General features: G+C 38.5%; 48 protein-coding genes, 14 tRNA genes, 1 rRNA gene, 1 pseudogene and 2 riboswitches (1 of these 66 running past the window's edge). Of the genes and pseudogenes, 14 read left to right on the top strand and 50 right to left on the bottom strand.

Going from position 1 to position 57,671, the window contains the following annotated elements; translation table 11 throughout:
• From sigI to J2S77_RS09355, 3 genes are all read right to left on the bottom strand, one after another.
• A protein-coding gene (gene sigI / locus J2S77_RS09365) for an RNA polymerase sigma-I factor (protein ID WP_306976723.1) crosses the window boundary here: on the bottom strand, positions 1 to 291 show its 5' portion. It extends 447 nt beyond the left edge of the window; the window shows 291 of its 738 coding nt (coding positions 1–291); its start codon is at positions 289 to 291; its stop codon lies off the left edge, out of view.
• A 57-nt stretch (positions 292 to 348) separates the two neighbouring features.
• Entirely contained in the window at positions 349 to 1,161 is an 813-nt protein-coding gene (locus tag J2S77_RS09360; RefSeq protein WP_306976721.1) for a S1 family peptidase, read from the bottom strand.
• Between the two features lie 129 nt (positions 1,162 to 1,290).
• Positions 1,291 to 2,301, bottom strand: a complete 1,011-nt coding sequence (locus J2S77_RS09355; protein ID WP_306976719.1) for a TIGR00341 family protein — start codon at positions 2,299 to 2,301, stop codon at positions 1,291 to 1,293.
• Between the two features lie 100 nt (positions 2,302 to 2,401).
• On the opposite strand from J2S77_RS09355, the gene J2S77_RS09350 reads away from it, so the two are divergent.
• Genes J2S77_RS09350 through J2S77_RS09340 form a run of 3 tightly spaced genes read left to right on the top strand, consistent with a single transcriptional unit; the run spans position 2,402 to position 6,170 of the window.
• Complete coding sequence (locus J2S77_RS09350) at positions 2,402 to 3,874, top strand: spore germination protein (protein WP_306976718.1); 1,473 nt, start codon at positions 2,402 to 2,404, stop codon at positions 3,872 to 3,874.
• Between the two features lie 45 nt (positions 3,875 to 3,919).
• Positions 3,920 to 5,035 (top strand): GerAB/ArcD/ProY family transporter, encoded by a 1,116-nt coding sequence (locus J2S77_RS09345; protein WP_306976716.1) that lies wholly within the window; start codon positions 3,920 to 3,922, stop codon positions 5,033 to 5,035.
• Positions 5,019 to 6,170 carry a Ger(x)C family spore germination protein gene (locus tag J2S77_RS09340; RefSeq protein ID WP_306976714.1) on the top strand — a complete coding sequence of 384 codons (1,152 nt, stop codon included), beginning with the start codon at positions 5,019 to 5,021 and terminating at the stop codon, positions 6,168 to 6,170. Before J2S77_RS09345 ends, J2S77_RS09340 begins: the two co-directional genes overlap by 17 nt.
• A 37-nt stretch (positions 6,171 to 6,207) precedes the next feature.
• On the opposite strand, the gene murG is transcribed toward J2S77_RS09340, so the two are convergent.
• Positions 6,208 to 7,281: an undecaprenyldiphospho-muramoylpentapeptide beta-N-acetylglucosaminyltransferase gene (gene murG, locus J2S77_RS09335; protein WP_306976712.1), complete on the bottom strand. Its 1,074-nt coding sequence runs from the start codon at positions 7,279 to 7,281 to the stop codon at positions 6,208 to 6,210.
• Between the two features lie 94 nt (positions 7,282 to 7,375).
• On the opposite strand from murG, the gene J2S77_RS09330 reads away from it, so the two are divergent.
• Positions 7,376 to 8,734, top strand: coding sequence for an MATE family efflux transporter (locus tag J2S77_RS09330; protein WP_306976710.1), 1,359 nt, complete (start codon positions 7,376 to 7,378; stop codon positions 8,732 to 8,734).
• 220 nt (positions 8,735 to 8,954) lie between these two features.
• Here J2S77_RS09330 and J2S77_RS09325 read toward each other — a convergent pair whose 3' ends face one another.
• The 10 genes and pseudogenes from J2S77_RS09325 to J2S77_RS09280 all read right to left on the bottom strand — a co-directional run bounded on the left by J2S77_RS09325 (position 8,955) and on the right by J2S77_RS09280 (position 21,938).
• Positions 8,955 to 10,151, bottom strand: a complete 1,197-nt coding sequence (locus tag J2S77_RS09325) for a NupC/NupG family nucleoside CNT transporter (RefSeq protein ID WP_306976708.1) — start codon at positions 10,149 to 10,151, stop codon at positions 8,955 to 8,957.
• A gap of 178 nt (positions 10,152 to 10,329) precedes the next feature.
• Positions 10,330 to 10,941, bottom strand: coding sequence for a hypothetical protein (locus tag J2S77_RS09320; RefSeq protein WP_306976707.1), 612 nt, complete (start codon positions 10,939 to 10,941; stop codon positions 10,330 to 10,332).
• A gap of 68 nt (positions 10,942 to 11,009) precedes the next feature.
• Positions 11,010 to 12,311, bottom strand: a complete 1,302-nt coding sequence (odhB, locus tag J2S77_RS09315) for a 2-oxoglutarate dehydrogenase complex dihydrolipoyllysine-residue succinyltransferase (protein WP_306976704.1) — start codon at positions 12,309 to 12,311, stop codon at positions 11,010 to 11,012.
• Positions 12,253 to 15,094: pseudogene (locus J2S77_RS09310) on the bottom strand (2-oxoglutarate dehydrogenase E1 component). The gene odhB and the pseudogene J2S77_RS09310 overlap by 59 nt, the downstream one beginning before the upstream one ends.
• A 289-nt stretch (positions 15,095 to 15,383) precedes the next feature.
• Positions 15,384 to 17,036: a P-loop NTPase family protein gene (locus J2S77_RS09305; RefSeq protein WP_306976702.1), complete on the bottom strand. Its 1,653-nt coding sequence runs from the start codon at positions 17,034 to 17,036 to the stop codon at positions 15,384 to 15,386.
• Between the two features lie 312 nt (positions 17,037 to 17,348).
• Entirely contained in the window at positions 17,349 to 17,822 is a 474-nt protein-coding gene (trmL, locus tag J2S77_RS09300; protein ID WP_306976700.1) for a tRNA (uridine(34)/cytosine(34)/5-carboxymethylaminomethyluridine(34)-2'-O)-methyltransferase TrmL, read from the bottom strand.
• 41 nt (positions 17,823 to 17,863) lie between these two features.
• Positions 17,864 to 18,397, bottom strand: a complete 534-nt coding sequence (locus J2S77_RS09295) for a methylated-DNA--[protein]-cysteine S-methyltransferase (RefSeq protein ID WP_306976699.1) — start codon at positions 18,395 to 18,397, stop codon at positions 17,864 to 17,866.
• The gene (gene queG / locus J2S77_RS09290) at positions 18,398 to 19,543 is read right to left on the bottom strand and encodes a tRNA epoxyqueuosine(34) reductase QueG (protein WP_306976698.1); all 1,146 of its coding nucleotides are present in this window, start codon (positions 19,541 to 19,543) and stop codon (positions 18,398 to 18,400) included. It lies immediately after the preceding gene.
• A 20-nt stretch (positions 19,544 to 19,563) separates the two neighbouring features.
• Positions 19,564 to 21,261 carry an ABC-ATPase domain-containing protein gene (locus J2S77_RS09285; RefSeq protein WP_306976696.1) on the bottom strand — a complete coding sequence of 566 codons (1,698 nt, stop codon included), beginning with the start codon at positions 21,259 to 21,261 and terminating at the stop codon, positions 19,564 to 19,566.
• 20 nt (positions 21,262 to 21,281) lie between these two features.
• A complete protein-coding gene (locus tag J2S77_RS09280; protein WP_370871813.1) occupies positions 21,282 to 21,938 on the bottom strand; it encodes a TVP38/TMEM64 family protein in 657 nt (218 codons plus the stop codon).
• Positions 21,939 to 22,072: 134 nt separating this feature from the next.
• Here J2S77_RS09280 and J2S77_RS09275 point away from each other — a divergent pair, with 134 nt between their 5' ends.
• Entirely contained in the window at positions 22,073 to 22,978 is a 906-nt protein-coding gene (locus J2S77_RS09275; RefSeq protein WP_306976692.1) for a DUF4349 domain-containing protein, read from the top strand.
• On the opposite strand, the gene J2S77_RS09270 is transcribed toward J2S77_RS09275, so the two are convergent.
• The 6 genes from J2S77_RS09270 to J2S77_RS09245 form a co-directional block, all read right to left on the bottom strand.
• Entirely contained in the window at positions 22,979 to 23,464 is a 486-nt protein-coding gene (locus J2S77_RS09270) for a hypothetical protein (RefSeq protein ID WP_167263751.1), read from the bottom strand.
• A 7-nt stretch (positions 23,465 to 23,471) separates the two neighbouring features.
• The gene (locus J2S77_RS09265; protein ID WP_306976689.1) at positions 23,472 to 24,476 is read right to left on the bottom strand and encodes a DUF3231 family protein; all 1,005 of its coding nucleotides are present in this window, start codon (positions 24,474 to 24,476) and stop codon (positions 23,472 to 23,474) included.
• An 80-nt stretch (positions 24,477 to 24,556) separates the two neighbouring features.
• A complete protein-coding gene (locus tag J2S77_RS09260) occupies positions 24,557 to 25,786 on the bottom strand; it encodes an MFS transporter (RefSeq protein ID WP_306976688.1) in 1,230 nt (409 codons plus the stop codon).
• Positions 25,787 to 26,019: 233 nt separating this feature from the next.
• Entirely contained in the window at positions 26,020 to 26,439 is a 420-nt protein-coding gene (locus J2S77_RS09255) for a magnetosome magnetite crystal formation protein family (protein ID WP_306976686.1), read from the bottom strand.
• Positions 26,440 to 26,455: 16 nt separating this feature from the next.
• A complete protein-coding gene (locus J2S77_RS09250; protein WP_306976684.1) occupies positions 26,456 to 27,223 on the bottom strand; it encodes an alpha/beta fold hydrolase in 768 nt (255 codons plus the stop codon).
• A gap of 62 nt (positions 27,224 to 27,285) precedes the next feature.
• Positions 27,286 to 27,726: a MarR family winged helix-turn-helix transcriptional regulator gene (locus J2S77_RS09245; protein WP_306976682.1), complete on the bottom strand. Its 441-nt coding sequence runs from the start codon at positions 27,724 to 27,726 to the stop codon at positions 27,286 to 27,288.
• Positions 27,727 to 27,835: 109 nt separating this feature from the next.
• Between J2S77_RS09245 and J2S77_RS09240 the strand changes: the two genes are divergently transcribed.
• Positions 27,836 to 28,768, top strand: a complete 933-nt coding sequence (locus tag J2S77_RS09240; protein WP_306976680.1) for an ATP-binding cassette domain-containing protein — start codon at positions 27,836 to 27,838, stop codon at positions 28,766 to 28,768.
• A gap of 12 nt (positions 28,769 to 28,780) precedes the next feature.
• Positions 28,781 to 29,605: an ABC transporter permease gene (locus tag J2S77_RS09235; protein WP_306976678.1), complete on the top strand. Its 825-nt coding sequence runs from the start codon at positions 28,781 to 28,783 to the stop codon at positions 29,603 to 29,605.
• A gap of 84 nt (positions 29,606 to 29,689) precedes the next feature.
• Here the strand turns inward: J2S77_RS09235 and J2S77_RS09230 are convergent, their stop codons facing one another.
• Complete coding sequence (locus tag J2S77_RS09230) at positions 29,690 to 30,526, bottom strand: alpha/beta fold hydrolase (protein WP_306976676.1); 837 nt, start codon at positions 30,524 to 30,526, stop codon at positions 29,690 to 29,692.
• A gap of 93 nt (positions 30,527 to 30,619) precedes the next feature.
• On the opposite strand from J2S77_RS09230, the gene J2S77_RS09225 reads away from it, so the two are divergent.
• Both J2S77_RS09225 and J2S77_RS09220 read left to right on the top strand, forming a co-directional pair.
• Positions 30,620 to 31,180, top strand: coding sequence for a Maf family protein (locus J2S77_RS09225; RefSeq protein ID WP_306976673.1), 561 nt, complete (start codon positions 30,620 to 30,622; stop codon positions 31,178 to 31,180).
• A 135-nt stretch (positions 31,181 to 31,315) separates the two neighbouring features.
• The gene (locus J2S77_RS09220; RefSeq protein ID WP_306976672.1) at positions 31,316 to 33,325 is read left to right on the top strand and encodes a heavy metal translocating P-type ATPase; all 2,010 of its coding nucleotides are present in this window, start codon (positions 31,316 to 31,318) and stop codon (positions 33,323 to 33,325) included.
• An 84-nt stretch (positions 33,326 to 33,409) separates the two neighbouring features.
• On the opposite strand, the gene J2S77_RS09215 is transcribed toward J2S77_RS09220, so the two are convergent.
• Positions 33,410 to 34,597 carry a DUF4317 domain-containing protein gene (locus J2S77_RS09215; RefSeq protein ID WP_306976671.1) on the bottom strand — a complete coding sequence of 396 codons (1,188 nt, stop codon included), beginning with the start codon at positions 34,595 to 34,597 and terminating at the stop codon, positions 33,410 to 33,412.
• A 378-nt stretch (positions 34,598 to 34,975) separates the two neighbouring features.
• Between J2S77_RS09215 and J2S77_RS09210 the strand changes: the two genes are divergently transcribed.
• Positions 34,976 to 35,917, top strand: a complete 942-nt coding sequence (locus tag J2S77_RS09210) for an alpha/beta hydrolase (protein ID WP_306976669.1) — start codon at positions 34,976 to 34,978, stop codon at positions 35,915 to 35,917.
• Positions 35,918 to 35,985: 68 nt separating this feature from the next.
• Here J2S77_RS09210 and J2S77_RS09205 read toward each other — a convergent pair whose 3' ends face one another.
• The 4 genes from J2S77_RS09205 to J2S77_RS09190 form a co-directional block, all read right to left on the bottom strand.
• Positions 35,986 to 36,984, bottom strand: a complete 999-nt coding sequence (locus J2S77_RS09205) for an LLM class flavin-dependent oxidoreductase (RefSeq protein WP_306976668.1) — start codon at positions 36,982 to 36,984, stop codon at positions 35,986 to 35,988.
• A gap of 118 nt (positions 36,985 to 37,102) precedes the next feature.
• Positions 37,103 to 37,864, bottom strand: a complete 762-nt coding sequence (locus J2S77_RS09200; protein ID WP_306976666.1) for an SDR family NAD(P)-dependent oxidoreductase — start codon at positions 37,862 to 37,864, stop codon at positions 37,103 to 37,105.
• A gap of 258 nt (positions 37,865 to 38,122) precedes the next feature.
• Entirely contained in the window at positions 38,123 to 38,767 is a 645-nt protein-coding gene (locus J2S77_RS09195) for a GntR family transcriptional regulator (protein WP_306976664.1), read from the bottom strand.
• 174 nt (positions 38,768 to 38,941) lie between these two features.
• Positions 38,942 to 39,859, bottom strand: coding sequence for an alpha/beta hydrolase (locus tag J2S77_RS09190; protein ID WP_306976662.1), 918 nt, complete (start codon positions 39,857 to 39,859; stop codon positions 38,942 to 38,944).
• Between the two features lie 174 nt (positions 39,860 to 40,033).
• Between J2S77_RS09190 and J2S77_RS09185 the strand changes: the two genes are divergently transcribed.
• Both J2S77_RS09185 and J2S77_RS09180 read left to right on the top strand, forming a co-directional pair.
• Positions 40,034 to 41,425, top strand: coding sequence for a tetratricopeptide repeat protein (locus tag J2S77_RS09185; protein ID WP_306976661.1), 1,392 nt, complete (start codon positions 40,034 to 40,036; stop codon positions 41,423 to 41,425).
• Positions 41,426 to 41,504: 79 nt separating this feature from the next.
• Positions 41,505 to 42,422, top strand: coding sequence for a DMT family transporter (locus tag J2S77_RS09180; RefSeq protein WP_306976658.1), 918 nt, complete (start codon positions 41,505 to 41,507; stop codon positions 42,420 to 42,422).
• A 156-nt stretch (positions 42,423 to 42,578) separates the two neighbouring features.
• Here the strand turns inward: J2S77_RS09180 and J2S77_RS09175 are convergent, their stop codons facing one another.
• The 6 genes from J2S77_RS09175 to J2S77_RS09150 form a co-directional block, all read right to left on the bottom strand.
• Entirely contained in the window at positions 42,579 to 43,592 is a 1,014-nt protein-coding gene (locus J2S77_RS09175; protein ID WP_306976657.1) for a DUF3231 family protein, read from the bottom strand.
• A 224-nt stretch (positions 43,593 to 43,816) separates the two neighbouring features.
• Positions 43,817 to 44,809, bottom strand: a complete 993-nt coding sequence (locus J2S77_RS09170) for an aromatic ring-hydroxylating dioxygenase subunit alpha (RefSeq protein ID WP_306976655.1) — start codon at positions 44,807 to 44,809, stop codon at positions 43,817 to 43,819.
• Complete coding sequence (locus tag J2S77_RS09165; protein ID WP_370871812.1) at positions 44,796 to 46,157, bottom strand: nucleobase:cation symporter-2 family protein; 1,362 nt, start codon at positions 46,155 to 46,157, stop codon at positions 44,796 to 44,798. Before J2S77_RS09165 ends, J2S77_RS09170 begins: the two co-directional genes overlap by 14 nt.
• A gap of 126 nt (positions 46,158 to 46,283) precedes the next feature.
• Positions 46,284 to 46,385: riboswitch (purine riboswitch) on the bottom strand.
• Positions 46,386 to 46,519: 134 nt separating this feature from the next.
• On the bottom strand, positions 46,520 to 47,335 hold the full coding sequence (locus J2S77_RS09160) for a ZIP family metal transporter (RefSeq protein WP_306976653.1): 816 nt from the start codon (positions 47,333 to 47,335) through the stop codon (positions 46,520 to 46,522).
• 30 nt (positions 47,336 to 47,365) lie between these two features.
• Entirely contained in the window at positions 47,366 to 48,307 is a 942-nt protein-coding gene (locus tag J2S77_RS09155) for a cation diffusion facilitator family transporter (protein WP_306976651.1), read from the bottom strand.
• Between the two features lie 33 nt (positions 48,308 to 48,340).
• Entirely contained in the window at positions 48,341 to 48,664 is a 324-nt protein-coding gene (locus tag J2S77_RS09150) for an ArsR/SmtB family transcription factor (protein WP_306976650.1), read from the bottom strand.
• 696 nt (positions 48,665 to 49,360) lie between these two features.
• Between J2S77_RS09150 and J2S77_RS09145 the strand changes: the two genes are divergently transcribed.
• Entirely contained in the window at positions 49,361 to 49,864 is a 504-nt protein-coding gene (locus J2S77_RS09145) for a DUF3231 family protein (protein WP_306976648.1), read from the top strand.
• A 115-nt stretch (positions 49,865 to 49,979) separates the two neighbouring features.
• Here J2S77_RS09145 and J2S77_RS09140 read toward each other — a convergent pair whose 3' ends face one another.
• The gene (locus J2S77_RS09140; RefSeq protein ID WP_306976645.1) at positions 49,980 to 50,993 is read right to left on the bottom strand and encodes a DUF3231 family protein; all 1,014 of its coding nucleotides are present in this window, start codon (positions 50,991 to 50,993) and stop codon (positions 49,980 to 49,982) included.
• 666 nt (positions 50,994 to 51,659) lie between these two features.
• On the opposite strand from J2S77_RS09140, the gene J2S77_RS09135 reads away from it, so the two are divergent.
• Positions 51,660 to 52,100 carry a cell wall hydrolase gene (locus tag J2S77_RS09135; RefSeq protein ID WP_306976643.1) on the top strand — a complete coding sequence of 147 codons (441 nt, stop codon included), beginning with the start codon at positions 51,660 to 51,662 and terminating at the stop codon, positions 52,098 to 52,100.
• 127 nt (positions 52,101 to 52,227) lie between these two features.
• Here J2S77_RS09135 and J2S77_RS09130 read toward each other — a convergent pair.
• From J2S77_RS09130 to rrf, 17 genes are all read right to left on the bottom strand, one after another.
• Positions 52,228 to 52,310: transfer RNA gene (locus J2S77_RS09130), tRNA-Leu, on the bottom strand.
• Positions 52,311 to 52,387: 77 nt separating this feature from the next.
• Complete coding sequence (locus J2S77_RS09125; RefSeq protein WP_306976640.1) at positions 52,388 to 53,428, bottom strand: ribonucleotide-diphosphate reductase subunit beta; 1,041 nt, start codon at positions 53,426 to 53,428, stop codon at positions 52,388 to 52,390.
• Between the two features lie 12 nt (positions 53,429 to 53,440).
• A complete protein-coding gene (locus tag J2S77_RS09120; protein WP_306976638.1) occupies positions 53,441 to 55,717 on the bottom strand; it encodes a ribonucleoside-diphosphate reductase subunit alpha in 2,277 nt (758 codons plus the stop codon).
• A 138-nt stretch (positions 55,718 to 55,855) separates the two neighbouring features.
• A riboswitch (cobalamin riboswitch) is annotated at positions 55,856 to 56,050 on the bottom strand.
• Positions 56,051 to 56,315: 265 nt separating this feature from the next.
• Positions 56,316 to 56,389 (bottom strand) — tRNA-Cys (locus J2S77_RS09115).
• 40 nt (positions 56,390 to 56,429) lie between these two features.
• Positions 56,430 to 56,504: transfer RNA gene (locus J2S77_RS09110), tRNA-Gly, on the bottom strand.
• Positions 56,505 to 56,507: 3 nt separating this feature from the next.
• Positions 56,508 to 56,582 (bottom strand) — tRNA-Gln (locus J2S77_RS09105).
• 8 nt (positions 56,583 to 56,590) lie between these two features.
• Positions 56,591 to 56,666: transfer RNA gene (locus J2S77_RS09100), tRNA-His, on the bottom strand.
• Between the two features lie 4 nt (positions 56,667 to 56,670).
• Positions 56,671 to 56,744 (bottom strand) — tRNA-Trp (locus tag J2S77_RS09095).
• Between the two features lie 5 nt (positions 56,745 to 56,749).
• A tRNA-Tyr gene (locus tag J2S77_RS09090) sits at positions 56,750 to 56,835 on the bottom strand.
• 8 nt (positions 56,836 to 56,843) lie between these two features.
• Positions 56,844 to 56,919: transfer RNA gene (locus tag J2S77_RS09085), tRNA-Phe, on the bottom strand.
• Between the two features lie 25 nt (positions 56,920 to 56,944).
• Positions 56,945 to 57,021, bottom strand: a tRNA-Asp gene (locus tag J2S77_RS09080).
• 2 nt (positions 57,022 to 57,023) lie between these two features.
• Positions 57,024 to 57,100, bottom strand: a tRNA-Met gene (locus J2S77_RS09075).
• 101 nt (positions 57,101 to 57,201) lie between these two features.
• Positions 57,202 to 57,277, bottom strand: a tRNA-Val gene (locus tag J2S77_RS09070).
• Between the two features lie 9 nt (positions 57,278 to 57,286).
• Positions 57,287 to 57,358: transfer RNA gene (locus J2S77_RS09065), tRNA-Glu, on the bottom strand.
• Between the two features lie 10 nt (positions 57,359 to 57,368).
• Positions 57,369 to 57,460: transfer RNA gene (locus tag J2S77_RS09060), tRNA-Ser, on the bottom strand.
• A gap of 7 nt (positions 57,461 to 57,467) precedes the next feature.
• Positions 57,468 to 57,542: transfer RNA gene (locus J2S77_RS09055), tRNA-Asn, on the bottom strand.
• Positions 57,543 to 57,576: 34 nt separating this feature from the next.
• A 5S ribosomal RNA gene (rrf, locus tag J2S77_RS09050) occupies positions 57,577 to 57,671 on the bottom strand; the annotation flags it as partial.

Genomic DNA, 57,671 nt, shown 5'->3' with positions numbered 1-57,671 from the left:
AATAAAATCGATCACTTTTCTGGAGATGACTAATTTCGCAAACGTTAAAAAAGAGCTTCCTTTGTCCCTAGAATAAGTATCCATCGCTTCATTAAATGCCATAAGCCCGATACTAAATTCATCATCTTGTTCTTGATTAATATAACGTTTACACACGTTGGATACACATTTGGCGATAAACGGCTGATAACTCGATAACAGATGATGACGGGTTTCTTCATCCCCATGCTGAACAGATAACACCTGTTCTTCGAGGGGAACGTCTTCTGTCTTTTTTAGACGCTGTAGCACCCCTCATCACCCCCAACTATTATATATTTTCGTAATCGTCCACCATTTTTTGGGGACTTATTGTTGATTCACTTTATGAAAGGCTTCGATCGGAATAGCGAGTCCAACTCGACCTCTTTCGTCGTCTTGTCTTGTGGCAAATATAACAGCCACAACCTCACCCGATTGATTAATGACTGGGCTGCCACTATTGCCACTATAGATTGGTGCATCTAACATGAGCACTGATGATTCAATATTTTCTGATGTCGTCTCACCAATAATTTCACCTTCGTTTGCAATGCCACTGAACCCAAGGGGACTACCGATAAAATAAAACGGCTCACCCTTGTTATAGTTTGTTTCATCTGCTAATGGCAACGTATCACTTCTCGTTTCTTCCTGTAAGTCTAAGACAGCTAAGTCTAGCTCAGGATACCGCTCCTGCACAGCCGCGCCATAGGGTCCGTCTTCTTTAAAATAAATTTGTAGACGCTGATGGCCTTCGATCACATGGTCATTTGTCAGTACTTTTTGCCCATCTGCAAATGCAAAACCCGTTCCTCGACTATCACCAGCATCAATCGTTGCAATTGATTCACGATAAGACTGCACTTCATCATTCGTTAATAGCTGTGCTGAAGTCTTTAGAAAATCAATAGCTGGAATAGAGACCATCACGGGTAAGGTAGCGAATATATTGATCACCATAAACAACGCAATGAGCCAAAAAAACCATTTAGGAAATCGGCGTTTACGATTAGTTTTAGGTTCTTGTTCTCTCTCAGTATATCGTCTTTCATTTAATAATTCTTTAATCTCATCTTCATTCAAGTCTTCATATAAATCCGATTCATCTTCTGTTTCGAGTCGTTTATCGTCATCTTGCATAAATATCCCTCGATTGCTTAACGTATTGACTTTAAGCATATCGCCTAAGCAATTGTGACGCAAGGTATACTGCCTTGGATTATATCAAATATATCAGCTCACATGTATAACAATGCGATTACAAACTGTTTACATGCTTAAAAACAACACAACTAATAGCGTAATAAAAATAACCGCAACCACAATAAATGATAGGAGCCGTGACACATTGATCGTCACTTCTTCCTTCCACTTCATCGGACGAATGCCACTCAAAAAGAAGATAATAATACCGCTTAGGAAGATACAGGTGACGTTCGTCATAATAAGTAAAAATGACCAGTACGTATCAATCCATAATGTCTGACCAATTGAAATACCAAATGTGACTGTTGGTGGCAGTAATGCGACTGCTACCATGACACCAACCATTCCACTTGAAACACGATTTAATAAAGCCAATGCACCAGCCGCCCCAGAAGCAAGCGCAATAATCACATCTGCTAAAGAGACGACTGTCCTTGATGTATACTGCGTCGTCTGAGTACCAGCTTCAAATAAAAAACCAAATCCTGCGGCAATGATGACAATGATTATAAAACCAATTACTAAAGTCAATAGTGCACGCCACAAACGAAAAACATCACCTAAAACTGCTGCAAATGATACCGAGATCGCAGGTCCGATTAAGGGCGCAATAGCCATAGCACCAATAACAACTGCTTCACTATCATTGATAAACCCTCCTGTTGCAACCATGGCAGAGAACACAATTAGTAACGTATAGTTCATCGTGAATTGACTCTTCTTCTCAATCATGTGCATCAATTCTTGCCTGCTAGCACGTAATAATTTACCTTGATCACCTTTATCTTCTTCTTGTTTTTCATCAGGATTATCACGTTTTTCTATCGTCTCTCTTGAAATATAAGTGTTAACAGGGAAAAGAATCGTTTCAAAGCCATCTGAAAGGGTTGATACCGCTTCTAAATAATCTAAGACATCCTCAACTTCATCATCATCTACAATCATTCGTAATAGCACACGATCTTCTAATTCATACGCTTTCCACACACTTTGTTGTGAAAAACCATTTAAGGCTGGTTTGACATTATCGTATTGTTCCTTTGGTATATAAACTTCAATTAATTGCATACTCATGCTTCTTCACACCTCATGCATCTATTTGCATATTAGTGTGTACATATTTCTAGCAATTCATCACATACTAACGCTAAACAGATACGTAAGGGAGTTCAATATGAAACGTCGATCTCGTCAGTCGAACTATTTTCCGTGCAAAGTGGAAACGTTACAGCAAGATTTATTCAGCGACTTCTTCAATTCTTCTCCCGATCTAGCTAGTAAAAAGGTTAGTGTCGAGGGAAAAACAGCGATTATTATTTATATGGACTATTTGGTCAAGGAAGAAGAAGTCTTTAGCCATGTAACCACTAAAATTCAGGAAGCTAAACAATTAGATTATCAAACGATTGAAAGCGATATTCCGATCACCGATATCATGGAATTGAAAACATTAGATGAAATTGGCGGTGCCCTACTAGAAGGCTATGTATGTGTCTACATAGAGAAAGAGAAGTCAAGTCTTGTCATTCCTGTCCCAAGAATTGATCAACGAAAGCCAGGTAAAGCTGAGACAGAAACGCTCATTTTTGGGCCAAGAATCTCTTTCTCCGAGTCAATTGATATGAATATGAATTTTATTCATAAACGACTTGATACAAAGACATTAACCGTCGAGAAATTCATTATTGGTGACATGATCCCGACAGAAGTGAGATTATTATACTTATCTGATATCGCTAATGATGAAGCGGTCCAAGAAATGCGTGATCGACTAAATTCTTTAAAAATCGATGATGTACTAGAATCTTCTGCTTTGACTCAATACATTGAAGACAATTCATACTCGATCTTTCCCCAATTTCTCGTAACCGAATTGCCTGATCGATTTTGTTATTCATTAAAGGAAGGTCGTGTCGGTTTATTAGTTGATAAAAGTCCGTCTGGTGTCATAGCGCCCGTCTCGTTTCTTAGCTTCTTCCAAACAACGGAAGATATTTATACACGTTGGAACATGGGATCATTCATTCGTTTAATGCGCATTGTCGCCATGTTTTTGTCAATCACACTAACACCTCTATATGTAGCAGCCTTAACTTATCATTATGAAATCATTCCTGATGCCTTACTCGTTTCACTGGGGCATTCTAGATCACGTGTCCCTTTTCCACCATTATTAGAAGCGTTGATACTAGAATTCCTAATTGAATTAATTCGTGAGGCCGGAGCCAGGTTGCCCACAAAAGTCGGTCAGACAATGGGTATTGTCGGTGGTATCGTGATTGGACAAGCGATTGTTCAAGCCGGTTTTACTAGTAACATCTTGATAATTATCGTGGCGCTAAGTGCGCTGGCATCTTTTACAACACCAAGCTACTTAATGGGGTCAGCTATACGTATTATTCGCTTCCCGCTTATTTTGTTGGCAGGGTTTTGGGGATTCATCGGGCTAATTTTCAGTTTTGCGTTTATTGCGATTCATTTAGTGAAACAACGTTCATTAAGCTTCCCATATTTTGTCCCGATCTATCCATTTCAACCGCGAGACTTTGATAACTCGTTTCTTCGCTTACCGTTTTTATGGAGTAACAAACGAGCGTATTCAAATCGTCCGAAAAAAATCCGTCGTTTTCAAAAACCTAATCGCTAATGCCACATTTCTCATGACGATAAAATGCTAGGAATAGGTGTTATTATGCCAGAAAATCTCAATATTCCTGATCATAGAAAATTAAAAGCCGTGTATTTGATTATTGTCTTACACACGATGCAAATCGGGGTCGGCATTGCTGGATATCCACGCATTGTATTTATGGAAGCTGGCCGTGGTAGCCTCATCTCACTTATTATTGCTGCCATTGCACTTCATATTATAATCGCATGTATTGTTTATGTGCTTAGAAGCTTTGAAAACCAAGATTTGCACGGCGTTTTAACTCAATTTTTCGGAAAATGGTTTGGAAAAATAATAACTTTCTTTTTTATCATATATTTCTTTATGTTGTTTTTAAGTGTTCAAGTTAATTATATTGAATTTGTTCGTGTATTTATTTTTCCAGACATGTCGTCGTGGTTAATCTCACTTTTTTTGCTTTCACTCGTTTTATATGCCGCCTTAGGTGGTGTACGGGTAGCAGTAGGAGCTAGTATTGTCTTCTTTTTTGGAGCGATTTGGATGGTTGGCTTGCAGATTGAACCGATGACCTATATTAAATTTGATAACTACCTGCCAATGTTTGAAGCATCCCCAGGCGAACTCTTAAGTGGTGCACTCAAGACATCCTATACGATTCTTGGTTTTGAATTGCTTTGGGTCTTATATCCTTATTTAAATGAAAAAAACAAGGTCCATCGCTATAGTCAGTTATCGATGAGCATTACAGTTTCAATGATCATCTTCTTAACATTCGTCTCAATCGGTTTTTTTAGTGATGAACAGCTTAAAGAATTGACATGGCCTGTTCTATCAACCATTAAAATCATTTCCTTTCCAATGTTTGAACGATTTGATATTGTAACAGTTGCTTTGTGGATGATTATCGTCTTACCGAATCTCATTTTACTTTGTTGGATGACGGGTATGAGCGTTAAACGTGTTTTCGGTGGCAAAGAGACCTATTATATTTTTATTATTTGCCTCGTCGCATTTATCTGCCAGTCTTTTCTTGACAATCGTTATCTCGTGGGTTCTTTCACAAACCTTGTCGGACAAACCGGCATTCTGTCTGGTTTTTTATTCCCTGTACTAATGGTTCCATTTGCTATGTATCATCGACGGAAGGGAGCCAAAAACCATGGTAAACAATCGTAAAATTATCTTTGTCTTTATAAGCCTATTATCCCTAATGATCATACCTGGTTGTGGCCATTCAAAAAATGTTATCGAAGAGTTAGGAGTCGCTTCAGCCTATGGATTGGATATTAATGAACAACAACAATTAGATGGAACAACCGTATTATACCAATTCAATCCCGACATCACTAACGCATCACAGATTATTCGTAGTACTGGTGAAACTTTCAGTATGGTTCGTTCAAACGCTAATAAAAAATCAGGCTACAAAATCGTTAACGGTAAGTTGGATACTATTTTGTTCGGTCCAACCATAGCTAAACAGGGGATTGTCCCTTATTTGGATACAATTGAAAGAGATGCAGCAATATCAAATATGTTGTATGTCACAATGTCCGAAGAACCTGCACGAGATATATTATCAGCATCTAATTATGAGGAGGCACCGAACATTGGTGTTTACTTACACAGTTTAGTTGATAAGTCTGTTCGCAACGAAGAAATTGTCAGTAGTACATTCCATGAGTTTATGCGCTCTTATTATCGAGCAGGACGTGAACCACTAGTTCCGATCATCTCAATTAAAGAAAATAAGGCATCAATAGATAAAGTTGGTATTATGCATGGTGATACCCATGTCGGTAACCTTTCATTAGATGAGGTTTTTTTAGTTCGATTAATAAGGGATAAATTCCAGTCAGGAAGAATTAATTTAGAAATGGATATTGAGCCATTTAAACAATATATTGAGGAGTCCCAACATAATAGTCGTAAAGATCAAATGTATGTAGTACTTGATAAACTCAAAAATAATACCCAAATTAAATTAACAAACGTCGATGACTTAACTTATAAAGTTAATGTAAACTTAAACGCACGTATTATTGAAACAAGTCAACAAATGACCCTAGAAAATCCAAAGGTTGTAAAGATATTAGAACAGCAAATTAATAAAAAGTTAGAAGAAGACCTAAAAACTGTCCTAAAGAAATCCCAACAAATCAACTCGGATGTCTTTGGTTTTGGTGTAAAATATAATAACCACACCCGTGGTGAAGAATTAACTCGTGAGCAATGGCAAGATTTATTCCCTAATATTGAAGTTGATTATAATGTTTCTACTGAAATTAAACGTTTCGGGACCGTGAATTAAAAAGGCGAACTGTTTCGCAACAATTCGCCTTTTTTATTTATTTCATCGTACGTATAATCATATTTATAACGTCTTCTTTTGTCTGTTTAGGCTGATACGATGTCATATTCTCGTGATATTGTTCTTTTTGTGAGTAAAGTTGGTTAACAGCTTCAATTAATGTTGGAGCTTTAACTGACTCATCTTCTAGCAAATCGGCATAGCCACGTTTTTTAAAGGATTCGGCATTAAGTATTTGGTCACCTCGACTGGCTTGCTTGGATAACGGAATGAGTAACATTGGCTTTCTTAACGCTAAGAATTCAAAGATTGAGTTAGCACCAGCACGAGAAACCACGAGATCTGACAAAGCTAATAAGTCTTTCAACTCATCTGTCACATACTCATATTGTACATAACCTGGCTGTTTAACTTGGTCATCATATTTACCCTTACCGCATAAATGAATGACTTGGTAGTGCTTTAACAATTGTGGCAAGGCCTCACGAACAGCCTGATTAATACTTTGGGCACCAGCACTACCACCCATCACGAGTAAAGTCGGCTGATCTTTGCTTAAACCTGTAAACTGTGCTGCCTTATCTGGATCACCTTCGAACAATTCATTTCGCACGATTGCACCAATGTTAACGGCTTTCTTTTCTGGCAAATGGTTATCCGTTTCAGGGAACGTCGTTAACACATGTTTCGCGAAATTACTCGCAATTTTATTCGCAAGCCCTGGTGTATAATCTGATTCATGAATGATCGACGGTACACCAGTTAATCGAGAAGCCATAACGACTGGTACCGAGACAAATCCACCTTTAGAGAACACGATTTTCGGTTTTAATTTCTTTAATAATTTCCGTGCTTGTAACAATCCTTTAAAGACACGAAATGGGTCTTTCATATTTTCTAATGACATGTAACGGCGTAGCTTACCTGTTGCGATTCCATGATACGTTACACCATTCATGCCCTCAATCAATTCTCTTTCAATACCTTCATAAGAACCAATATAATGAATATCATATCCTTCTTCAATAAATTCAGGCATTAACGCTAAATTAACGACAACATGGCCTGCTGTCCCGCCACCTGTAAATACGATTGTTTCAGTTTTACTCATTATGCAAACGTCCTTTCTATTCACATCACACAATATACGCTATAATGACATATTAGCAAAGATTTTCGCCAACGAGTATAGGAAGGAGCAAAAAATGTATCCGACACACTCGATTTCAGATAAATTCAAACTGTTCATTCGTATCTTGATTCCGATTTTAATCACTCAAGTCGGGATTTATTTTATGAACGTTTTCGATACAGTCATGGCTGGTCAAGCATCAGCAGAAGATTTGGCCGGAGTTGCGGTTGGCTCTTCGCTTTGGGTGCCTATCTTAACAGGCACTAATGGAATCTTAATTGCCATTTCACCGATCACAGCTCAATTATTGGGAGCTGATCAGAAAGACATGATTCCCTATAAAGTTAAACAAGGTTTATACTTAGCAGCTGGAATGTCTTTGGTCATTTTTGTGGCAGGGTTAGTATTTCTAGATCCTGCGCTCCAATTGCTCAGTTTAGAATCCGAGGTTCAGCATATTGCAAAATATTATTTAGTCGCCTTAGGATGTGGCATGATCTTTTTATTCTCATTTAATTTATTACGTTCATTTATTGATGCATTAGGCCAGACGAAAATATCTATGTTCATTATATTATTAGCTCTACCACTCAATGCATTGTTTAATTATATGTTTATTTTCGGGAAGTTCGGCGTGCCAGAGATGGGGGGAATTGGTGCTGGGATCGCATCTGCATTATCTTACATGATTTCCTCTATTGTGGCCGTGGTCATCATTCATCGTGTGCTACCATTTAGGCGTTATCAAATATTTACAGGTTGGATTAAACCGTCGCTGACTGCGTGGAAAGAACTGTTGAAGATTGGCGTGCCAATTGGTTTTACGATATTCTTTGAAACAAGTATTTTTGCTGCTGTTACGTTAATGATTAGCCGCTATGATACATATACAGTAGCAGCCCACCAAGCTGCGATGAACTACGCAACAATCTTTTACATGCTGCCACTAGCCATCGCTATGGCTCTTACAATTGCTGTCGGTTTTGAAGTAGGGGGTAGGCGCATGAATGATGCTAAACAATATAGTTTGATTGGGATAAGTTCTGGATTGACAGTTGCCTTAATCAGTGGTGCTTTTATATTCTTCTTACGAGAAGAAGTAGCTCTGCTTTATAGTGATCATCCTGAAGTCATCAGCTTAATGCAACAATTTCTGATTTTTGCTGTCTTCTTTCAAATTTCAGACGGGTTCGGCACACCTATTCAAGGTGCACTGCGCGGCTATAAAGATGTGAATGTAACCTTAGTTATTGCGTTTATCTCATTCTGGGTTATTGGTCTACCGTCTGGCGTTGCCATGTCTACGTGGACATCACTCGATGCATTCGGATACTGGGTAGGATTGATTGTTGGTTTAGCCGTTGGTGCTATGATTTTAATTGGAAGATTGTTTTATATGTTTAGACGCTACGACCTAAAACAACAAATATAGCTCCCAAACTTTAATTGTCTAACAATCCTCTGAGATTGTTAGACATTTGATCGAAATTGTTAAACATTCCTTCAAGATTGTGAAACATTCCGCTGAGAGTGTTAAATAATCCTTCAAATTTGTTAGACAATCCGAAGTGATTGTCTAACAATCTTAATTCAATCAAAAAAAGATCCATCTTCACGTATTGTGAAGATGGATCTTTTCAATAATGATAGGTTTATAGGAATAAACCAGCGATTGTTGCTGAAAGGATTGATGCTAGAGTCGCACCTGTTAGTAGCTTCATACCGAAACGTGAAACTGTCTTACCTTTTTCACTATCAATACCAGCAACAGTACCGGCAATGATACCGATTGAACCGAAGTTCGCAAAGCTTGTTAAGAATACAGATACGATACCCATTGTCTTGTCAGAGAACTGATCTTGCATACCAGTTAGTTCTCCCATTGCAACGAATTCGTTCGTCACAATCTTAAGACCCATGATACTACCTGCATCAACTAATTCGCCTGGATTAATACCCATTAGGAATGTCAATGGTAGTAATAGGTAACCTAAACCTGCTTCTAGTGATGCACCTTCAACAGGGATAACCACACCAACAATATAGTTCACTAATTCTAGCGATGCTAGGAAGGCGATTAACATTGTCGCAACGATTAAAGCAATTTTACCACCATCTAAAGCACCATTTGCCATCGCTTCAAATACACTTTTTGCTCCACTTACATCATCAATATCAACATCATCATCTTCATCTTCCACAACTGGTGGAGCGATGATTGAACCAACAATTAGAGCACTGAACATGTTAAGTGGAATTGCTACTAATACATATTCAGGTGGAAGCATTTGCATATACGCACCAATGATTGATGCTGATACAGAACCCATCGCAGAAGCTGATACGATATATAAACGATTCTCTGTAATACGATGGAACTGAGACTGGATTGCGATTAATGCTTCAGACTGACCAAAGAACATACTGTTTACCGCTGTAAATGACTCAATCTTCGGTAAACCAGTGATAAATGAAAGCGCACCACCTATGTATTTGATTAATAAAGGTAGTACTTTAAGGTAAGTTAAGACTGAGAGAATAGTCGCAAAGAATACGATAATTAATAGTACGTCAAAGAAGAAAACACTTGCACCTTCTTCAATAGCTAGTCCGCCAAGTACGAAGTCTACACCGCCTGAACCAAACTCAATTAACTTATTAAAGACTGCTGCAATTCCTTCAATAATAATGCGTCCAAGTTCTGTTGAGAACATGAACCATGTAACTAAACCTTGCAATAGAATCATGATAATGATTCCCTTGAATGGAATCTTACCACGATTGTTAGACATTAACATAGCTAGTCCAATGACAGCTAAAATGGCTAACAAACCTAAAATTATATCCATTTTCGTTCCCCCTATAAAAATAAATGATTAACAGTTATGCTATTGCATTTTATCAATTAGTTTATGAAAACGCAATCATATAGACCTAAATTTTCTCGAAAATTTTTGTTTTTTGCATCTTTTTAGTAAATTTTAGACTATTTGCTCAAATCGTTGTTGAATAATGCGACAATTCATCTTATGGCCTGATTTGTCGGTAAGATAAAATAGGTTTAACAAGAGCATCATTTAACCTCGTCTGCTCTGCTTGGCCAACATGGCCGTCTGTTACGTGATCTAAATGGACTAATAAATCACACTGTTTAGCTACGGTGGTCAACATCTGAACTGGCTTTATAAACGAAGTTCCTCCTTCTAAGTGTTTCTCTGTTAACCCTTCATGTGGATACGGATAAAGATTTTCCCGATGAAGAAAGATGTGATGGTACTTTGTGAAATCACGATGATCCACCCACTCTAATAAATTTCCTTGTTTCATAGAACGAGAACTATCAATCATTAACACGTATCTAACATCTGTTTGTTTAATCTTAATTGGTTGTCGTATTTTGCAATCTGGAATAGGTTTTGATGTACGGAAATGCTTGAGCCAAATTTGACGTTTATTGGTTCGATAAGTATATTCTGATTTTCGTTTATAAGAACCCATAAATTGGATTAAATCTTGTTCAGATAAAGGGCTATCGCCATTTAAAAGTTGCGCACTTTGATTACCTCTTTCATGACTTTGTTCAGTTAGCTTCCAATCCACATGACCATGAATGTAATAACGGCTATGATAATGAATCATTTATCACCTCTTTCACATAAAAAAACACCCTCGCAATAAATTATGCGAGGGTGCGAATCAATTATTCATTAACCTTCTAGTAATAAGTCATATGGATCTTCAACCATTTGTTTCACGCGGTCTAAGAACTGTACAGCTTCACGACCGTCAACAATGCGGTGATCATATGACAGAGCAATGTACATCATTGGGCGTACTTGGATACTGTCATCTGGCATGACTTTTGGACGTTTTTCAATCTTGTGCATACCTAAGATACCAACTTGTGGTGTGTTTAAGATTGGTGTTGATAGTAATGAACCGAAAATACCACCGTTAGTAATCGTGAATGAACCACCTTGTAGGTCGCCCATGGATAGTTGACCGTCACGTGCCTTCTTAGCCACATCCATAATTTGACCTTCAATGCCTGCGAAGCTTAGACGATCAGCATCGCGGACAACTGGTACAACTAGACCCTCTTCAGTCGATACAGCCATACCGATGTCGTAGAATTTCTTCATAACGACTTCGTCACCTTGAATTTCCGCATTTAATAATGGGAATTCTTTAAGGGCACCGATAACAGCTTTCGTGAAGAATGACATAAAACCAAGCTTAATGCCGTGTTTCTTCTCGAATTCGTCTTTACGATCTTTACGTACATTCATGATATTTGTCATATCGACTTCATTGAATGTCGTTAACATAGCTGATTGTTCTTGCGCCTCAACAAGACGTTTCGCAATCGTTTGACGACGACGTGACATTTTCACGCGTTCAACTGGCTTATCAAATTCTGTCTTCTCAGCTGACTTATCGTCTTTCTTGCTTTCTTTCTTACTATCTTGTTTCTTGCTACCTTCAGTTTTCTCTTTCGCTGCCGCTTCAACGTCTTCTTTTGAAATTCGGCCAACTGGATCTTTCGGCTTGATCTCGTTCAAGTCGATTCCAAGTTCGCGTGCACGTTTGCGTGTCGCTGGTGAAGCAACAGGTTGCTCAGCATCTTGTTGTGATGTTTCTTCTTGTTCTTGTTCGCTTACTTCATTTGCTTCTTGTTTCGTTTCTTCTTTTGATTCTGATTTCGCTTCTTCTGCCTTGTCATCTTCTTTAGATTCAGCTTCTGAACCATCGTCTGAGCTAGCTGAAGCTTCCCCGTTTTCATCTACTTTCGCAATCGCGTCACCAACTTCAACGTCATCGCCTTCTTCAACAAGTAATTCAGCGATCACACCTGCTGTATCTGCGTTTACTTCAACGTTTACTTTATCTGTTTCTAATTCAAGAACAGCGTCACCTTTTTCAACTTGATCACCTTTTTGGACTAACCACTCAGCTACCGTACCTTCTGTAATTGATTCGGCAAGCTCTGGGACAATAATTTCCTTCACGACCTTCTCCTCCTTTAATCTAACTTCAATGCTTCATTAAGAATGCGACTTTGTTCTGCTTTCGATACATTTGGATCACCCACAGCTGGAGAGGAACGATGTGGACGACCTACGTAATGGAGTTTCTGCTTAACTTTCTTTATATCTTGAATTCGTTCTTTAACGAAATCCCAGCTACCCATATTCTTCGGCTCTTCTTGTAGCCAAATAATCTCTTCAACGTTCTTATACTTCTTAAGTAGTTCTTGAAGTTCTTTTTCAGGGAATGGATAAATCTGTTCGATTCGTGCAAGGTGAATCGCATCAGATGGATCACGCTTCTCCATTGCTTCTTCTAACTCTACCATTACCTTGCCGCTACCAAGAACTAATCGTTTAACAGCTTCAGGATCTTCACCTGTATTATGTTGTTCTAAAATATGCTTGAATTTACCTTCTGAAAGCTCTTCGTGATCAACAGCAACTCGTTGGTTACGTAGTAAACTCTTCGGTGACATGACAACGAGTGGACGAGCAGCTTCCGTACCAACAATCGCTGCTTGACGACGTAGTAAGTGGAAAAACTGTCCGGCTGAGGTCACATTAGCAACTGTCCAGTTATTTTCAGCTGATAATTGTAAGAAACGCTCTAAACGCGCACTTGAGTGCTCTGGACCTTGGCCTTCATAGCCATGAGGCAGAAGCATCACTAAACTCGCAATTTGGCCCCATTTTGCTCGACCAGATGCAATAAATTGATCAAAAATCACTTGCGCGGCGTTAGCGAAGTCACCGAACTGCGCTTCCCAAAGGACAAGTGTTTCATCTGATTGAACACTATAACCATATTCGAAGCCTAATACGCCTGTCTCATTTAATGGACTGTTATAAATGCTGAATGCTTTATCAACACCTTCTAGACCATGGAATGGACTGTAGGTTTCTTGTTTTTCTGTGTCGTGCAGGACAGCATGACGATGGGCGAAAGTACCTCGTTGTGTATCTTGACCTGTCATACGAATTGGTGTGCCATCATTTAAGATCGACGCATAAGCTAAAGCTTCACCTAAGGCCCAGTCAACTTTCTCGCCTTCTTCAAATGCTTTTTCACGACGTTGTAGGATTTTCTCTAATTTCTTAAAGCCATTAAACCCTTCTGGTCGCTTAAGCATATCTTCATTTAATTTCTTAAGCGTTGACTCATCAACAGCTGTCTCAATCTTGTCTAGACCATTAACAACTTCTTCCGGAATATCCGGAATCGTGTGTTCAACGTCTTCATTTTCTTTCATACTGTTGTATGTTTCACGCAGACTATCTAACACTTGATCCTTATACGCTTTGGCATCTTCTTCGCTAATAATTTGGTCATTTGTTAAAGTCTCCGCATACAACTCATAAGCTGTTTTATGATTGTCAATTTCACGGTAAAGATTTGGTTGCGTTCCGCGTGGCTCATCCATTTCATTGTGACCATAACGGCGATAACCAACTAAATCGATGATGACATCTTTTTGGAATTTCTTACGGTATTGATAAGCTAGTTCAATCGCTGACATACATGCTTCTGGATCATCAGCATTGACGTGAATGATCGGCATTTCAAAACCTTTTGCAAGGTCACTCGCATATTTCGGTGAACGGCCATCTTTATGGTTTGTCGTAAAACCTAATAGGTTGTTCGCGATAATATGGATTGAACCGCCTGTTTCATAACCGTCTAATTGCGACATATTAAGTGTTTCCGCAACTACCCCTTCACCAATGAAAGCTGCATCACCATGAATTTGGATGGTGAATGCCTTATCGAAATTAGGCTCAGCATAACCCGCTTCATGGCGATTATCTTGTACAGCTCGCGTATAACCTTCAACAACAGGATTAACAAACTCTAAGTGAGAAGGATTATGTGCTAATGTTACTTTGGTCGCGTTCTCATCCCCATACTCACGATCAGCACCGAAGTGATATTTTACGTCACCTGTCCATCCATAATTGATTCCTGTAGATCCTTCAGAAGGAACTAATTCTTTATCAGGTGAATGCGCAAATTCTGAAAAGATCTTCTCATAAGGCTTTCCGAGAATATGAGCTAAAACATTTAAACGGCCACGGTGAGCCATACCCATCAAAATATGTTCAACCGAATCTTGATTTCCGTTCTTCACTAATCGCTCAATCATCGGGACCATGACGTCTAATCCTTCAATGGAAAAGCGTTTTTGACCGACGAATGTTTTACCTAAGAATTGTTCGAAACCTTCTACTTCGGCTAGTTGTTTTAATAAATCTTGCTTATAATCATTGCTTAACGAAACGTCAATCGCGCCATTTTCTACATGATTATATAACCACTCCCGTTCATCATCATCTGGGATATGGTTGAATTCAAATGAAGCTGTACCTGAATAGCGGGATCTCAAATGTTGAATTAAATCCCAAGCAGTGTTTACATGACTTGGTACATTGGCGATTAACACTTTTGCATCCATTTGCTTTAAGTCAGCTTCTGTTAAGTCATATGTTTTCGGATCAACTAATGGTGTCGCACGATCATCTTGTTTTCCAACTGGAAATATGTCTGCTTCTAAGTGTCCATGACGTCGAATCGCATCAACTAACTTCATCGCTGATGTTAACTTCTTCAAGTCACTGATGCTAGCTTGACCACCACTTGAAGTCTCTACGTTACTTGATTCCATCCAATCAGGAGCACCATATTGTTCGAACATTTGACGCAATGATTCATCAACTGCATCAGGGTCATCTAGAAATAACTCGTACTGTTCTTCCACATAACCCATGTTAGGCCCATGAAAAGCATGCCAAACATTGTCGTTAGACCCTTGGATTGCCACTATTTACTACCCCCATCACTTTCTAGAAAATTGATTTCAAGTTTATTGTCGTTTTATAAAGACATCTACCATTTATAATACCCTATTCAAAGGCAAAACAAACTGTTCAGTAGTGTCCCATGTCAAAACATCATATACCTTCAATTAGTATATATGAAAATTGTTGAATAGAAAAGGTTAGCGCATGAAAAATTACAATGAAGCGATTAGTTTCGACATGTTTTGATGGATTAATCTACCTATGAATAATATAACGCTCATTCACCAACTTTATCAATTCTGAAAAATATGGTGTATAACGTCCATCCTCAATTGTCTCTAAATATTTTGCTAATGCTTTTCTTAACTTACTTTCACCATTTAGCTTTTGCAACACATTTTGCATTAGTTTTTGCTGAAATAGTTTTTGATATTCTGAATCTAAATGAACGAAAAGATTTTGTTCATGAATTAGGTTGCGTTGACTTTGAAAACTGGCAATCACATCATTAGATAATCCGAACCATTGCTTGAGTAATTCAGGTGACTGACTAGCTTTTTCGACTATTTCATTTAATTCCTCTTGATAATCATTAATGATTTCAGTTTCAATTCGATAAATTAATTCAGTTTCGAAATGTTTAAGAACACATGTGATCAAATGATGATACCAGGCTTTAGAGGCTTTAGTTATGGTAAGATCATCTTCTACTTGAAGACGCAATTCTTCCAATAGCTCTTGTACAGTAATTTTACTATTCATGGAGATACATCGATCTAGAATACGGTAAATGAGACGCGTATCAAGACCATCCAATCCGTCACCTTTTTGAAATGGGAGATCTTTTCCTGACTTCATTGTAACTATCTCTTGATAAATGCGGCGATTCTCACTATATTGAAATCGAGATAAAATAGCAGTTAATGCGATACATTCTATGGCTTTCGGGGCAAACTTATCCTGATCTTCTTGGTGTACATAGTGCTTATAGTGAGCCACTTCTTGTTGTAGGTTTAAGTTATATGGAACAAATAATACACTCATCCGTTTTAAAAGGCTGTGATTTCTCTCATCTTCAGAAAAAGATTGCCAATCAGATAAAGTGGAATGACCAATCATGACTAGGTCACTAAATATCATTGCTTGTCGGGAAACTTTATAAATCGATTGCTCGGCTAATGTTAGGAAAGGATAAAGCAAATCATGACGACATTTCAATACTTCATGCAGTTCTAATAAACCTTGATTTGCTGCTTGAACTTCTCCATCATAACGATAAGCACGGGGATCAGATGATGTACCATATTGCGTGACCTTCGCATAGTCGATATCACCCAATAAATCTGATAAGTCTTGCGTATACCAATCGCCCGGCATAAAGGTTCCAATCCCTAATCGTTCTTGCTCTGAAAGTTCAAACCGTTCTACAAGCAATTGACGCCAATCATTTTGATAATCTTGTTCCAGTCGTTGTTGATTATAGGGTGAAAGCGTTCCATTTATAGTTAACCCGATTTCTTCTTTTATGATCGTTCGTTCATTCTCAGGCAATGCCCACAAAGGATTTTCTTGCATGGGGCAACCTTTTAAACGATAGACTGATCCTTCATCCGTTTTCGAAAATTCAATAAGAACATGTTTTAATGTCTGGACAAAGGTCGATTTCCCACTACCTGGGGGACCAACGAATAGCCATAGTCGTTTCTGCGTATCATAATCTTTAGCAGCTGGAAATAAAAATCGTTGTTCAAATTCTTTAAGAATATGTTCCATCCCAATTAAATGGGCAAACATTCCTTTTTCCTGTCCCCAAATGAACGCACGATATAGACGTTCGTGTGCAGATAAAGGCTTTAACGTTCTATTTTTAATCAAAGCGAAATATTGATCTAATGTTAATTCTGACACAAAATCCCCTCCACCCTTTTTGCTATAATTTATTCGAGTGGTTAAGAATATTATACGATTAACGGATCAAGAACTTTTTTTGAACAAATGATTTATTCATTCACAACAGTTTAGTTTTAGGTTATAATATGTGTACAAACGTGATTTTCAAAAAGGAGGATTCTCCATGGATACAGCTATTATTATGAGTATTTGTGTGACATTCTTAGTCTCTATGTTTGCTTCTGGGTATGATGCAACACCAGGTGAACCTCGCAAGTAAAACGCAAAACTAACATCAAAAGCACGCATTGGAATTCCAATGCGTGCTTTTTAATGTACATGCGGAAAGCCTTGTTGACGTAATGCTTCATAGACGATAATTGCAGCTGTATTTGATAAATTAAGTGATCGTACATGCTCTGTCATATGGACACGCAAGCATCGATCTTCTTTACCTTCAAGTAACTCATGTGGAATCCCGTCTGTCTCACGACCAAAGACAAAAAAGATATCTTCGTTTTGATTACTGTAATCAAAATCTGTGTAATATTTCTCTCCAAAATTCTCGATGTAATAATAGGAACCTTCTGGATATGCTTGATACAGTTCTTCCAAAGAATCATGATATCGAATATCGACATCGTGCCAATAATCCAAGCCCGCTCGCCTTAACATTTTATCGTCTGTCGAAAAACCTAAAGGTCGAATTAAATGAAGCGTTCCTTTGGTTGCTAGCACAGTTCGAGCAATATTACCTGTATTAGCAGGAATTTCTGGTTGATATAAAACGACATGTATACCCACTGTTTCCACCTCAGCTATTAAAATGATTCAAACATGGCATATTATAGCATATTATCAAGCGATGGTGAGGCTGAATCCTTTTCAATTGATAATAATGTTTTCTTCTTATCTAATCCGCCACCATAACCAACGAGTGAACCGTCTTTGCCGATGACGCGATGACAAGGGACAACGACCGTAAACGGATTACGATTGACTGCACCACCTACTGCACGAACAGCTTTAGGACGACCGATAGCTTGAGCGATATCAAGATAAGACCATGTTTCACCATAAGGAATCGTTAATAAAGCCTGCCACACTTCTTTTTGAAAGGTTGTGCCATAAAAACTGAAGTTAAATTCAAAATCCGTTAAATTTCCTTGGAAATATTGATCCAATTTTTCCGTGACATCGCTAAATATATCGGGATTTGACACAAACGTTTCATCCCCGAAGTATTGTTGTAACCAGCGATCAAATCGTTCTCTTAGATCAGATTCTGTGCCAAATTTCACCCAGTACAGCTTATCTTCTGTCCCACCTATAAAAAGAGGACCAACTGGTGATTGATACTCTGTCACATAAATTGTCATCTATTCCCCCACCTTTTCATTCAATAGATCTAAACCTTTGTGCATTTCATGGCGTGCTCCCTCATCTGTTTCACGTTCTAAGGCGTTCAATATAAGGGATTGACTATCATCACGACCAATTTTGCCGATCGCCCAACCTGCTGTTCCGCGAATCATTGGTCGAGGATCTTGTTGCATAACACGGTTCAGTGTATCAACAGCAGATGTTTCTTTATAATTAGCAAGTGCGATAATCGCATTACGTTGGATCGGTTTTTTGCCACGCCACGATCCAGCCATTTCTCCGAATGTGTCCTTAAATTCACGATTGGACATAGTGAGTAGTGGTTCTAATTTTGGTTTGACTCGTTCAGGATCTGGTTCGAACTCAGGATGAACATGAAAGTCTACACCCTTATTTTTCGGACAAACGACTTGACAAGTGTCACAGCCATAAAGACGATTACCTATTTTCGAGCGGAATTCATCACCTAAGTAATCTTTCGTTAAGGTTTGATAAGCAATACATTGACTGGCATTTAACTGTCCACCTTGTACTAATGCACCTGTAGGACAAGTGTCGACACATATATTGCAATCACCACAGCCCTCTTCTAGGGGTTCATCCGGTTCGAATGGAATATTTGTAATCATTTCACCTAAATAAACATAAGACCCATACTCTTCGGTAATTAGAGTCGAGTTTTTACCGGTAAAACCAATACCAGCCCGTTCCGCAACAGCTCGGTCATGTAACTCACCAGTATCAACCATTGATGTATACGTTACATCACCTGCTCGTGCTTCTAAAAACTCGCCTATTTGGTTTAATTTCTCGCGTAAGACATCATGATAATCGCGCCCCCATGAGGCTCGTGCAAACTGGCCGCGACGTGCTCCTTTTTGATTCTTAGGTGCATCATGCAGCTTAGACGGGTAGGCAAGCGCAATTGCAATAATAGACTTAGCTTTTGGTTGTAACAATGTTGGGGTTGTGCGTTCTTCAACCGAGCCCTTCTCGAAACCTGAATGATATTGCAGAGCTTGTTGTGTAATCAATCGTTGTTTTAACGTGTCAAAAGTATCCGCTGATGCAAAACCGATCTTCTGAACATTAATCTCTTCACAATAGTCCTTTAATTCTTCTTTTAGTTGTTGAATATCCAACACAACCCCTCCTTTCTATCTTAACGTGTTCGTAAATCACGAATACGGTTAAGTGCAGCTGCGATTTCAAAGCGACGTGGACGAGCTAGATCTCCAGGATGTTCATGTTGGCGTTTGCCTTGGGTGAAGCTTAGCCCTTCTTCATCCATCGCTTGTTCGAGTGCATCTAACCATGTTGCTACTGTTTTCGGTGTGTCATTTTCGTATTTAACCGCCATATATTTTAACATATTTGCGATCATTCTTGTTTGGGAATCATCGACTAATTGTTCTACAAGAGCTAAATCAACAGCTTGTTTCCCTAACATAATGGTCGTTTTTCCTTTAGCTTGGACTTTACCTTTAGGACCAATTGGCTTGGCTAGTGACTGAGTTTGTACGGTACGATGTGACCATTCACCGAACACCTCTGCTTGTCCATACGCTTTAGGATCCACCCCGGCAATTTGGCGCGCGCGTTCAGTGACATTAATCGGTTGGTAATGATCCATCATAATCACATCATCAGCGACGTCAAAATAATCGCCAGAACCTCCCATGACGAGAACTGTCGATACATTACGCTCATCTCTTAATTGTTTCACTTTATGAACAAATGGCGTGATTGGTTCTTGTTCAGGTGCAACAAGTTGTTGCATCCGTTCATCGCGAATCATAAAGTTCGTCGCGCTTGTGTCTTCATCAATTAATAATGTTGAAGCGCCTGCTTCTAATGCTTCCATCACATTAGTCGCTTGCGAAGTACTGCCACTTGCATTTTCGGTTGAGAATGCTTGGGTGTCTGTTCCGTTCGGTAAATTATTAATAAATGGAGCAATCGAAACATTAGAAACACTGCGACCGTCTTCAGCTCGGATTTTTACAGCATCACGGTTAGTTAACACATATTCTCGACCGTCGCCTGCAATATGATCATAGACACCAAGTTCAAGCGCTTCAAGCAATGTACTCTTACCATGATAGCCACCACCCACTATTAATGTGATGCCTTGTTTAATCGCCATGCCTCGAATCGGCTCATGACGGTGTGGGATCGAGAATGATACTTCGTTTTCTTTCGGGCTTTCAAATGGAACGGCTTGTTTTAATGGTTTAGAACTAATCCCACTTGCTCTTGGCAAAACAGAGCCATTTGCGACGAAAGCAATCCAACCTTCTTCATTCATCTTGTCCCGAATCGCTTCATGTTGGTCTGCTAACTCTAGTGTTTGGTCGAGGCGATTATGATCGAGCGATAATACGGAGTTAGAAATAATTTTAGGCAACGCTTGGAAGAAGAGCTTTTCTGCTTCTTTACCATTAATTTTACGGCCATTAGCAGGTAAGCCAACTGATAAACAGACCGTAATGCCTTGTTCGGTTACAGACACAGTTGTTCGTTCTAATATCTCTTGGTCTGGGTCATCAATTGCAATCATGCCACTTTTACCGCTTCCTCTAATAGTTATTTTACTATTTAAGACAGCTTGGTGAACGACGCGTGCCAAATAATCTTCCACATATACACGACGACGTTTGGAATCAAGCCATTTTTGAGAAACAGATTGTCTTTGATCACTTATAAACAAACGTATCTTAGATGGTGTTGCAAAGGGGTCACCTTGGGCATAATCCAAAAACAAAGTATAATCATCAAATTGATAGCTTCCTTGAACATCTTTATAGGCTTTGTAACTTTTTTGATCAATTTTTTGAAGTAATGATTTTAGTTGATTCATCTCTATATCCTCCTAGTCCTTTAATTCATTTTCATTCGTTCGATCATTTGTAAGAGTTGTTGGTTCCATATAACTGGAATAAGGAGCATGACCACTAATAAAAGTCCTGCAATGATCAGTTTTGTTGAGTTCCCTTCTGCTATGCTTGCACCGACGAAACTGTGAACGATCGTACCAGGAATAATGCCAATCACAGTTGCTCTAATAAAGTCTTTAAGTGACACCCGAGCCAACCCTGCCGTATAACTGATAAAATCAAAGTTTATCACTGGTACTAAGCGTAACATTAAAATGTATAGAAATCCTTTGCTTTCAAACTTCTGACGATACTGTTCGATTTTATCTTTTTCCTTAAATTGGACAGCTTTATGGCCAAATTTCCTCGTCACAAAAAAGGCCATTACTGCACTTAGTGTAGCGCCAGTTAAAGCTAATAACCCACCGAATAACACGCCAAACGCTAAACCACCGACCATTGAAAAGATCGAAGCTGGAAATAAAACTAGTGGACGAATGCTATAAATAACAAGATAAGCAACAGGTGCTAACCATCCAGCTTGATAAATCAAATGTCGAATTTCAGTTGGTGTGATGTCAATAGCAACATAGTTTAACCACAATAAGGCGATAATAATGGTTAATATAATGGTTACTTTAAAGATCGATACACGTTCCACCAGCATTCACCCTTACATATCGTTATGAATCATTTATTCCCGATAATTCTTTTCTTCAATCATACATATACTTTTGTAACATCTTCGGAATTAAGACGTCTAATGTAACACTTATAGAAACAGGGGGTCTGTTCATGCGTCAATATATCGTTATATTTATGATGGTATGCGCTATTATATTAAGTGCATGTTCAAATGATGATGCAAATTCCACTCAACAAACGAGCAACAATGATGCAGCTGATGTAGAACAAGAAGCTGGTTCAAAAGAGCAAGTACAAATGAGTGAAGAAAGTGACACTCAATCATCTAAGTCAGAACCATCAACTGATGAAGCACAGGACACAAATTCCGATCGTATGGTTATTTACACAGGACGACTTTCGATTGAGGTACCCAATTATGACGATGCTCATAACCAACTGACGAACAAAATTGAGAGTTTAAATGGTTATGTCGTCGAATCGTCAACCCGTAACCAAGATGAAGATCATCGTTCCGGCCATATACGGGCAAGAATTCCACAAGAATCGTTCCAAGATTTTATGAATCAAATAGATAGTGAAAACATTCATATCGTAGAAAAATCGACACAAGGCGAAGATGTTACGGAGCAATATGTTGATTTAGAATCTCGGTTGAATTCAAAAGAAGCAGTCGAACAACGTTTATTGAACTTTTTAGAAGAATCCGATGACACTGAAAGTTTATTAGAGATCTCAAACGACTTAGCAAGCGTACAAGAAGAAATTGAACAATTAAAAGGCCAAATGGAATACTTAGAAAATCACAGCGCTCATGCTACCGTTACGATTGAAATTGAAGAAAAACGAGTTAACATTCCTAATATTGAAAGCGAAGAATCATTAAACACCTTTGAACGCACTCAACAAGTTTTTATGAGTACCATCAATACGCTGATTCAGTTAGGTTCTTATCTTGTTGTATTTATTGCAGGTACATCACCCATTTTAATTCCATTATTAATTATTGGTGGCGTTATCTGGTACAAACGACGTAAAAAGAAACAGTCGGGTTAATTATAACTCGACTGTTTCTTCGTCTAGTGGTAACTTTTGTCTTAACTGTTTCATAAGCCAAACTCCTACTATGAACCCTATGATATGAAAGATAATGCCGCACCAGATCGGTCCGAACGAAATACTCGCAATTTGGAAAATTGGTGATATAATCACCCCTACTGTACCAACAAATGCTGCCAGGGCGAAAGGAACATAAGCATAGGGTTTATCGCCTCCACCAGCTGATTTATAAGCATCCCACATTGCGAACATGTATAAACAAGGATAAAACATAATCCACTGATAATTCGTCATTTCAATTGCTGTATCAATCTCACCTTGAAAACTGGGAATAATAATATAGTTAAAATTGGCTTGGACGTTTATGAAAATTTCTAACAGGACAAACAAAATACCTTTAATATAGGAATGGTTGAGTAATTGAGCAAATCCAGGTAGAGCAATACTCCATACAATAGCTTCAATGCGTTTATTCTTATCCATCATTCCCTTACTCGTTCATCAATTGCCTACGGTTTGCCGCTTGAGGAGGTTGCTCTAACCAGCCATGATCAATCATCAATTCTGTTCCATCCTCAGTAAATTGTGCAATCTCAGCCATTAACCGTGTGTAATGAACGCCTAAATCATGCCGTGGACTATTGGACATACTCAACCCATAAAAACCAAGTCCTAAACTATTTAATGCCAACGTCTGATATAACATCAATTTATCCGAAAAGACAAAAGAAGTCTGGTCTGTCACTTCCGTATCCCAAGTCATTGGGACGGGCACATCATTTTCACGTAAAATGGATGAGAAGATTTCAATATGTTTGTTTGCAATATCTTTCCCACGTTGAAAGTAACGTTGTAATGTTTTCGATGCTGTCGTTTGAGCAAATCCCATCATCGTTGCAGCCCCTATGGCATTACGTTGTATGTTCGCAAATAAAAATGTAATTTCACTTCCAGTCACAGGTCTTCGTTCACCAAACCAACCTGTTAAGAAACTTTTCTTTTTGACAAAGTCAGGCTTAGATGGAATTGGAAGTGATGGCGCTATAATGACATATCCTTTATCTATCCCTAAACTTGTCGCCTCTTCATTTAACTGCTGTGAATCTTGCAGACGGTCTGCATAAAATTGACGTATATCAGGACGTGTGGAAAAAGCTGCTGCTGTGCCATAAGCATTCATGCTAATCTGACTTAACTGCCTTAAAAACTCTAGCATATAATGATCCGTAAATAAGCGGTCAGAATTAATATCAACATCTTCGTTTTCATTGAACCCAACTGGAATTGGATAACCAATTGCATTAAACAGGTCAACAATGAAACCATAATGTTCTCTTGTTTTTTCAATTCTTGTTTGAATGATTTGTGCAATTTCCTGATCTTCAACATGCTGTTCAAAATACCTTAATTGACAAAGAATCAAGGTATCACTTAAACAGTCTGACCATAATTGTGATATTTCAGGGGCTGTTAATTGGGCATGTGTATTTGCCATTGGTAAACCTCCATCCTTAATATTTCCTCAAGGATAGCTTTTCCGATTCTGTCAATCCCATACACAAGAACCCTTATCGTTTATTGTTTTTGTAATGTCTCATCCATCGTTAATTGTGCTAGCACACCAGCAATAAATGGCATGAGTGCGACTAATCCAATTGCCCATGACACATCAAGCATATCAGCAAACAATCCTGCTAATAGTGCACCGAAAGCATACCCTGTGTCACGCCAAAATCTGTAAACACCCATGGATGATGCTCGCCAACTTGGGGCTGCGACATCGCTAATCGCAGCTTGTAACGTCGGATAAACCATCGCCGTTCCTAATCCAAGTAAAGCAGCTGCGATAAACCACAAAGCAAATCCATCAACTAAGAGAATCATCCATAAAGACAAGGCTTGTAAGTACATACCCGAAGCAATTAAACGTTTACGTCCCCATTTATCACTTAGTGTACCTGTTAATAACTGAAACATCCCCCACGCTGCTGGATAAACCGCTACAATCATACCGATCTCGCTGACACTAAGACCTACCGTTGCAAAATATAAAGGAAATAATCCCCATGCCATGCCATCTTTAAGGTTTGTCGTTAAACCAGAGAAGCTAAAATTGGATAAATTTTTATCACGCCAAGTTGAAAGAGCAAAAATTTCGCCTGCTGATTTACGCTTTTCTTGACCATTTTTAGAAGTTGCCTTCATTTGCTCCTTGATAAACGGCTCGGTATCTTTGACAAATATAGATAAAATGAGTCCAACTAACACAATCACGATTCCCAAGAAGAACGGTTCCGGACGTAGTGACACATTTTGTGCAATATAACCTGAAAATGCTGCGAAAACAGCAACACCTGAGTAACCGGCAAATTCATTAAGCCCCACAGCTGTCCCACGTTGAGTCGGCTTAGCCACGTCAATTTTCATATTGACTAACATCGACCAGGCAAGCCCTTGATTAATTCCTAATAAAATATTGGCAACGACTATCACCCACCACGCGTGAGCGAAAATAATTAAAATGGGAACAAACAAGCCAACTACCCAACCTGCAATTAACGCACGTTTTCGCCCGAAGCGATCGGCAATCCCACCAGCAAAATAATTAATAATCGCTTTCGAAAATCCGAAGCTTACAATGAAGGATAATGCTGCACTCGTTGAAGCCAACCCAAATTGTTCTTCACCAATAATCGGCAAGACTGTTCGTTCGACACCGACCATGGCACCAACAAAGAAATTCATCACCACAAAAATGGTGAAAAGTAATATATTCTCTTTAATCCCAATCTTGATATTCCCCACACTATTCCTCCTTCAGGTTTCAACAGTAAAATAACCGATTGGCATGATACCAAATCGGCTAGTTTAGATCATTCATTATAATCGTAAAAACCACAAATATGATTCCTCACAGGAATGCTAGTTTTGTGATGGTCATAACGACAATCATAGCGTCTTAATTCTTCTAAACCTCTCCTCTACCTAAGTTAGTGTATCAAATGTTTGATTAATTGTTTTGTGAAATGCTTATAGACTTACTTAATAAAACGAATGGTCACAGGAAAACGAAAGTATTTCTTAGCAATAGTGGCGATCACCGCAATAATAAAGACCACCCACCATGCTATTATAATGATAAAAATAATCCCTATAAGCCCCATAGCAAATAACGGGATAGATAAATGGGCTAAATCAGGAAGCCAATTTAAGTTCATGGAACCGAACCACCCAAGTAATAAAAACAACCCAAAACTGAGGAGCAAATATAGTTGGTAAGAAATTTGTGCATTAATATTTTCACGCATATGATGATCAAAAAAAGGTGATTGATACGGTGCTACATACCAATACACAACTGTTACGACAATATTGAATAAGGTTAGTGGAAAAACAATAGGTAAAGCATAACCAATTAGCACCATCCACCTATCCTTAGCTGTAACTACTTCCCTCACAGCTTATTCCCCATTTCTAGTGTGACTTAATAAACTTATCAATGATTTGGTTTATATCATCGATTTGATTACCTGGCAATTGGTGCCTGCCATGTTGAACCATGCGAATCGAACAATTAGGTATTCTCGATGCAATCGATGCCCCGTGACGACTGAGCAGCTTATCATGTTCACCATAAATTAACACAGTTGGTCGGTCTAATTGAAACAATCGTTTATAGCATTGGTATGTCAAATAAGCCCTGTAATAATAATAAGCGTCTCGTGAATTTGTTTTAAATGCAGATGATAACAACGGAACAGCGATCAATGGATTTTTCGTATTGCTGAATGTACCAAAAAAAGCAATTAAATTAGACCATCCACGTTTAGCGAGTGCCATACCTCCTTTAACAAGTGTTGATAAGATCAAAGTATTAACACGATCGACAGCACCAATTTGAATTAATCCTTTAACTAAATCAGGTCTTTTTAGCGCTAGTTCAAACGCAATGCTACACCCTGCTGAATAAGCAACCAGCCAAACCCGCTTCTGCACCTTAGTTTCAATTAATTTAATAAAATCATAACAAATACTCCCAAAATCCCATGGTTCATCGTTTGACTGACTTCTACCATGCCCACGTAGATCCATTTCAACGACTTGATAATGATTCGACAAGCAATCTGTTTGTCCCTTAAAAACAGGACTCGGAAACACAGGACAATGAATAAAGACGAGGGCTTCACCACTCCCTTGGATCCGATAATACAATTTTTGATTTCGATAAGTGATATATGGCATTAAACCACTCCTCTAATGACTATATCCATTATTGTCACTCTAGAAGAATGGTTCCATACACATTAATCGAGTGTTGATAAAATCTTACTAATCGATTGAAATGCTTCTTTTAATTGTCGTTGGTCATCTTTAGATAGTGTAGATAAACGCTCTTCAACAGCTACTTCTAATCGACGTTTTTGTTCCGATAAAAACGTTTCGCCTTTTTCTGTTAAGTATACATAAGTGACACGACGATCTAGCTCAGATTTTTCCTTTCGAATCAAATCATGACTTATTAACTTTTGGATTAGAGGCGTTAAGTTTGATTTATTAATGGATAAACTTCGGGCAATGTCAGACATTTGAATGTGTCCAACCTGTTCAACCGTATGCAAGATATGAAAGTGGGACGGGTGTAAATCACCTGTCTCTATAAGATGATAAGGGCCGAATATTTTTTTCGGTATATAGGGCAATGCCGTTAATACTTGATCGACTAGGTCGTTTGTTGACCCACTCATGTAGCTAACCTCCTTAAACTTTTCATAACAATTTGACATTCTCATCATTTAAGCTGATAATAATTGATAGTTATTATAACATAACTATTTGTGACAAAGGGGGATGACGATGAATTCTGTTATTCAAGTAACTGATCTCGTTAAAACATATAAAAATGTTAACGCCGTAAAAGGCATTAATTTCGACGTTAAAGAGGGCGAAATTTTTGGCTTTCTAGGTCCCAATGGTGCTGGTAAAAGTACAACGATTAATATGATTTGCACTATGCTACCACCAACATCAGGCTCCGTCGTCATTAACGGCTACGATGTTCATAAACAAAAAGACGAAGTTCGCGGTAGTATCGGGATTATCTTTCAAGAAAATACGCTCGATGAAAAATTAACCGCCAACGAAAATTTAAGACTTCATTGTCGATTTTACAATGTTCCTAAAGAAAAACGCCACTCACGAATTCAAGAAGTCTTACAAATTGTTGATTTAATCGACGTGCAAAATAAACGTGTTGAAGAATTTTCTGGTGGTATGAAACGTCGCTTGGAAATCGCACGTGGTCTACTCCACTATCCGAAAGTCTTGTTTTTAGACGAACCAACTGTTGGGCTTGACCCAAATACACGAGCTCATTTATGGAAATACATTCTGAAATTAAAAGAACAAGAAGGCATCACGATGTTCTTAACAACACACTATTTAGATGAGGCTGAGGTCAGTGATCGTATTGCCATTATGGACCAAGGTGAGATTATCGCAATCGATTCACCAACGGTATTAAAAGATGAATTAGGTGGCGACTTAATTGAGCTTTCGACTGAAGATAATGATCAAGCGATCGAAGAAATCCAAGAAAAAGTGACTGGTGCAGACGTGACTGTTAGCGGTGACACCATCCACCTCAAAGTCGAAAGTAGTGATGCGTTTATTTCAAACTTTATTAAAACACTCGATATTCCAATTACCAAACTAAATATTCGCAAACCAACATTAAATGACGTCTTTTTAGCTTTTACAGGACGCAATATTCAAACAAGCGAAGAATAGGAGTGACACAATATGGAAGGTATTATTGCCATATGGCAACGTGATTTAATCAAATTTTTCCGTGATAGAGCTCGATTATTCGGGTCGTTTACAATGCCGATCTTATTTTTACTCATATTCGGTGGCGGCTTGAGTGGCACAATGGAAACAATGATGACACAAAATATCGATGTCGGTGAAGATTTTAATTATGTCCAATTTGTTTTTCCAGGAATTGTATCAATGACATTACTCATGACCTCTGTTTTTTCCGCGATGTCTGTTATTGAAGATAAAGATTTCGGTTATATGAAAGAAATCTTAGTTTCACCGATTTCGCGTGTTAGTATTGCTGTCGGCAAGATGGCTGGTGCTGCGACCGTTTCGACTATCCAAGGCATTATGTTATTTGCACTCATCCCGCTTCTTGGCCTGAGCTATGATTTTATGTCGTTAATTCAAGTCATTCCATTTATGTTCTTACTAGGTGCCGCTTTATCAGGTATCGGCCTGTTATTTGCCAGTGTGATTAATTCAACTCAAGGCTTCCAACTCATCGTTAATATTATTGTCTTGCCAATGGTCTTCTTATCAGGCGCTTTATTTCCGATTAGCGGAATGCCAGGCTGGCTCGATGTTGTCGTCAAACTTAACCCGGTTACATATGGTGTCGACGTCATGAAGAAGATTATGATTGATATCGATCAACTATCGATGACTGTGCGCGAAACAATGGGATTAAACCTCACCGTGTTTGGTCGACAGGTCACTGTATTTGAAGAAATCTTATTTATTTTAGTTTTTACTGTGATTGTCGTCGCTATCGCCACATTTAGCTTTAAGCGAGCGAATGCTTAATAAGTGTTCATTTAATTGCTCGATTCGCTCATTTAATTACAACCATCATCAATGAAAACCCTCATAAATCAAGCCGGAGACATGTCATTCAAAAGACGTCGCTCCGGCTTGTTGATTTTCAATAAATTGATTAATCATTCTTATAACATCATTCGGTCGTTCATCAGCTACTAAATGACCCGCTTCATCAAACACTTCTAGTTGGGCATTAGGTAAATCTTCGGCTAACCGCTCGCCAATTTTTAGTGGCACAATCTCATCTTCACGTCCCCAAATCAACAACGCTGGCACTGAAATATGCTGTAATTCTTCTCTCGACAGATCACCTTCTCGATGCCTTAGTAAACGCGTTAATGACTTATGAAAATTAATATCGAGAAGCGGTTTTTTATAATGATCCATCATTTCATCTGTAATTAATTCATGCCGATACAATACTTTTTCCATAACGTTTCGCACATCCTTTCGTTTAAAATAGCGATAAACGAATTGGTAGAAGAATGGCATATATGAACTATAGCGTACCCATGATTTTGCCCGTTTTAGATAGCCTGAACTACACAGCAACATTAACGTGTTAACCCTTTCTGGTGAAGCCTTAGCGACACTTAGTGCCACTTGACCTCCCATTGAATGGCCCACTATATGGGCGCGTTCAATATCAAAATAATCCATCACTGCGACAATCAATTGACGATACTGCTTAAAAGAATACTCAAATGTTTTGGACTTTTCACTTTGGCCAAAGCCTGGTAAATCAAGCGCCAAAATGGAATAATGTTTTGATAACTCAGGCGTTATTGCGCTAAATGAATAAGTTGAAGCTAAAAAGCCATGAATCAATATCATCACAGGCTTATCATGCCATTCATATTCACAATACACATCAACATCTAATACTCTAATCGTTTCTTGTTTCATCCGATCGCTTCCTCTGTGTCATGTTTCTATATCTATGATATGTTATAGTTTCACCATACTGCAAATTCTACATTCTAAAAAGGAGCACAAATCATGACCGATTTAATCTTAGGTTCATCATCACCGCGCCGACAAGCGATTTTACAACAAGTTAAACAGCCATTTACAATCCGAAAACCCGATGTCGATGAGTCTGTGATCACAACACCTAATCCAGTTGAAAAAGTTGAACAACTAGCCACAATCAAAGGCCGCCATATTCCAATCAAAAATAATCAGGAAATCATTCTATCAGCAGATACGGTTGTTGGCTTTGACAATCAAATCTTTGAAAAGCCACGAACACAAGAAGATGCTTATCAAATGATGAAACAATTAAGTGGACAGTCACATGCTGTTTTCACAGGTGTGATTCTACGTTCTAACGGGCATGAAGACTTATTTGTTGAACGAACAGATGTGGAATTTTGGCCATTAACAGAACAGGAAATTTATTGGTATATCCAAACAGATGAACCTTATGATAAAGCTGGAGCTTACGGCATTCAAAGTATTGGTGCCCGTTTTGTGAAGCAAATCCACGGTGATTATTATAACGTCATGGGATTACCAATTTCCCAGGTTATTCGCCGTTTACAGGCTTTCAATACTTAAAGCAACATGATCAATCATCAAACACATAAAATATTGCCTATCCCCTATGATCGCCTACATCATAAGGGGGTTATGTTTAAGCAAATGACTATTAGTGAATATAAATATTAGCTTATTGCATTAGGAGGGAATTGTATGGAACACGATCATAGTAACCAACACGAAGAACACAAACACAATGAGCATGAAGGTCATCACCATCATCACGAACAGATGGTACAAGATTTTAAACAACGCCTTTGGATTTCTATTATAATCACGATTCCTATTTTAATTCTTTCCCCCATGATCCAGTCATTTATTGGGGTGAATTGGGAAATCCCTTTTAGTTCATATATCATTTTTGTACTCGCCACGGCAATCTTCTTCTACGGGGGGTGGCCATTTTTAACCGGCTCCGTTGACGAGATTAAACAGAAAAATCCAGGCATGATGACACTAATCGGACTAGCAATTACGGTTGCCTATGTTTACAGTTCTTTAACCGTATTCGGCCTTGAAGGTGGCCAGTTTTTCTGGGAGTTAGCAACGCTCATTGACATTATGTTATTAGGCCACTGGATCGAAATGCGTTCGGTGATGGGCGCTTCTAATGCTTTAGAAGAACTCGTTAAATTAATGCCTAATAAAGCAACCAAAGTTCAGGACAACGGTGAAACTGAAGAGGTTGAAATCGATTCTCTTCAAGCTGGCGATCATGTTCTAGTCAGACCTGGAGAAAAAATCCCGGTAGACGGCACGATTTTTAAAGGGCAATCGAGTATCGATGAATCCATGCTTACGGGTGAATCTGTTCCGATTGAGAAGCATGAGGACGATGAAGTAATCGGAGGTTCCATTGCTCAAGAAGGCTCCTTAACCATTTCAGTTGAGAAAACTGGACAGGACTCTTATTTATCACAAGTCATCAACCTCGTCCAAGAAGCTCAACAATCTCGGTCAAAAGCACAGGATTTCACAGATCGCGCAGCCAAATGGTTATTCTATATCGCTGTTCTATCAGGTGTGATCACTTTGGTCATTTGGTTAAGTTTTGGCTCCCCTTTCGATCATTCGTTAGAACGAATGGTGACGGTTATGGTCATCACATGCCCGCACGCGCTCGGTCTAGCTTCACCACTAGTCGTCGCTGTATCAACATCATTATCAGCTAAACAAGGACTGCTGATTCGCAATCGCATAAATTTCGAAAACGCACGTGGTGTTGATACCGTAGTTTTTGATAAAACAGGCACTCTTACGAAAGGTGAATTTGGGGTAACGGATATTTTACCGCATGAAAATTATAACGAAAATCAATTGATTCAATTAGCAGCAAGCCTTGAACAACAATCAGAGCACCCACTTGCACGAGGTATTGTTGATTATGCTCAATCAGAGAATTTATCACTCGATGATGCGCAAGACTTCAAAGCCAAAACCGGTGAAGGAATCGAAGGAACTGTTAACGGAAAACAAGTTAAGATCGTCAGTCCAAAATATTTAGAGGAACATGATATAGCTTATGATGATGACACATTACAGCAACTATCAGAACAAGGTAAAACGGTCGTTTCTGTTTTAGCAGACGATACCTTAATTGGGATGATTGCCCTTGCTGATATCATCAAAGATGAGGCAAAAGAAGCGGTTCAACAGCTACATGATAACGGCATCGAAGTCGTTATGTTAACAGGTGATCATGAACGAGTCGCTCATTGGATTGCTAACCAAATCGGCATCGATAAAGTTTATGCTGAAGTACTTCCAGACGATAAAGCAGATTATATCAAAACGATTCAACAACAATCTAAACGCGTCGCTATGACAGGTGATGGCATTAACGATGCACCAGCTTTAGCCACAGCTGACGTGGGAATCGCGATTGGCGCTGGTACAGATGTTGCGATGGAATCAGCCGATATTGTTTTAGTCCAAAGTAATCCAAATGATGTCGTGTCATTATTCGACTTATCACGGAAAACGTATAGAAAAATGGTCCAAAACTTGTGGTGGGCTGCAGGCTATAATATTGTGGCCATTCCGCTTGCAGCAGGTATTTTAGCTCCAATTGGCATTCTACTAAGCCCAGCAGTTGGCGCCGTATTAATGAGCTTAAGTACCGTTATTGTCGCAATTAACGCTAAACTATTAACCGCAGAATAAAAACTAAAACCACGTAACCATTTAGAGCATGGTTACGTGGTTTTTACAATCTTTTAAGCCAATTAATCATAGCTCACTAAAATCTTATTGCTCATCCTCAGCCTTTTGCATCAATGCCTCAGGAATCATTTCGAAGCCTTCTACAACGGTATTTTCTTCAACTTCAATCATTAAATTGAGCTTGCCACCGACAATCGTCTGGCGTACATATTTAAGATCTTCCGGCTTTAAAGCAATATCCGCCACTTTTGTTTTAATTTTAATCGATTTTGAATTCGACTTCGGTACGACACTACTTGCCTTCAGTTCATACGACTCGTCATCGATAATCGACTTAAATGCTTCTTGGACCTTTTCAGGATTCGCTTCTTTAACTCCACTATTCTCAAAGACTTGACCTATATCTTTGTAATCCAAAGTCGGTGTTTCATCTTCCTCATGCTCTTCTACGACGCGATTCACTTCTTCATAAACATTCGATAACGTTCGTGTATTGATTTGTTCACCAGCCACACGCTTAAGCACTTCTTCAAAGACAGCTTTATCTTCTTCGGCTGTCACTGCTTCTTCCGCATTTAACACGTCATCAATAAAATGTTCATTTAAAGCATTCGCTTTGCCTGTAGAATAAAGCACATGATTAACATCACTTGCATTATCTGTTATAGCTGGAAATAGGAACCCTGAAATTGGGGCTTGTAAATTAATAACCGGGTCGACCACAAAATTATATTTAAACTCTTTCTCAACGTAATCGAATAGCAATTCCTTTTTCGGATCTTGCGTTTTATTAACACTACATAAAATGAACGGATGAGCGTACATCTTATCGTGACTACTCTCTTCCGCTTCTTCACTCACTTGTTTAGACGGATCACGAAATTCAGCTTTGATAAATGTCACCACAATATCTACGTCATACGGGTCCCCACTTAACATCTTCTCAACAAGCTTCAACATATCAGCCTTCCAAGCATCTGTTTCCTGTGCTAGTAGACCTTGATGAAGAATCAACTGACTACTATTTTCAACATCACGTTTGAATTTCAACTCAAATAATTTCTCGTCGAGTTGACCTGTTAATACTTTTTTGAAGTTTTGATAGAATAACTCTTGCTGTTCGGCTTCAAGCATCTCAAAAGGCATGCTTTGGTGATGATAGATTTCATTCGTTTCTTTCATAATATACACATTAAAAATTTCATGAATCGTTAAGCGATCATTATCAGCTTTGAATTGTTTCCGTACGTTTGCGACATCTTTTTTGTTCAATGTGTTCACTCCTATGCTATGATGACTGCATGATATATTTTATCATAACGCTTTTTTTATTTTGAAAGAACATTTACCTATAATTTGAATTCCACGATCATCAGAAGTAATGATTTCTATCAACCCCAGAATATATTTTGATTGAAATGCGGTGATATTTTGACACGGTTTCGTACCCATACATTTAAAAATATTATTTTCCTTACTTTATTAACCAGCCTCTTTCTAGCATTTTTATTTCTCTTTATTATTTTAGATCAACGCTGGTTTAGCTATATAATTTTGGCTATATCTATAGCTATTATTGCTTGGTGTTATAAACGTTTTTCAACCGGTAAAAATGTCCTAATTTGGATTGCGTCCATTGTAGTCTTAATTTTGACATTAATTTATGGCAGACCTGACTTATCCGTTTCTTTTCAAGGGCATTATATTAATGAAACAACAAAATTTGACTATTTTACAGAACAGAGATTGACGAATGAAAGACGAACGTTTAATTCTGTGCCATATAGCTTTCAAAGTTGGGACCCACCTAAGACTTACGAAAATGAACAAATCCAACTGTCACAATCAAAAGGATATCTATTATCACAAAACGAAAGCTCATCAGATCACGTCATCTATCAATTGCATGGCGGCGCTTATATTAAACAATTTTCGAATCGTTACAATGAAATGGCCGTTCGTTACTCTAGTGTTTACAACGGTGCTGATGTATTCTCTCTTGATTATCGTACAGCGCCTGAGCAAGAGCATCCAGCGGCTTTAAACGATGCCATGGAAGGCTATAGGTGGTTGATCGATCAAGGTTATGAACCTGACGAAATTGTGGTAACAGGAGATTCAGCTGGTGGTGGGCTTGCCTTAGCGATGGGCTTAAAATTGCGCGATCAAGATCAACCATTACCAAGCATGTTCATATTGGCTTCACCATGGACCGATTTAGCAGCAAATGGTGATTCATATGAGACTAAAATTCAAGATGATGCGCTATTCGGATCGCCTAATCCAGATACCGCACCTGAGTACCCAGTTCCAGTCACTTATGCAGGGGATCACGATTTAACTGATCCATATTTGTCCCCTGCTTACGGAGAGTACAATCACTTTCCTCCTATCTTGATTCAAACAGGTCGTGAAGAGTTATTATTAAGTGATAGCCAGACCATCTATGAAAAAGCAAAAGCTGCCGGAACAACTGTACAATTCATCGAATACGAAGGTTTATTTCATAATTTTTATATTAGTCAGCCTGAAATTCCGGAAGGCCAAGAAGCTTGGAAACGAATCGAGTCATTTATTGAGGAACATAAATAATTATCTAAGTTTAATAATCATTTATGCGAGTTTAAACGTAACGCCATTCACCTATGTGAAAGTCAGGATTACAACCATACATTGGATAGCAGTTTCAGTGCTTGCTTACGGTTGTTATCGCCATAAAATTGAGGGATCACAAGCAATTCATCAGCATTAACTTTTTGAGCTAGCGTGTTTAATCCTTCTTTAACTTGATCAGGCGTTCCAATTACAACACGATCCCGGTTCTCTTGAATGCGCTCTATCTCTTTTGAAGTGAACCCACGCTCTATAGCTGTTTCGACGGAGGGCATATAGGGAGGTTGATCTTCAGATTCGACAGCCAACACCCATAAATCAAAGGTTTGAGCTAATGTCTCAGCCTCTTCCTCAGTATTGGCAATGACAACGAATACGCTCGCCATGACGTAAGGGCGTTTTTGTACCGAGGATGCTTTAAAACGTTGTCGGTAATCATCGGTTATATCACGGCCGTTTGCTTTTGAAGACGGTGCAAAATGAGCAAAGGCATAGTTCGCCCCAAGATCTGCCGCGACACGAGAACTACGGCCGCCACGACCGAGTAACCATATTTCGGGCATGGTATCGACTTGTGGTGTTGCTATTAATTCCGAAAATCGGTGATCTTCTTGGCTGTCATCGGTTAAATATTTATAAAGATCTTTCACTTGCTGATCAAATGATAAACGACTGCCACGTTCTTCATTTAATGCGCGATTAACCATCGGAAATCCTGGCGAACGGCCAATCCCTAAATCAATTCGATTCGGATGAAATGCTTCAAGCATACGGAAATTTTCCGCAACTTTATACGGGCTATAATGAGGTAACATAACGCCACCTGAGCCAAGTCGAATTCGATCAGTTTTCGCTGCTAACTGCATCATTAACATCTCTGGCGTACTTCCCGCGACCGAAAAAACATGATGGTGTTCCGCTACCCAATAGCGTTTAAAGCCTAGTGTATTAGCTAACTGGGCGAGCTCTTCTGTATGTAATAAAGCTTCACGAGCACTTGAGCCTTCAAAAATCGGTGAATAATCTAATATACTAATAGGAATCATGCTGTCACTCCTCTAATGATTAGCGTACCTCTATCATAAACTAGCATAAATCATTTTGACCAAAAAAAGCTTCTCATAGGATTTGTTTCCCATGAGAAGCTTTTTAGAAATGATCTAATTAGTCAGCTTGCATACCACCATCAACATTATAAAGTGAACCTGTCACAAAGGCTGCCTCATCAGATGCTAAGAATTTAACAACAGCTGAGACATCTTTCGGCGTACCAAAACGTCCGACTGGAATACCTTGTTTAATAGCTTCTGCCGCAGCATTCGGATCATCTGGGCTTAAGTTCTCTTGGATACCTGTCAGCATATTTGTATCGATTGCAGCTGGGGCAACCGCATTGATGCGTATACCATGACTTGCCTCTTCTAAGGCAGCTGTCTTCGTCATACCCGCTACAGCGTGTTTCGACGCGATATAACCGACCATATTCGCAGAACCGATATAAGCCGCATTCGACGCTGCATTAATAATCGAACCATAACCCTGCTTCTCCATTTGTTGAATGACATGTTTCATACCTAGAAAAACACCTGTTGTGTTGATGCCCATAATCTGTTCGAACGTATCCTTTTCGAGCTCTTTAATCGGTGTTGCAGGTCCAGCGATAGCTGCATTATTAAAGAATACATCAATAGACCCATAAGTCTCTACTGTTTCATCAACATACTGCTTCACTTCAGCTTCATTGGTAACATCCGCTTCAATCGTCAAAATCTTATCAGGCTGATTTAGCTTGTCCTTCGCATTTTTCAGCGCATCAGCACTAATATCTACTAGTGCAACATTAGCTCCATCATCTAAAAAAGCCTTAGCCGTTTCCATACCAATGCCACCAGCTCCGCCTGTAATTAAAACTGTTTTCCCTTGCATAAGACACCTCTCCTTTTTACTTTGGATTTAAACTAGTAATCTTGTAATCGGTTTCAATTCTACTTTAACAAAAACTTTTATACATTGTCGACAATTTTGAATTTTTAAATATTATTGGACCGTCCTAGATTATTAAACAAAGCGCTCAAATTGTTAAACAATCTGAGCGCTTTGTTTAATAAAGTTATCGATTTGTCTAATAATGTTTCGAGTTTGTCTAACAATGTTATGGGATTGTGAAACAAACTCACAACATTGTTAAACTTCCCCTTCTTTCAATGCATATCTAGCAAATTGTTTGGCTTCCTCAAAATTCACTTCAGCCAAAGCTTCCACAAACTTCGCAAATTGCTTATGAAATTGAATCATTGTTTCTTGATTCCACTGGACTTGAGCGAAAACATTTAAAATTTGATTCGCCTCATCATAAAATCGCATCAAAGCCTTGTTATCCGCTAAAACCATTACGTACCTTAGCATCAATTCAGCACTATGCTGATAATGAATCAAATCTTGGAGTCCATAATACGTCAGCACATCCTCATATAACTGTTGCCATTTTTCTTTATGAGTGTCATTCCATACTTTAGAAACACCCACAATACCATACTGTATGATATGGATCATAACTTCTACATAGTCTGAAATATCATCACGTGTAAATGATTTTACAATCGTTCCCTTTCGTGGAATACGATCGACAATGCCGTTCACTTGTAATAAATATAGAGCTTCACGAACAGGAGCTCGACTCGTTTCCAACTCTGATGCTATATTTTCTTCAACAATTTTATCACCAGAAACGAGTTCCCCTTTCATGATCTTCCGCAAAATTTCCTTACTTATCGATTGTGGTAGTGATTCTCTAAAGTAATCACCATGTTCTGATTGATGGTTAAACATGTTTTCTCCCCATTTATCATTGTTTATGGTCAGTATATCAAAATGAGTCAGTATTATTATAGAACCTATCCGAGATTAATCTAAATACACGTATAGCATCAATGACTGTTTTGATGATCAACACGTGTTTTGGTCGTTTATATATTTTAATAATTTAAAACCAATCACAACTAACTATTCATTTAACCACTCACTCATCACCTCTTGAGCTTCTTGATCCCGGAGAACACTAAAATGAGATAAGGCGTCTAAGATACTCACATCAACTAAATCATTGGAAGCAAAAACATCCTCATAAGCGCCCGCATGAAACGATTCATCATCTGAACCTGCAACAACGAGCGTCTCTTTATCCAATCTGTCGATATCAGACTGATAATCTGAACGTGGATGCATTGATGTTTGTAGGCGATAGTCATATCTCAACGTTTCTGTCCCATCTCGATAAACTTCAGGCATATTAAATGAAATGACAAATTGACCGTTCAAATAGGATAATCCCACTTGATTCAACATCGAAAGACCAATCATACGTGGTAAACTAACATTTGCCCAGCCGCTCTCACTATTATAAACCTCTGAATTATGATGAATATAAGGTGCCATTAATAAATATCCCGAAAAGTCATGTTCAGGATCACCACCCGCATAACGGATAACCGTGCCACCCCCACTCGAATGTCCACCAAGTATAACTTCTTGATCAGGATATTCTGTTTTCACTCCATCAATTAAATCATCTAAGTCGTCTTCAAGTTGCCCAATATAATTAACTTGCCCACGATTTTCAGGATTCGGTCCATGCCCCCGTATATTTGGCGTATAAACCGTAGCGACACCCGTTTCAGCCAAATGATCAGCAAGTGGAGCCAAATAACGACTGTGATAACCAGATCCATGCAACAGGATAAGGATTTGATCCGCTTCAGATGGGTAATGCCGATAAGATAATTCGATATCGTCACGCGCTTCATATGTTTCTAACTCGGGCACTTGCTCCTCCGAGATCTCCATTTGATTAAAATTCAAATCCGTTGCTTGATCTTTTGGTTCTTGAATGGGTCCTAATAGCGTTAAGCCGTGCGCAATCATTAAATAAATTCCCGCAGACGACAAAGCAACAATCACGATAACTTTCATGATTTTTTTAATTAAAATCAGCCCTTAAATAATTAATTTTTAATTATTCTGATAATATCATGTAGCATACATATACTCAATAAAATAAAATTATGATATGCTAAGGATAATAAGGAGGGTTTCTTAATGACTGAACAGCCCATAACGATTTACAATCACAAACAGCAACCCGTCACACTAGATGCGTTACGATTAACGAATTATGCCCGTGCGCAGATCATCGAAGCAATAGACAGCACACAACAATTATATTATTTATTTTTCTACAAAGGAAAATTTATTACTGCTAAAACAACCTCAACTCTTAAACGATTTTCCTTTATCGCAAAAGCCTTCAGCTACGGTCACGTCCATCACGCGCCTCATCCATTCATTAAAGCTTTTCTAGACGCCAATCCTACTATGAAAATGATTAATAACCAGCAATTACTTCGAAAACTCAACGACAAATACTCGAAGCATGATCAAGCCTACATCCTCACCATGTTTGAATCATTTATTAAAAAACAACAACTTTTCGACCATCTTAAATCTATGTTTTATGAAGACCGACGCGAAGGCCACCTATTTTCTGCTTACCAAACCATTCAAATTATGAAAGATTTCACCCCTAACCACAGCTTTGTTAAATCATTAATAAACGATCGTATTTTCAAAAAATATTTCACGATGTACCAAGACCAAAATGAAAAACTGTTCCAACAGGATGTTATTGAATCGGAAAAAATTATGTTCAATGATCCTGAGCAATATTTCAATTACTACATGGATCACCTTAAAGCTGAAGACCGAATAATTGAATTATCAATGCTCCAATATCATCAATTAAAAACCGCCCCTACAGAAGCTATCTTAAAAACCTTTGAAAAGAACTTTCCTAATGCGTTATCTGATGAAGACTTATTAAAACTTTATGATGAATTGGCTAGCTACAATTCATTCAATCCCCTTCAAAACCGTTTACTTAAAAAATGTATTGAATTTGGTCACCTCAACCAAATATCCAGCATCATTTTAAAACATGACCTTGATTTCAATGCTCAAGATGCAAAACAACTAACAGAGATCATCACTCGACAAACAGATCGCAAATTAACTGCTCACCCACAGGGGTTACAACGAATATTAATCAAATTAATCGATTTTAATTCATCCAATACAGACAGATTGTTATATCCTTTCGTCAGTGAATTACTCGGTCACTATGATTTAGATGAGCTTAACAAGTGGCTCGAGCCATTCCGTGAGTTGAATTCAAACGCAAATGTCTTAGCTAAATTTGACCGTATCTATGCCTTGAATAACGACTTAGACCATATTCAAACATTAGGCGAGTTATATTTCGACTTCAAACAGTGGGATCAAGCACTTGAATGCTTTAGCATGGCATCTGAATTAAGACCAGATGACTCGAAACCGTTAAAATGGTTATCAAAAACCTATCTTGAAAAAGGATTGAAGGCTGAATCAGAGGTCTATCAGAAAATGTATGTCGATTCACAAAAACAAGCTTATTAAAGGACTTAATCGCTTTCTATCAGCAACCTGTCCAATGTTATGTTACCATAATAAGTAACTTTATTATTGGAGGCACATCATGGAGAGGCTTGAACAAACCAATCAACCAACCATCCTTCAGAACAAAGCCATCATCTGGGGGCTTATTTTGACAATCACCTTGATATGGGGTTATGCATGGGTCCTGATGAAACAATCACTTAATTACATGGGCCCGTTTACATTTTCATCTTTTCGGTTCGGAACAGGGGCTTTAACACTCTTAATCGTGGTTTGGATCATCCGATTAGGTTTACCACCTAAACGGTATATCAAGCATTTGATCTTAATCGGTTTATTACAAACGACTATTGTTTTCACACTTGTCATGTTTGCATTAATGTTTGTGGATGCAGGAAAATCTTCTGTCTTACTATATTCCATGCCATTATGGAGCAGTTTATTGGCGGTGAAATTTCTAGGGGAACATTTAACGCGTTGGAAAATAGCTGGTCTCCTATCAGGGATGATTGGTTTACTTACTATTTTAGGTTGGGACATATGGCTCGGCCAAAGCTTAGAAGTCATAGTTGGTGAAATATTAATTATCATCAGTGCAGTATCTTGGGCTGTTGCCAATATTTATTATCGATTAAATGTGTCACACTTACCCAAAATCCAGTCATCAGCCTTTCAAATGTTATTCGGTGTACTTGGCATTTTTATTGCGACGTTAATCATGGAAAGTGGTCAACCAATTGATGTAAATAGCGTCAGTCTTTACTACATATTATTTACTGGAGTACTTGCCTCAGCACTTTGTTTCACGGTGTGGTATATCATCATGAATACAGTGGATATGGTAACAGCCACGATTTCAACATTGTTAGTTCCAATGTTCGGACTTATATTAAGTAGTCTTTTACTGAACGAGCAATTAACGATCGGTGTAACTACAGGATCAGCACTTATCTTATTAGGAATTGTTCTATCACAAATCACATTTAAATCGAGTTAGTTTGAGCAGCGCTGAGAATAATTCCAATAAAAAACGTGCCCGAAACAGCTTATCGTTTCGAGCACGTTTTTATTGGTTAAATAATACAACCCAACATCTTACCTAAAGGCAATAATCCTAATTCTGATCTTAGCAATAAATCCTTGCATTTCGAATTTATTTCTTCTTAGCTAACTCATCACGATCTAGTGCTCTTGGCGGTTCTTCCAACCACCCATGCTTAATCATAAGCTCAGCTCCATCTTCTGCATATAACAAAATTTCATGAAGTAACCTATCATATTGAACAACTAGGTCTCGTCTTGGACTCATGGACATACTTGCCCCATAATAAGCAACACCTACTGCAATTAATGTTGTTGTATAATACATCATAAGCTTATCTGAAAAAACATATGTGGTAGCATCTGTTACTTCTGTTTCAAATGATGAAGGCACATTAACATCACTTTCGCTCAAAATGGAACTAAATATGTCACAATGCTTTTGAGCAATTTCTTTACCACGCACACAAAATTCCCTAACTTCCTTTTTATTAGCAACCTGACTAAATCCTATCAACATAGCCGTTCCTAATGCATTACGTTGATAATTTCCATTCAAATTTGTAATTTCAGGGCCGGTCAGAGGTCGCTTATCCCCAAAATAACCACTTAAAAAATTCTGCTTTTTAACGAAATCTACTTCATCAGGTGTCGAAAGATAAGAGCCTTTATTATATACACCCTTTTCCAATAGCACGTCTTTTGCTTGTTTTAATAACTGATCAGACTCTGCCAAACACTCACTGAAAAAAGTATGAACATCTTCTCTAGGCGAATAAGGCAAGCTCATACTGTACGTATTTAATCCTAGAATTCCTAAGTGTTCAAGATAGTATAATACAAAAACATCTGAAAATAATCGCCCAGCTGTCAGATCCACATCCTCTTCAATTTTGAAACCATAAGGAACGGGGTAATTATCTCCATTGAAAATCTCTGTTATTTTGTCGAGATGTGACTGCGATAATGCGATTGCATGTTGTATAATAGGCTTGATATCGGTATCTTCGCATTTTTCTTCAAAGTATTTAAGTTGACAAATCGCACCACTATCGTTCATATAAGCGGTCCATAAGTTCGTGATCTCTGAAGCGGTTAATCGTAAATTCTGATTGTCTACTGCCATGCCAATACGCACTCCAATCCGTTGTAAATAAGACTGAACTTAGTGTTACCCAACTTAAAGCAAATAATAATAAAAGATTTAAATCACGACTGCATAAATCAAGCGATGTAAGTTAATCTTTATTACAAGAATTGAAGTTCTTTTAAATAACAGGATTTCAGTATTCAAAGAGCCAGAAGCATGATAAGCTTCTGGCTCTTTTGAATAATACAACCTATAGTTCTTTATGAATGGGATAAATGCTTCGGAATCGTACCATTTTCAATTCCCAACTCATCTAACCAACGACGGTAAGCAATTGTTAATGCATCTGATTTCAAGTGCATTTCAGCTTGTAAATCTAATGGGAGCAATTCCGGCTTTTGGCTTTCAACAATGTCTAAATCCTGATAAAAAATCGTATCTTGAAACTCACGGTAAGGCTCATCTGGTTGGTCCAGTTCATAATTTCGCGTTAACAACATAAATACTTGGCATTGTTCATCATCTAATTGGTTTACAGCTGTAAAAATCGTCAGTGCCTCATCCATGCCTTCAGTTGTTTTCGTAAACCGAGCAACCGTTGGGGTTAATATCTCATAAACATAATCTGTATAACCACCTTGACCACGACCATCAGCATCTGGTTGGTAAACAGGAATCTTACTCGTGATAAATCGACCATCCACAAAATTCACGTCATAATCAACGACTTCAGCATGATCAGCATCACCTAACATCCCTTCATGAACAAACATCAAATGAGACACATCAAGGAAATTTTCAATAATTCTTGGCGCATTCGCTTTTACATCATAAGGACCACAAATCACCGTACGATGGTCTTCTAAATCAAATTCAGGAAAGTCCACAAGTGCCTCTGGTGTATCGCCTAAGCAGACCCAAACAAGTCCTAAGTGTGTCCGGCAATGATAGACGACAGCTTTTGCTTTCTTAGGAATTGGACGCTCACACGGGAGTGCTGGAATTTTGACGCAAGCGCCAGTTGATTCATATTCCCACGCATGATAGGCACACACCAAACGGCCATCGACAACACTGCCTAATGATAATGAAGCCCCTCTATGGACGCACAAATCTTTAAAGGCATGCACACCTTTCTCATTACGAAATAACACAACAGGTTCGCCTAATACATGGACTTGTTTCGGTTCATCTGTCACCTCATCCACTTTACAAACAGGATGCCATTGATTCCATAATTTATCTTGCTGCATAATTCATCTCCCTTTCTGTTGTCATAACTTGATCATCCGATTTTTCTGGTAAGACAATATTTAAAACAAGTGCACTAATAGCGCCAACTGCCGTACCAGACGATACAATATACATAACGATATTCGGAAGCGAATTCGACACCTCAGCTGGTATAAGCACCGCAAACATGGCCATCATCACTGGCACACCAATCACAATCATATTCCGTTCAGTAAATGGCGAGTTTTTAATCACTTTAAAGCCGTTCATCATAATCACTACACATAATATTGCGAACACACCATTAATCACAACCCCTGGTATACTAGCGATCACATTCATAAATTTCGGCATCATACCTAGAGCAACTAAAATCATACCACCTGCTAGAATTGGTTTACGATTACGAACACCTGTAATCGCAATAATGCCAGCATTAGATGAGTAACCCGTCACTGGTGTACCACCAAAGAAAGACCCGATGAAACAACCTAACCCTTCACCAAACGCACCACCATTTAGGCGTTTATTATCTAACTCATGATCTGAGACTTCACTGACAGTAAACCATGTGCCAGTTGTTTCAATGACGACAATCACGTATATCAGCATCATAATTAGTATCGCATCCAATTCAAACGTAGGCGTTCCTAAGGCGAATACGCTTGGCAATGCGAACCATGATGATGAAGCAACTGAGGAGAAGTCGACTAATCCGAAGAATGAAGCAGTGATGGTTCCAATTCCAAGCGATAAAATAACCGATATTAATTTTATAAATTTAAACCGTGAAGCTTTTTTTTCACCGATATACATACTTCCAATTAATACTGCTGCTGTTAAAAAGGCAATAAAGAAATTAACGTTAAAACTGCCTTCCGCATTGTAAATCGAATCAATCGCACTCGGCATTAATGAAATGCCAACAACAACAATCACAGTACCTGCCACAATCGGCGGAATAAATTTCATAACTACTTTACTAAACAGCTTTAAAGGTTTACCTAATAAGGCGATCAATAAAGCACCTGGCATCAGACTTCCAATCATCACTCCCATACCTGATGTGGAACCTATAGCAGCTAATGCACTTAGTGGCACAAATGATGGTCCTTGCATGACGGGTAATTTCATCGCAAACCCTGCCTGAATTAACGTTGCAATCCCACACGCTAAGAATGTCATTTGAATTAATAATGCTGTATCACCTACTGATAACGACAATAACCCCGCTAAAATGATAGGAGGAATAAACAAATCCATTGCCAAAACATGTTGCAACCCGAGAAATAACGATTTTCCTGTAGAAGTAGCCTCTTCTCTTTCATGATTAGATACCGCATCATTCTTTTCATTTATTTGTTCCAAATAAACCCCATCCCTTCTTGACTTCTAATCTTAATAAAAAAGCTCGCCACACATACTTTTCTTCTGAAAAGCATGTACGACGAGCTGTATAACCTACACTTGTCCACGAATCAACATAGATAGACTACATCTTGTACTGCTTTTCATAGTCAGTTTATTTACGGTAAACTGGTAGAAACTCGCAGGCCATATCCCCGCTATTATATGAAAAACATATAGATCGAACCATTATTTAATTATTAAAAGTTCGTTAATTGAAGTTGAAAAACATTTTTTATTTCAACTAACAATTATAATTTAACAAAAACCGAATAATTAATCAACCATATATTTATAAAGTTTGTTTTTTATCTAACCCTTCACTAACCAAGTGCCACATCTAACTTCATCATAATCGTAAAACCGACAATCAAACTCAATGACGCTAAATCTTTATGTCCATTTTCATGGGATCCAGGAATCACTTCTTCAGCGACGACGAAAATCATCGCACCTGCTGCAGAACTAAGAGCGAACGGTAATAATGGTTCCATAATCGATACCGCTAAAACACCGACTACAGCTGAGATCGGCTCTACCATACCGGAAAATTGTCCATACATAAAACTTCTCCGGCGTGACATTCCTTCTCTTCGAAGCGGCATAGAGACAGCTGTTCCTTCTGGAAAGTTCTGAATTCCGATTCCGAGTGCTAACGTCACAGCACCTGCAAGTGATGTGGAGTCAAAACCACCTGCAACAGCCCCAAACGACACTCCAATCGCTAAACCTTCTGGAATATTATGAAGGGTAATCGCTAAAATTAACAAAGTACTTCGCTTTCTTTTAGTAGGATTCAAGCCTTCTGCATCTGTCATTGATGTATTAGGATGCAAATGTGGGATCAATTTATTAATCCCCCAAAGAAACAAAGCACCCATTAAAAAACCTGACGCAGCAGCTATCCATGCTGGCAAAGCATCGGATTCAGCCATATCAATAGCAGGTGCCAATAACGACCAAAAACTAGCAGCAATCATGACACCCCCAGCAAAACCTAACATGCCGTCGAGCAATTTTTGACTCATTGTTTTCTTAGTAAATACAAGCGCAGCCCCTAAAGCAGTCATCCCCCACGTAAATAACGTTGCAATTAATGCCTGCATTGCTGGGCCTAACGACATAAATAAATCAAACATTTTTATTCACTCCAAAACCTCATCTATCCTTTAATGATGATCGTGATTATGATGACTTTCTGTATCAAGTTGACACATTAACGAATCACCATGCGGGTGACCATCATTTTCTAACTGAATAGTCACGTGACCGATATTTTGCTGTTCTAAATGACGTTCGATTTGTCGAAGTAGTGATTGGCATTCACTAATCGATAAATCACCTTCCACAACGACATGACAGGACAATGCGTTTTGACCACTTGTTATACTCCAAACATGTAAGTCGTGAATGTTTTGAACACCATCGATCCGTTTAATCGTCTTAACCACTTCATCTAAATCAACATTTTTAGGTTTCCCTTCCATTAGGACATGGACCGATTCACGTGTCACTCTTATGCCACTTATTAAAACCAAGATAGCAACGATCACACTCGCAATAGGATCTGCCCAGCCCCAATCAAAGAAAATGATTAATAGCGCAGCCATGATAGCTCCTACAGAACCTAATAAATCCCCTAATACATGAAGAAATGCCGCTCGTAGGTTTAAGTTTTCTTCCGTGTCACCTTGCTTCATCAAAATCCAAGCGACTAATATATTAACTAATAAACCAGTAATCGCAATGATTAGCATACCTGTTGATGCGACTTCAGGTGGATTTAGAAAGCGTCCATAAGCTTCATAAAAAATATAAAACGCAATCAACACTAACGTTACACCATTAAATACAGCCGCTAATATTTCAAACCGTTTATAACCAAACGTCTTACTATAATCGGCAACTTTTTCACCAAAAGTAAACGCCAATAAGCCAACACCGAGTGATACAGAATCACTCAACATATGACCAGCGTCAGATAATAAAGCGAGACTATTGGTGATGAAGCCACCGATTGCTTCTACAATCATAAACCCAGTCGTGATCAAGAAACTAATTAATAAAGCCTTTTTATTGGCACCGTGTGTGTGATTATGATCGTGTCCCATTTCAATACCTCCAGCTTAAACAGTCGGACGAACTTAATTATGATTAGCGTGTTCAATCGTTTGTTCTAACATTTTCATCACATGTTCATCATCATGCGAATAATAAAGCGTTGTGCCTTCACGTCGATATTTAACTAAGCGTAAATTTTTTAAAAATCGAAGTTGATGTGACACTGCTGATTGCCTGAGTTCTAAAGCTTGCGCTATACCGTTCACAGAGTATTCCCTGTCAAAGAGTAAATGAAGAATTTGAATTCGGGTCGGATCACCAAGCGCTTTAAACGTTTGTGATACCACAAAAAGGGTCTCTTCATCCAAATCTTTATGATTAATATTTATATTGTGCTCATCTGTCATAAGGACCACCCTATTATTTATAATTATTATAACAGTATATGTTCATATAGTAATATAATAGGTGCTAAGATGTCAAAAATCGGTTTTATACATAATAAATCCTCTAGATGCCAACAGATTTGATATACTGGTTTGGTCATTATGATAAGACTTATAAGGATGATTATGAAAACGTTATTGAAAAAGTAGCAATGTAAATCGATAACCAACTAAAAAGCCACAATTAGAGCAAGTTCATTTAAATACAATGCTCAATAACGCTGCCCAAAATATGTCCATTTCTAGTAATAAATTTCTTATTACCAGACAAAACTAATCGCAAATAGATAGAAGGAGTGATATTATTTTGGATAAAAAGCTCAATTTAATTACAGGACTACTCATAACTAGCACATTGATTTCTATGGCCTTTAGTATTGTAATGCTTATACTAACAATTCGACATGATCAAAAAGTAACTGGAGAAAACTAAAAGTAGTCTTCAAGCGGTCATACTTTTTCAACTTACACCATTAGCCTCACATATATTTACATTCGTGATCGCCATTCATTATGAAGCCATTATTTATGAGAAAACATAGCTAATGACAAGTCTAATCAATTAATGTAAATCACAATCGTTATTTTCAACATGAATAATAAGTATATTTCCTGCAAATAATACCTGTGATAAATCCAAATAAGGAGTGTTTTACATTGGGTATTTTAAGCGGAAGTCAACAAAAAGAACCATTAAACTACGCTGAAGTTTATAGTCTTTGGAGCTACTTGTCTGTTGCAAAAGGAAATTCTGTATCCTATCAAGTCTTTTACAATCATGCAGGAGATCGTGAATTGAAACGCTTTTTGGAAGAACTCGAACAAGGTATCAAACAAGAAATTCAAGACATAGAGGAAATCCTAAAAGTGAACGGTGTTGTTCTCCCACCATCACCTCCTGAACGTGCTAGCGCTAACCTTGAGGATATACCAGTTGGAGCTCGAGTAAATGATCCAGAAATTAGTGCAGCCATTTCGATTAATATCTCTCAAGGTCTCGTCGCATGTAGTCAGGCTATCGGGCAATCTACCAGAGAAGATATCGCGATGCTTTTTGAACGACTCCACACAAATAAGGTTCAAGCAGGATCTAAAGCTCTTAGAATGAACAAAGATAAAGGATGGTTAGTCTTACCTCCGATGCATAAGAAATATGATTAAAGGATTCTAATACAAAAACCAGAGCATTTACTGCTCTGGTTTTTAAATATAATCCCATATCGAGTTATGTTCGTATTTATTTAAAAATACTTTATCATTTATAACATTTGTTCATTCATTTTTTGGTAAGTTCATCACGGTCTAATGCCCGAGGCGGTTCTTCCATCCATCCATGTTTAATCATAATTTTAGCCCCGTCATCAGCGTATTTTAATATTTCGGCAACTAATCTGCTATACATTGTACCAATATCCCTTCTAGGACTCATGGACATACTTTCGCCATAATAACCAATACTAAGCGAAATTAAAGTTGTTGCATAAAATAACATCTTCCGATCAGAAAAAGTATATGTGGTTGAATCAGTTACCTCAGTATCCAAAGACATCGGACTAGGTAAATCGTCATCTCTAAGAATTGAACCAAATGCTTCACAATGCTTCTGTGCAATTTCCTTTCCTCTTCGCAAAAACTTCACGACATCATCATTTTGTGCGACTTGACTATACCCCATCATGGTAGCACTACCAAGTGCATTTCTTTTATAATTGGCATATAAATTGGTGATTTCAGCACCTATCAAGGGTCTTTTTTCTCCAAAAAACCCTGATAAAAAACTCTTCTTTTTAACAAAATCAAACGATTCTGGATTCGGGAGATAAGGAGACTTAACATACAACCCCTTTTTCAACAATAAATCATTAGATTGTTTTATAAGATGATCTGATTCACGCAGACATTGGCTAAAGAATTGGTATACATCGTCTCTTACCGCTAAAGATATGGCGGCTCTATATGAATTCAAACCTATTTTCCCTAATTCATTAAGCATATTTAAACAATAAGTATTAGAAAACAGTCTTGGTGCAGCTTCATCAACGTCCTCATCTAATTTAAAGCCGTGTGGAATAGGGTAACCTTCTTGCGTAAATATGCTTTTTATGGTTTCAATTTGTGAAATAGAAATATCTAAAGTATGTTGAATAATCTGTTTAATTTCAGCATCATCAACAATATTCAAGTAATATTGTAAATGACAAATGGAACCACTTTCATTCATATATGTATTCCATAAATTCGTGATTTCTGCTGATGTTAATTTAAGGTTATTGTGTTGTGCTGAATCCATTACCTTCACTCCTCAATAATGCTTATTCTAATCATCAGTCTGCCCAAATCGTTTCTCTTATATGTGAAAAATTTTGGTCTATAGGAAGTAAATAGAGTGAATTGTTCAATTAGAAAGTGGACTAAAGGAAGGAAATCATTACCCACACCCTAGCTTAAACAATGCTAATTATGATTAGAGTATTCAAGCTTTCGTTCTAACATTTTCATCACATATTCATCATCATGTGAATAATATAACTTCGTACCCTCTCGTCAATATTTCACTAAACTTAATTTTTCAAAAATCGAAGTTGATGTGACATCATTAATTGTCCGATATTTAAAGGTTGAGCTTTTTTATACAATGAATATTAACTGTTAAGTAACAGATGAAAAACCTGAATTCTAGTCGGCTCATCAAGTGGCTTAAACGTTTGCGAAAAAACAAATTACATTGCATTATCTAAAGCCTCATGATCATTATTTATATTTTGTAATTAGCCCTAAGGGGATTATCCCTTATAAATATGCTTACATTCGTATATATTCATGTTCTAACCCTAAATGGTTGTTTTATCAACTAAAGCCTGGCATCATGTAGCTTTTCTAATCATTTAAATAAAAGTTTTGAAAATCTTACATTTCCCCCAAAATTTTTTCATAAAATCCTTAAGAGGTGATATGTGTGGCAAGAGTTGCTTATACAGAGAGTGATATTGATTTAATTGCAAGAATGATGAGGGCAGAAGCTGTAGGTGAAGGAAAATTAGGAATGCTTATGGTTGGAAATGTCATTGTTAATCGAGCACGAGCTAATTGTTTAGATTTTGAAGATTTAAGATCTATACGTGACGTGATTTTCCAAGTTCAAGGTGGAAATTATTCTTTTGAAGCCGTGCAAGCAGGTAATTTATTTTACCAATCAGCAAGAGAAGCAGAAAAAAGATTAGCACGACAAGTTATCGAGTATTGGAGACAACAACCTGCTCAATATGCGCTTTGGTATTTTAACCCGTACGGTGAGTGCCCGCCTACATGGTTCGGTCAACCCATTACAGGACGATACAAAGAACATTGTTATTACGAACCACAAGCTAATACATGTGAAAGTGCTTATCGATATTAACAGCTCACCCCACAATGAGTGGGGTGAGCTGTTTGATTGTTAGCTAAATTAAAAACTCACAAACATTGACTAATCAACATTTGTGAGTTCTATAAAGTTTCTTAAAAAGACTTTATTTAATTAATAATACCGGTGGCCGGGCTCGAACCGGCACTCCACGAGGGAACGTGATTTTGAGTCACGCGCGTCTGCCAATTCCGCCACACCGGCATGGACACGTTTTTTACGTGCATTAACCATAATATGACGAATTGGCTTGTTTGTCAAGATACTAAAAGCACTCAAATTTACAATTCATCAAATCCATTATCATCCGACACTTTTGTGTATTGACGCGACTTTTGCTCAAAGAAATCGGATTTGCCTTCATCGGCGTCTTTATAAGCTTTGATCCACTTAAGCGGATTATCATGCACATCCGGAAATGGAACAGGCACACCCATTAACTTACAACGTTTATTCGCTGTATATTGAATGTATTGTTCTAATTCATCCATATTGATCCCGTCAATTTTATTACCTATAATATGTTCGCCCCACTTCACCTCAAGTGCTGCCGCCTCGCGAAATGTATCCGTCACAAATTGCAGATTCTCATCTGTATTCAGTTCTGGATTTTCGTTTAACGTTTCTTTAAAAATATGAGCAAACAGATTCACGTGTAATAGTTCATCACGATTAATATAGTTAATCATCGTACTCGTTGATACCATCTTTTGATTACGAGCTAAATTATAGAAAAACGCGAACCCTGCATAGAAAAACAATCCTTCTAAGACGACATCATATACGACCGATTCTAAAAATGCCTGTGGTGATTTCTCCTTAACGAATCGTTCATATCCATCGGCGATAAATTGATTCCGTTCAATTAGGATCTCATCATGCTTCCAATACTCAAAAATCTCATCCTGTTCTTGTTTGTCCACAAGGGATGACAGGACATATGAATAGGACTGGTTGTGAACGACTTCTTGAAACGATAATACTTGCATGAGCGCTGCAAGGCTTGAATCAGTTAAATAATCTGCGACTTTTGCAGAATAATCCGTTTGTACAGAATCTAAAAACGCCAATAACCCAATAATTTTTTTAAATGATTCGCGTTCATCTTCAGTTAATTCAGGCCACTGTTTTTGGTCATTCGACATATTGATTTCAAACGGCGTCCAGAAGTTAGCTAGCATGTTTTTATACATGGGATAGGCCCATTTAAACCGTACGTCATCCCAATTAAGCACATTAGAACTTTCACCATTAATAATCCCAGTTGACTTATTAGGTGCATTAAGATCATATAATTGTCGTTCATGCATAGTTTGTTCCATGATTAGCCTCCTTTATGACTCACAGCTCACGCAATCTTCAATGTCTGAAGACGTTGAACGTGTATAGTACGTCGTTTTAAAACCTGATTTCCAAGCTAACATATGCAAATCGAGCAATTCTTTCGCTTTAATCGTATTGCGTACATAAAAATTAAACGAAATCGATTGATCAATATGTTTTTGTCGTTTGGCGTTTTGTTCAATTGTCCACTGGTGATCAATGTCATAGGCCGATTTATAATACCAAACTGTTTTCGGACTTAAATCAGGCGCCGTCACTGGAATCTTGTAGTCTTTCTTTTCTTCCGAATAAAACTTTTTGAAAATGGGATCAATGCTCGCCGTACTACCTGCAATAATGCTTGTACTCGAATTCGGTGCGACAGCCATTAAATAGCCATTTCTAAGGCCATACGTCTGCACGTCATGTTTCAACTGGTTCCATGCATCACTTGTATAACCTTTATGGTCAAAATAACGTCCGTCATGCCATTTTGAGCCATTGAATAATGGATAAGCACCCTTCTCTTGTGCTAGCTCCATACTCGCTTGAATCGTTAAATAGGCAATCTTCTCATATAACTCATCCGCAAACTCAACAGCTTCTTCAGACTCCCAGGCAATTTTATTTAGAGCGAGTAAATGATGATAACCAAACGTTCCTAATCCTACCGCACGGTATTTTTGATTCGTCATTTGTGCCTGCAGGACAGGAATATTATTTAAATCAATCACATTATCTAACATACGGACTTGAATTGGAATTAAACGCTCAAGGACGTTAGCAGGAACCGCTTTACCTAAATTAACACTCGATAAGTTACAGACAACAAAGTCCCCAGGCGATTTCGTCACAACAATTTTGCCGTCTTCCGTATGTTGCTCATCGACGGTTGTCGCACTTTGGTTCTGCATGATTTCAGTACAAAGGTTTGAACAATAAATCATGCCAGCGTGACTATTCGGATTTTGCCGATTCGCCTCATCACGGTAAAACATATAAGGCGTACCAGTTTCTAGCTGACTCACCATAATCCGTTTCATCACGTCAATCGCAGGAACCGTCTCTTTTGTTAGATCAGGATGGTTCACACACGCTTCATACTTTTCTCTAAATGACCCAGCACCTTGTTCTTCATCATAATAATCTTCTAAACTAAAGCCCATCACATCTCGAACTTCATGTGGGTCAAACAAATACCAATTTTCACGTGCCTCCACTTTCTCCATGAAAAGATCAGGCAAACTCACGCCTGTAAACAAATCATGCGTACGCTGACGCTCGTCACCATTATTTAATTTCGCATCTAAAAACTTAAATATATCCTGATGCCAGATATCCAAATAAACCGCAATAGCACCCTGACGTTGACCGAGTTGATCAACACTAACAGCCGTATTATTTAATTGCTTCATCCATGGCATCACACCACTTGAAACACCTTTGAATCCTTTAATCGAACTGCCATGCGAACGAATTTTACCTAGATAAACGCCAATACCTCCACCATTTTTTGATAGGTTCGCTATGTCCGTATTCGAATCATAAATCCCTTGCAAACTATCATCGACGGTATCGATAAAACAGCTCGACAATTGGCCATAAGATTTACCTGCATTTGCTAACGTCGGTGTGGCAACCGTCATATAAAGATTGCTCAATGCCCAATATGCTTCTTCAACCCATTCCATACGTTTCGATTCCGGCTCGTTCATCATTAACGTCAATGCAATCGTCATAAAACGTTCTTGAGGCAATTCATAAACGCGTCCTTCATGATCCGTTGCTAGATAACGATCGGCCAGTGTTCGTAGTCCAATATACGTAAAGTAGCGATCTCTTTCAGGATCAATCATGTTCTCAGCTTGCTTCAGTTCTTCAGCCGTATATGACGTTAAAATATCACCACTGTAAATTTGTTTTTGGGCTAGTACATGTTGTAAGTCATGATAAGAACCATAACGCTCTCTCGCTTCGTATTCTCTGTTTTGTCCTGCTTCTTTATATAGTTGCTCTAAGTAAATATTGGCACATACAAATGTCCAGTCAGGTTCCTCTGGGCTAATTAAATCGAGACCTCTTAACAACAACTCATTTGTTATTTGTCCTTTAGTCACTTCATCCTTGCTGCCAATAGCCGTCAACACTTTTTCTTCGTAAGGCTCTACGTCTAAATGATCGTATCCCCTGGTTACTCGTTTAATAAATCCTCGTAAACGTTCCTCTGAAAATGATTCCTGATTTTGTCCCGTGACCACTTTCGTTGCTTCTTTAGTTACGGTATTCATTCTGTCACGCCTCCCTAAACAAAAAATTCGCTTTCAACGGGGTTGAAAGCGAATAAAACGACCTATATGACAATAGTAGGATTCTTTACCTACTGTAATCACCTGTGTCGTTCCATTCTCTTTCACCCCGAAGACAATGTAACTCGGCTCATACAGACAGGTCTCCTGACTCACGCTTCACTTTACTCTGGACCTTCCCTTATAAGCAGCATTGACTAATCTTATAAAGTGGCGATCCCATTTCATCCACGTTTACAGTTGCGGGGGCAGTTTTGGATTTTCACCAAATTCCCTTTTAAGCCTAATAAAGGCATCCGCATAAGCTGAATACAATATGTAGTTTAAATTTAAATAAAATCAACTATATATAGAGTTTATCTAACAATGATTTAAAACACAAGAGGTTTTTAATACTTTTTTATTAAGCATTTTAAAGTTAAATCATCTAGTTGCAGATTATCTTAGAACAATAATAGTTAAAATACGCACTCAGACCCGCTATGTATACCCAACAACAAGTTCAAAGTAAATTATAATAAAAAAAAGCTGATAAACAGATTGTCTACCAACTTGGCTTATGTAATCATATAAAAATTTTTGGAGGCGGCAACCGGATTCGAACCGGTGATAAAGGTTTTGCAGACCTCTGCCTTACCACTTGGCTATGCCGCCATCTGAAGCGGATTATTCGAGAAGTCTAAAACTAAAAAAATGGAGCGGAAGACGGGATTCGAACCCGCGACCCCCACCTTGGCAAGGTGGTGTTCTACCGCTGAACTACTTCCGCTAGTGGCTGGGCCAGTAGGATTCGAACCTACGCATGACGGCACCAAAAGCCGTTGCCTTACCGCTTGGCCATGGCCCAATATCAAATGGGGCGACCGGAGGGATTCGAACCCTCGAGTGCCGGAGCCACAATCCGGTGCGTTAACCTCTTCGCCACGACCGCCATATGGCAGGGGTAGTAGGAATCGAACCCACATCAAAGGTTTTGGAGACCTTCGTTTTACCATTAAACTATACCCCTATAAGTGGTGGAGGGGGACGGATTCGAACCGCCGAACTCTGAGAGAGCGGATTTACAGTCCGCCGCGTTTGGCCAACTTCGCTACCCCTCCAAAACAAATGGTGGCTCGGGACGGAATCGAACCGCCGACACACGGATTTTCAGTCCGTTGCTCTACCGACTGAGCTACCGAGCCATATGTAATACTATTTAAATTTAAATGGCGGTCCGGACGGGACTCGAACCCGCGACCTCCTGCGTGACAGGCAGGCATTCTAACCAACTGAACTACCGGACCTTTGGTTGCGGGGGTAGGATTTGAACCTACGACCTCCGGGTTATGAGCCCGACGAGCTACCAGACTGCTCCACCCCGCGATTTTGTCTGTTTTTTCACTTTGAAAACAGATTAACTTTTCAAACATGACACGTTTATTAGTTTACGTTTTTTTAAAATGAAAGTCAACTAATAATTTCAATGGTGGAGGATGGCGGGCTCGAACCACCGACCCCTTGCTTGTAAGGCAAGTGCTCTCCCAACTGAGCTAATCCTCCGGTCAAGAATGACCCGTACGGGACTCGAACCCGTGTTACCGCCGTGAAAGGGCGGTGTCTTAACCGCTTGACCAACGGGCCGTATAATTAATGGCGGAGAGCGAGGGATTCGAACCCTCGAGACCGCGGTAGCGGCCTACACGATTTCCAATCGTGCTCCTTCGACCACTCGGACAGCTCTCCAAAAAAATGGCTCCAGCGGCAGGATTCGAACCTGCGACCAATCGGTTAACAGCCGATTGCTCTACCTCTGAGCTACGCTGGAATATTTTCAACTGTCCTTGAAGGAGAATTGATCAGCCCGGCGGCGTCCTACTCTCGCAGGGGAAGAACCCCAACTACCATCGGCGCTAGAGAGCTTAACTGCTGTGTTCGGCATGGGAACAGGTGTGAC

Origin of the sequence: Alkalibacillus salilacus (assembly GCF_030812915.1) — a bacterium.
Taxonomy (GTDB): domain Bacteria; phylum Bacillota; class Bacilli; order Bacillales; family Alkalibacillaceae; genus Alkalibacillus; species Alkalibacillus salilacus.
The sequence above is the reverse complement of the archived record's forward strand: the minus strand, read 5'-3'. Positions and strand labels throughout refer to the sequence as shown.

What these genes read in the sequence shown, in the direction of transcription:
- J2S77_RS09350 (WP_306976718.1), top strand. Translation starts at nt 2,402, where the DNA reads ATGAAACGTCGATCTCGTCAGTCGAACTATTTTCCGTGCAAAGTGGAA.
- J2S77_RS09175 (WP_306976657.1), bottom strand. Translation starts at nt 43,592, where the DNA reads ATGGCAGTAGACAATCAGAATTTACGATTAACCGCTTCAGAGATCACG.
- J2S77_RS09245 (WP_306976682.1), bottom strand. Translation starts at nt 27,726, where the DNA reads ATGAGTGGGTCAACAAACGACCTAGTCGATCAAGTATTAACGGCATTG.
- J2S77_RS09330 (WP_306976710.1), top strand. Translation starts at nt 7,376, where the DNA reads ATGTATCCGACACACTCGATTTCAGATAAATTCAAACTGTTCATTCGT.
- J2S77_RS09250 (WP_306976684.1), bottom strand. Translation starts at nt 27,223, where the DNA reads ATGCCATATATCACTTATCGAAATCAAAAATTGTATTATCGGATCCAA.
- J2S77_RS09320 (WP_306976707.1), bottom strand. Translation starts at nt 10,941, where the DNA reads ATGATTCATTATCATAGCCGTTATTACATTCATGGTCATGTGGATTGG.
- J2S77_RS09155 (WP_306976651.1), bottom strand. Translation starts at nt 48,307, where the DNA reads ATGGGACACGATCATAATCACACACACGGTGCCAATAAAAAGGCTTTA.
- J2S77_RS09275 (WP_306976692.1), top strand. Translation starts at nt 22,073, where the DNA reads ATGCGTCAATATATCGTTATATTTATGATGGTATGCGCTATTATATTA.
- J2S77_RS09140 (WP_306976645.1), bottom strand. Translation starts at nt 50,993, where the DNA reads ATGGATTCAGCACAACACAATAACCTTAAATTAACATCAGCAGAAATC.
- J2S77_RS09225 (WP_306976673.1), top strand. Translation starts at nt 30,620, where the DNA reads ATGACCGATTTAATCTTAGGTTCATCATCACCGCGCCGACAAGCGATT.
- J2S77_RS09185 (WP_306976661.1), top strand. Translation starts at nt 40,034, where the DNA reads ATGACTGAACAGCCCATAACGATTTACAATCACAAACAGCAACCCGTC.
- murG (WP_306976712.1), bottom strand. Translation starts at nt 7,281, where the DNA reads ATGAGTAAAACTGAAACAATCGTATTTACAGGTGGCGGGACAGCAGGC.
- J2S77_RS09360 (WP_306976721.1), bottom strand. Translation starts at nt 1,161, where the DNA reads ATGCAAGATGACGATAAACGACTCGAAACAGAAGATGAATCGGATTTA.
- J2S77_RS09240 (WP_306976680.1), top strand. Translation starts at nt 27,836, where the DNA reads ATGAATTCTGTTATTCAAGTAACTGATCTCGTTAAAACATATAAAAAT.
- J2S77_RS09235 (WP_306976678.1), top strand. Translation starts at nt 28,781, where the DNA reads ATGGAAGGTATTATTGCCATATGGCAACGTGATTTAATCAAATTTTTC.
- J2S77_RS09340 (WP_306976714.1), top strand. Translation starts at nt 5,019, where the DNA reads ATGGTAAACAATCGTAAAATTATCTTTGTCTTTATAAGCCTATTATCC.
- J2S77_RS09200 (WP_306976666.1), bottom strand. Translation starts at nt 37,864, where the DNA reads ATGCAAGGGAAAACAGTTTTAATTACAGGCGGAGCTGGTGGCATTGGT.
- J2S77_RS09230 (WP_306976676.1), bottom strand. Translation starts at nt 30,526, where the DNA reads ATGAAACAAGAAACGATTAGAGTATTAGATGTTGATGTGTATTGTGAA.
- J2S77_RS09220 (WP_306976672.1), top strand. Translation starts at nt 31,316, where the DNA reads ATGGAACACGATCATAGTAACCAACACGAAGAACACAAACACAATGAG.
- J2S77_RS09270 (WP_167263751.1), bottom strand. Translation starts at nt 23,464, where the DNA reads ATGGATAAGAATAAACGCATTGAAGCTATTGTATGGAGTATTGCTCTA.
- J2S77_RS09355 (WP_306976719.1), bottom strand. Translation starts at nt 2,301, where the DNA reads ATGAGTATGCAATTAATTGAAGTTTATATACCAAAGGAACAATACGAT.
- J2S77_RS09195 (WP_306976664.1), bottom strand. Translation starts at nt 38,767, where the DNA reads ATGTTTAACCATCAATCAGAACATGGTGATTACTTTAGAGAATCACTA.
- J2S77_RS09205 (WP_306976668.1), bottom strand. Translation starts at nt 36,984, where the DNA reads ATGATTCCTATTAGTATATTAGATTATTCACCGATTTTTGAAGGCTCA.
- J2S77_RS09170 (WP_306976655.1), bottom strand. Translation starts at nt 44,809, where the DNA reads ATGCAGCAAGATAAATTATGGAATCAATGGCATCCTGTTTGTAAAGTG.
- J2S77_RS09125 (WP_306976640.1), bottom strand. Translation starts at nt 53,428, where the DNA reads ATGGAACAAACTATGCATGAACGACAATTATATGATCTTAATGCACCT.
- J2S77_RS09295 (WP_306976699.1), bottom strand. Translation starts at nt 18,397, where the DNA reads ATGACAATTTATGTGACAGAGTATCAATCACCAGTTGGTCCTCTTTTT.
- J2S77_RS09345 (WP_306976716.1), top strand. Translation starts at nt 3,920, where the DNA reads ATGCCAGAAAATCTCAATATTCCTGATCATAGAAAATTAAAAGCCGTG.
- J2S77_RS09285 (WP_306976696.1), bottom strand. Translation starts at nt 21,261, where the DNA reads ATGAATCAACTAAAATCATTACTTCAAAAAATTGATCAAAAAAGTTAC.
- J2S77_RS09160 (WP_306976653.1), bottom strand. Translation starts at nt 47,335, where the DNA reads ATGTTTGATTTATTTATGTCGTTAGGCCCAGCAATGCAGGCATTAATT.
- J2S77_RS09190 (WP_306976662.1), bottom strand. Translation starts at nt 39,859, where the DNA reads ATGATTGCGCACGGCTTAACGCTATTAGGACCCATTCAAGAACCAAAA.
- J2S77_RS09265 (WP_306976689.1), bottom strand. Translation starts at nt 24,476, where the DNA reads ATGGCAAATACACATGCCCAATTAACAGCCCCTGAAATATCACAATTA.
- J2S77_RS09150 (WP_306976650.1), bottom strand. Translation starts at nt 48,664, where the DNA reads ATGACAGATGAGCACAATATAAATATTAATCATAAAGATTTGGATGAA.
- J2S77_RS09120 (WP_306976638.1), bottom strand. Translation starts at nt 55,717, where the DNA reads ATGAATACCGTAACTAAAGAAGCAACGAAAGTGGTCACGGGACAAAAT.
- J2S77_RS09180 (WP_306976658.1), top strand. Translation starts at nt 41,505, where the DNA reads ATGGAGAGGCTTGAACAAACCAATCAACCAACCATCCTTCAGAACAAA.
- J2S77_RS09325 (WP_306976708.1), bottom strand. Translation starts at nt 10,151, where the DNA reads ATGGATATAATTTTAGGTTTGTTAGCCATTTTAGCTGTCATTGGACTA.